Origin of the sequence: Streptococcus infantis, from assembly GCF_047463175.1 — a bacterium.
GTDB lineage: Bacteria > Bacillota > Bacilli > Lactobacillales > Streptococcaceae > Streptococcus > Streptococcus infantis_AC.
This window is the reverse complement of sequence record NZ_JASHEJ010000005.1, coordinates 1-57,671: the sequence shown is the minus strand read 5'-3', so window position 1 is coordinate 57,671 and position 57,671 is coordinate 1. Positions and strand designations below refer to the sequence as shown.

44 protein-coding genes and 2 pseudogenes (1 of these 46 running past the window's edge) are annotated in these 57,671 nt (G+C 40.5%); 43 read left to right on the top strand and 3 right to left on the bottom strand.

Annotated elements, in window-relative coordinates; genetic code table 11:
• The 22 genes and pseudogenes from QM859_RS08840 to QM859_RS08735 form a co-directional block, all read left to right on the top strand.
• Positions 1 to 60, top strand: the 3' portion of a protein-coding gene (locus tag QM859_RS08840; RefSeq protein ID WP_414262813.1) for a class II aldolase/adducin family protein. 669 nt of this gene lie to the left of the window's left edge; only the last 60 of its 729 coding nucleotides appear in the window; its start codon lies off the left edge, out of view; it ends in the stop codon at positions 58 to 60.
• A 12-nt stretch (positions 61 to 72) separates the two neighbouring features.
• Positions 73 to 1,839 carry an L-fucose isomerase gene (locus QM859_RS08835; RefSeq protein WP_414262812.1) on the top strand — a complete coding sequence of 589 codons (1,767 nt, stop codon included), beginning with the start codon at positions 73 to 75 and terminating at the stop codon, positions 1,837 to 1,839.
• A gap of 70 nt (positions 1,840 to 1,909) precedes the next feature.
• Positions 1,910 to 2,206, top strand: a complete 297-nt coding sequence (locus QM859_RS08830) for a PTS sugar transporter subunit IIB (RefSeq protein ID WP_075231109.1) — start codon at positions 1,910 to 1,912, stop codon at positions 2,204 to 2,206.
• Between the two features lie 4 nt (positions 2,207 to 2,210).
• Entirely contained in the window at positions 2,211 to 2,579 is a 369-nt protein-coding gene (locus QM859_RS08825) for a PTS lactose/cellobiose transporter subunit IIA (RefSeq protein WP_414262811.1), read from the top strand.
• Positions 2,576 to 4,072, top strand: coding sequence for a sugar ABC transporter ATP-binding protein (locus QM859_RS08820; RefSeq protein ID WP_251938826.1), 1,497 nt, complete (start codon positions 2,576 to 2,578; stop codon positions 4,070 to 4,072). Before QM859_RS08825 ends, QM859_RS08820 begins: the two co-directional genes overlap by 4 nt.
• Positions 4,073 to 4,096: 24 nt before the next feature.
• Positions 4,097 to 5,080, top strand: coding sequence for an ABC transporter permease (locus tag QM859_RS08815; protein WP_075231112.1), 984 nt, complete (start codon positions 4,097 to 4,099; stop codon positions 5,078 to 5,080).
• Positions 5,081 to 5,179: 99 nt separating this feature from the next.
• Positions 5,180 to 6,265, top strand: coding sequence for an ABC transporter substrate-binding protein (locus QM859_RS08810; RefSeq protein WP_414262810.1), 1,086 nt, complete (start codon positions 5,180 to 5,182; stop codon positions 6,263 to 6,265).
• 33 nt (positions 6,266 to 6,298) lie between these two features.
• Positions 6,299 to 7,783: a rhamnulokinase gene (locus QM859_RS08805; protein ID WP_414262809.1), complete on the top strand. Its 1,485-nt coding sequence runs from the start codon at positions 6,299 to 6,301 to the stop codon at positions 7,781 to 7,783.
• A complete protein-coding gene (locus tag QM859_RS08800) occupies positions 7,784 to 8,206 on the top strand; it encodes an RbsD/FucU family protein (protein WP_061863936.1) in 423 nt (140 codons plus the stop codon).
• Positions 8,207 to 8,348: 142 nt separating this feature from the next.
• Complete coding sequence (locus QM859_RS08795) at positions 8,349 to 9,500, top strand: iron-containing alcohol dehydrogenase (RefSeq protein WP_075230326.1); 1,152 nt, start codon at positions 8,349 to 8,351, stop codon at positions 9,498 to 9,500.
• Positions 9,501 to 9,686: 186 nt separating this feature from the next.
• Positions 9,687 to 10,961, top strand: coding sequence for a glycosyltransferase (locus QM859_RS08790; protein WP_414262808.1), 1,275 nt, complete (start codon positions 9,687 to 9,689; stop codon positions 10,959 to 10,961).
• Entirely contained in the window at positions 10,958 to 11,938 is a 981-nt protein-coding gene (locus QM859_RS08785) for an NAD-dependent epimerase/dehydratase family protein (RefSeq protein ID WP_414262807.1), read from the top strand. Before QM859_RS08790 ends, QM859_RS08785 begins: the two co-directional genes overlap by 4 nt.
• Complete coding sequence (locus QM859_RS08780) at positions 11,913 to 12,728, top strand: MBL fold metallo-hydrolase (protein ID WP_414262806.1); 816 nt, start codon at positions 11,913 to 11,915, stop codon at positions 12,726 to 12,728. Before QM859_RS08785 ends, QM859_RS08780 begins: the two co-directional genes overlap by 26 nt.
• Complete coding sequence (locus QM859_RS08775; protein ID WP_414262805.1) at positions 12,706 to 13,968, top strand: F390 synthetase-related protein; 1,263 nt, start codon at positions 12,706 to 12,708, stop codon at positions 13,966 to 13,968. The genes QM859_RS08780 and QM859_RS08775 overlap by 23 nt, the downstream gene beginning before the upstream one ends.
• Before the next feature lie 14 nt (positions 13,969 to 13,982).
• Positions 13,983 to 14,927: a 3-oxoacyl-[acyl-carrier-protein] synthase III C-terminal domain-containing protein gene (locus QM859_RS08770; RefSeq protein ID WP_414262804.1), complete on the top strand. Its 945-nt coding sequence runs from the start codon at positions 13,983 to 13,985 to the stop codon at positions 14,925 to 14,927.
• A 171-nt stretch (positions 14,928 to 15,098) separates the two neighbouring features.
• On the top strand, positions 15,099 to 16,631 hold the full coding sequence (gene cls, locus QM859_RS08765; RefSeq protein ID WP_414262803.1) for a cardiolipin synthase: 1,533 nt from the start codon (positions 15,099 to 15,101) through the stop codon (positions 16,629 to 16,631).
• Between the two features lie 358 nt (positions 16,632 to 16,989).
• Positions 16,990 to 17,451 (top strand): annotated as a pseudogene (locus QM859_RS08760) (ATP-binding cassette domain-containing protein); the annotation flags it as partial.
• 103 nt (positions 17,452 to 17,554) lie between these two features.
• Positions 17,555 to 17,767, top strand: a complete 213-nt coding sequence (locus QM859_RS08755) for a hypothetical protein (protein WP_414262802.1) — start codon at positions 17,555 to 17,557, stop codon at positions 17,765 to 17,767.
• A gap of 53 nt (positions 17,768 to 17,820) precedes the next feature.
• Positions 17,821 to 18,119, top strand: a pseudogene (locus tag QM859_RS08750) (DUF7675 family protein).
• A 228-nt stretch (positions 18,120 to 18,347) separates the two neighbouring features.
• Positions 18,348 to 18,806 (top strand): CtsR family transcriptional regulator, encoded by a 459-nt coding sequence (locus tag QM859_RS08745; RefSeq protein WP_006147752.1) that lies wholly within the window; start codon positions 18,348 to 18,350, stop codon positions 18,804 to 18,806.
• A gap of 6 nt (positions 18,807 to 18,812) precedes the next feature.
• Entirely contained in the window at positions 18,813 to 21,245 is a 2,433-nt protein-coding gene (locus tag QM859_RS08740; RefSeq protein WP_414262800.1) for an ATP-dependent Clp protease ATP-binding subunit, read from the top strand.
• A gap of 73 nt (positions 21,246 to 21,318) precedes the next feature.
• A complete protein-coding gene (locus QM859_RS08735; protein ID WP_004254048.1) occupies positions 21,319 to 22,092 on the top strand; it encodes an NUDIX domain-containing protein in 774 nt (257 codons plus the stop codon).
• Positions 22,093 to 22,128: 36 nt separating this feature from the next.
• Here QM859_RS08735 and QM859_RS08730 read toward each other — a convergent pair whose 3' ends face one another.
• The gene (locus QM859_RS08730; protein ID WP_004254045.1) at positions 22,129 to 22,359 is read right to left on the bottom strand and encodes a hypothetical protein; all 231 of its coding nucleotides are present in this window, start codon (positions 22,357 to 22,359) and stop codon (positions 22,129 to 22,131) included.
• A gap of 275 nt (positions 22,360 to 22,634) precedes the next feature.
• Here QM859_RS08730 and QM859_RS08725 point away from each other — a divergent pair, with 275 nt between their 5' ends.
• Entirely contained in the window at positions 22,635 to 23,327 is a 693-nt protein-coding gene (locus QM859_RS08725) for a hypothetical protein (RefSeq protein WP_414262799.1), read from the top strand.
• A gap of 75 nt (positions 23,328 to 23,402) precedes the next feature.
• Here the strand turns inward: QM859_RS08725 and dusB are convergent, their stop codons facing one another.
• Together dusB and hslO are read right to left on the bottom strand one after the other, a co-directional pair.
• A complete protein-coding gene (gene dusB / locus QM859_RS08720) occupies positions 23,403 to 24,383 on the bottom strand; it encodes a tRNA dihydrouridine synthase DusB (RefSeq protein ID WP_006147761.1) in 981 nt (326 codons plus the stop codon).
• A complete protein-coding gene (gene hslO / locus QM859_RS08715; protein WP_414262798.1) occupies positions 24,370 to 25,242 on the bottom strand; it encodes an Hsp33 family molecular chaperone HslO in 873 nt (290 codons plus the stop codon). Before hslO ends, dusB begins: the two co-directional genes overlap by 14 nt.
• Before the next feature lie 164 nt (positions 25,243 to 25,406).
• Here hslO and QM859_RS08710 point away from each other — a divergent pair, with 164 nt between their 5' ends.
• From QM859_RS08710 to QM859_RS08615, 20 genes are all read left to right on the top strand, one after another.
• On the top strand, positions 25,407 to 26,834 hold the full coding sequence (locus tag QM859_RS08710; protein WP_223334765.1) for a helix-turn-helix domain-containing protein: 1,428 nt from the start codon (positions 25,407 to 25,409) through the stop codon (positions 26,832 to 26,834).
• Positions 26,835 to 26,989: 155 nt separating this feature from the next.
• Positions 26,990 to 28,498 carry a glycerol kinase GlpK gene (glpK, locus tag QM859_RS08705; protein ID WP_247923914.1) on the top strand — a complete coding sequence of 503 codons (1,509 nt, stop codon included), beginning with the start codon at positions 26,990 to 26,992 and terminating at the stop codon, positions 28,496 to 28,498.
• Positions 28,499 to 28,539: 41 nt separating this feature from the next.
• Complete coding sequence (gene glpO, locus QM859_RS08700) at positions 28,540 to 30,366, top strand: type 1 glycerol-3-phosphate oxidase (protein ID WP_414262797.1); 1,827 nt, start codon at positions 28,540 to 28,542, stop codon at positions 30,364 to 30,366.
• Between the two features lie 70 nt (positions 30,367 to 30,436).
• The gene (locus QM859_RS08695; protein ID WP_293964555.1) at positions 30,437 to 31,141 is read left to right on the top strand and encodes an MIP/aquaporin family protein; all 705 of its coding nucleotides are present in this window, start codon (positions 30,437 to 30,439) and stop codon (positions 31,139 to 31,141) included.
• A 403-nt stretch (positions 31,142 to 31,544) separates the two neighbouring features.
• Positions 31,545 to 32,699, top strand: a complete 1,155-nt coding sequence (dltB, locus tag QM859_RS08690; RefSeq protein ID WP_414262796.1) for a D-alanyl-lipoteichoic acid biosynthesis protein DltB — start codon at positions 31,545 to 31,547, stop codon at positions 32,697 to 32,699.
• 37 nt (positions 32,700 to 32,736) lie between these two features.
• Positions 32,737 to 33,909: a D-alanyl-lipoteichoic acid biosynthesis protein DltD gene (gene dltD, locus QM859_RS08685; RefSeq protein ID WP_036757958.1), complete on the top strand. Its 1,173-nt coding sequence runs from the start codon at positions 32,737 to 32,739 to the stop codon at positions 33,907 to 33,909.
• 450 nt (positions 33,910 to 34,359) lie between these two features.
• Complete coding sequence (locus tag QM859_RS08680; protein ID WP_004254020.1) at positions 34,360 to 34,491, top strand: teichoic acid D-Ala incorporation-associated protein DltX; 132 nt, start codon at positions 34,360 to 34,362, stop codon at positions 34,489 to 34,491.
• A 20-nt stretch (positions 34,492 to 34,511) separates the two neighbouring features.
• Complete coding sequence (gene dltA / locus QM859_RS08675; RefSeq protein WP_004254019.1) at positions 34,512 to 36,062, top strand: D-alanine--poly(phosphoribitol) ligase subunit DltA; 1,551 nt, start codon at positions 34,512 to 34,514, stop codon at positions 36,060 to 36,062.
• Positions 36,059 to 37,303 (top strand): D-alanyl-lipoteichoic acid biosynthesis protein DltB, encoded by a 1,245-nt coding sequence (gene dltB / locus QM859_RS08670; RefSeq protein ID WP_414262795.1) that lies wholly within the window; start codon positions 36,059 to 36,061, stop codon positions 37,301 to 37,303. Before dltA ends, dltB (QM859_RS08670) begins: the two co-directional genes overlap by 4 nt.
• A 31-nt stretch (positions 37,304 to 37,334) precedes the next feature.
• The gene (gene dltC / locus QM859_RS08665) at positions 37,335 to 37,574 is read left to right on the top strand and encodes a D-alanine--poly(phosphoribitol) ligase subunit DltC (protein ID WP_000351968.1); all 240 of its coding nucleotides are present in this window, start codon (positions 37,335 to 37,337) and stop codon (positions 37,572 to 37,574) included.
• Positions 37,567 to 38,835: a D-alanyl-lipoteichoic acid biosynthesis protein DltD gene (gene dltD, locus QM859_RS08660; RefSeq protein WP_070678271.1), complete on the top strand. Its 1,269-nt coding sequence runs from the start codon at positions 37,567 to 37,569 to the stop codon at positions 38,833 to 38,835. Before dltC ends, dltD (QM859_RS08660) begins: the two co-directional genes overlap by 8 nt.
• Positions 38,836 to 39,082: 247 nt before the next feature.
• The gene (gene adcR, locus QM859_RS08655; RefSeq protein ID WP_004254011.1) at positions 39,083 to 39,523 is read left to right on the top strand and encodes a zinc-dependent transcriptional regulator AdcR; all 441 of its coding nucleotides are present in this window, start codon (positions 39,083 to 39,085) and stop codon (positions 39,521 to 39,523) included.
• The gene (locus QM859_RS08650) at positions 39,523 to 40,227 is read left to right on the top strand and encodes a metal ABC transporter ATP-binding protein (RefSeq protein ID WP_004254010.1); all 705 of its coding nucleotides are present in this window, start codon (positions 39,523 to 39,525) and stop codon (positions 40,225 to 40,227) included. Before adcR ends, QM859_RS08650 begins: the two co-directional genes overlap by 1 nt.
• Positions 40,220 to 41,026 carry a metal ABC transporter permease gene (locus QM859_RS08645; RefSeq protein WP_004254009.1) on the top strand — a complete coding sequence of 269 codons (807 nt, stop codon included), beginning with the start codon at positions 40,220 to 40,222 and terminating at the stop codon, positions 41,024 to 41,026. The genes QM859_RS08650 and QM859_RS08645 overlap by 8 nt, the downstream gene beginning before the upstream one ends.
• A gap of 9 nt (positions 41,027 to 41,035) precedes the next feature.
• Positions 41,036 to 42,538, top strand: coding sequence for a zinc ABC transporter substrate-binding protein AdcA (locus QM859_RS08640; protein ID WP_414262794.1), 1,503 nt, complete (start codon positions 41,036 to 41,038; stop codon positions 42,536 to 42,538).
• Between the two features lie 130 nt (positions 42,539 to 42,668).
• Positions 42,669 to 43,523 carry a VOC family protein gene (locus QM859_RS08635; RefSeq protein WP_414262793.1) on the top strand — a complete coding sequence of 285 codons (855 nt, stop codon included), beginning with the start codon at positions 42,669 to 42,671 and terminating at the stop codon, positions 43,521 to 43,523.
• A gap of 193 nt (positions 43,524 to 43,716) precedes the next feature.
• Positions 43,717 to 45,729 (top strand): DUF2079 domain-containing protein, encoded by a 2,013-nt coding sequence (locus QM859_RS08630; RefSeq protein WP_414262792.1) that lies wholly within the window; start codon positions 43,717 to 43,719, stop codon positions 45,727 to 45,729.
• 363 nt (positions 45,730 to 46,092) lie between these two features.
• Positions 46,093 to 49,689, top strand: coding sequence for a DNA-directed RNA polymerase subunit beta (gene rpoB, locus QM859_RS08625; RefSeq protein WP_414262791.1), 3,597 nt, complete (start codon positions 46,093 to 46,095; stop codon positions 49,687 to 49,689).
• Between the two features lie 38 nt (positions 49,690 to 49,727).
• Positions 49,728 to 53,375 carry a DNA-directed RNA polymerase subunit beta' gene (gene rpoC / locus QM859_RS08620; protein ID WP_414262790.1) on the top strand — a complete coding sequence of 1,216 codons (3,648 nt, stop codon included), beginning with the start codon at positions 49,728 to 49,730 and terminating at the stop codon, positions 53,373 to 53,375.
• A 260-nt stretch (positions 53,376 to 53,635) separates the two neighbouring features.
• A partial coding sequence (locus tag QM859_RS08615; RefSeq protein WP_414262789.1) for a GEVED domain-containing protein occupies positions 53,636 to 57,671 on the top strand: 4,036 nt, incomplete at its 3' end.

Here is a 57,671-nt window from a genome sequence, read left to right as displayed (position 1 = left end):
CGTCATCCCGGTTATCGTAAATATAATGGAGATGGCAGTGTTAAAGAAATAGAAGAATAAGAGGGAAATATCATGATTCAACATCCACGTATTGGAATTCGCCCAACTATTGATGGTCGTCGTCAAGGGGTTCGTGAATCGCTTGAAGTTCAAACGATGAATATGGCAAAAAGTGTTGCGGACTTGCTTTCTAGTACCTTGAAATATCCTGATGGCCAACCAGTTGAATGTGTGATTTCACCATCAACAATTGGTCGTGTACCAGAAGCAGCAGCGTCTCACGAATTGTTCAAGAAATCAAACGTGTGTGCAACAATCACTGTAACACCTTGCTGGTGCTATGGTAGTGAAACAATGGATATGTCTCCTGATATTCCACATGCTATTTGGGGATTCAACGGAACTGAAAGACCAGGGGCTGTTTACTTAGCAGCAGTTCTTGCTTCTCATGCTCAAAAAGGAATTCCAGCATTCGGAATTTACGGTAAAGATGTACAAGAAGCATCAGATACAGAAATTCCTGAAGACGTTAAAGAAAAAATCTTACGTTATGCAAGAGCTGCTCTTGCTACAGGTTTAATGAGAGATACAGCTTACTTATCAATGGGTAGTGTATCAATGGGTATCGGTGGTTCAATCGTAGATCCTGACTTCTTCCAAGAATACTTAGGAATGCGTAATGAATCAGTAGATATGACTGAATTCACTCGTCGTATCGACCGTGGCATTTACGATCACGAAGAATTCGAACGTGCACTTAAATGGGTGAAGGAAAACGTTAAAGAAGGATTCGACCGCAACCGTGAAGACCTAGTGTTAAGCCGTGAAGAAAAAGATAAACAATGGGAATTTGTGATTAAGATGTTCATGATTGGACGTGACTTAATGGTTGGTAACCCAAGACTTGCTGAACTAGGCTTCGAAGAAGAAGCAGTTGGTCACTACGCTCTTGTTGGTGGATTCCAAGGTCAACGTCAATGGACAGACCACTTCCCTAACGGGGACTTCATGGAAACATTCCTAAACACTCAATTTGACTGGAACGGAATTCGCAGACCATACATCTTCGCAACTGAAAATGATGCGTTAAACGGTGTATCAATGCTATTCAACTACTTATTAACAAACACTCCACAAATCTTTGCGGATGTTCGTACTTACTGGAGTCCAGAAGCTGTTGAACGTGTAACAGGTCATAAACTTGAAGGCCATGCTGAAAATGGATTCTTGCACTTAATCAACTCTGGTTCTTGTACATTAGACGGTACTGGTCAAGCTACAAGAAACGGTGAACCAGTGATTAAACCATTCTGGGAATTAGAACAAAGTGAAGTAGATGCAATGCTTGCAAATACAGACTTCCCAGCAGCTAACCGCGAATACTTCCGTGGCGGCGGTTACTCAACTCGCTTCTTATCTAAAGGAAATATGCCTGTGACAATGGTTCGCTTGAACTTATTGAAAGGCGTTGGACCTGTATTACAAATCGCAGAAGGATACACGCTTGAATTACCTGAAGATGTACACCATACATTGGATAACCGTACAGATCCAGGTTGGCCAACAACTTGGTTTGCTCCTCGCTTAACAGGTAAAGGCGCATTCAAGTCAGTCTATGATGTAATGAATAACTGGGGTGCAAACCACGGTGCAATCACTTATGGACATATCGGAGCTGACCTTATCACTCTTGCTTCAATGTTACGTATTCCAGTAAATATGCATAACGTTGCAGAAGAAGATATCTTCAGACCTAAGAACTGGTCATTATTCGGAACAGAAGATTTAGAATCAGCTGACTACCGTGCATGTCAATTATTAGGACCTGTACATAAATGATGAAAATTTTGGAGGTAGAAATCTAATAATTGGATTTCTATCTCCAAGAATTTAAAAGGAGTAGAAAATTATGACAAAAACAATTATTCTAGCCTGTGTAGGTGGTTTGACAACTAGTATGTTAGTTGAACGTATTAACGAAGTTATTCATCGAGATCAATTAAATTATTCATTTTACTCTGTTGGTATTGCAGGAATTAATAATTTAAAAAATATTGATGTTTTGCTTTTGAGCCCTCAGTTGGCATATTTAGAAGAAAAGGCTAAAGCATCTCTTAGTGTTCCGGTTGCTGTTATTAGCGATGAAAATTTTGAGTTAATGAAAGGTGAAGCTGTTTTGCAGCAAGCAGAAGACTTAATGGGTTGAGCTGATGGGAACACTAACAAGACAGTCGACACAAGAGTTGATGCAGCTAATCTTAAAAAGTAGTAAAAGTACTCAAAAGGTTATGGAAAGCCTTCAATTGGCTCAAGGAGGAGATCTTTCAGGTGCTAGAGAGGTGCTAGAATTAGCGACTCAGATAAATATAGAAGCACATAATTTACAAACCTCTCTTATCCAAGCTGAGACGAGGGGTGAGAGTGGAGAAGTTAGTCTATTAGCTATTCATGCCCAAGATCATTTTATGAACAGTCATTTATTGCTTGAGTTAGCGGATGTTTTCTTACATCAGATAGAAGAAGTTGAACAATTAAAAAAGAAAATAGAAAAACTGGAACAGGTAGGTGAAAAAACATGAGTCATCCAGTTATACTTGAAATGAAAGGTATCGTAAAGAGCTTCGGACCTGTAAAAGCCTTAAAAGGAGTAGATTTTGATCTACGTGCTGGTGAAGTTCATGCACTGATGGGGGAAAATGGTGCTGGTAAATCCACGCTAATGAAAGTCCTCACAGGAATTCATGATGCTAATGAAGGAACGATTCACTACAATGGGAAGCAGGTTGCCTATAGCAAGCCTAAGGAAGCGATGGAAGATGGGATTGTTATCGTTCACCAAGAATTGAATATGATGAATCATTTAACTGTGGCTCAGAATATTTTCATTGGGAGAGAAGAATTCCGTCATAATTTGTTGATAGACGATGGTGCTAGCATCAAAAAAGCTAAGAAACTATTTGATCTATTGAAGTTGGATATTAATCCTACTGAAAAAGTTGGTAATTTAACGGTTGGGAAACAACAAATGGTTGAAATTGCCAAAGCCTTATCCATGGATGCTAAGGTCATTGTTTTCGATGAACCAACAGCAGCCCTAACGGAGTCTGAAATTAACGAACTTTTTGTAATTATTGATGACTTACGTGCTAAAGGTGTTGGTATCATTTACATCTCTCACCGCATGGACGAAATTGCTCGTATTACAGACCGTGTAACGGTAATGCGTGATGGTGAGTATGTAGGGACTGTAAATACCAAAGAAACAACAAAAGACGAAATCATTGCAATGATGGTTGGTCGAACTATTTACGAGGATCCTAAAGCGGCTTCAGCTGTAGCAGATGATGCTCCAGTTGTACTTGAGGTGAAGAATTTAAATGCGGGATCATCTGTAAAAGATGTTAGTTTCCAGCTTCGAAAGGGTGAAATCTTAGGTTTTTCTGGATTAATGGGAGCTGGCCGTACAGAAGTGGCACGGTTACTGTTTGGTGCAGATAAAAAAGAAAGCGGTACCATTTTTGTAAATGGTAAAGAAGTGACTATTAATTCGCCACAAGACGCAATTAGAGAAGGAATTGGTTATCTTTCAGAAGACCGTAAACGTTTTGGTTGTATTGTAGATATGACAATCGCTGATAATACAGTGATGACAAACTTAGATAAGTATATTAAAGGTGGACTTATTAATGACGGTGAAATTGTAAAAGTCAGTGATGAATTCGTTAAACAATTAAGAACGAAGACACCATCGTCAAAACAATTAGTTCGTAACTTATCAGGTGGTAACCAACAAAAAGTCGTCATTGCAAAATGGCTCGAACAAAATAGTGATATTTTAATTTTTGATGAACCAACAAGAGGAATTGACGTTGGTGCCAAAAGTGAAATTTACACTTTGATGAATGCCTTGGTTGCTCAAGGGAAATCTATTATCATGATTTCATCTGAATTGACTGAAATTTTGCGGATGAGTGATCGAATTGTCGTTATGTGTGAAGGTAGAAAAACGGGTGAGCTGGATATTAGCCAAGCTACTCAAGAACGGATACTAGCTTTAGCTACAGACCGTTAGAAGTGAAAACAGAGGTGTTTACTTATGGAAGAGAAACAATCTTTATGGATGAAATTAGAAAAAACAGTTGGTTTGCAAAAACTGATTGCCTTGATTGCGCTTATTGTAATTTTCGCATTCTTCGCTATTTCTAGTGAGTCTTTCCGTTCGTTTGATACGGCGGTTAGTATCTTGGATGCTTCGTATTACATTGGTTTCTTAGCAATTGGGGTTACATTTGTTATTATTACAGGTGGGATCGACCTTTCAATCGGGACAGTGATGATGTGTTCAGCTATTATTGGTGGTGTCCTCCATACAAAAATGGGCTGGCCACTGTGGCTCTCTTTATTGGCCATTCTAGTGGTAGGAGTTCTCTTTGGACTATTAAATGGAATAATGGTTGCTAAATTTGGATTGCCTCCATTTATCGCAACCCTAGGTACGATGATGATATCTCGTGGACTTAGTTCTATTGTTTCTAATGTTCAGAGTGTGACTTTCCCACTCCGTGGGACAGGTGAAGGTTGGTATAAGGATTTATTCCGTACCCAAGACAATTTCCCTACTGGTTTGATTGTATTGATTGTCCTTGCTGTCCTTGCAGCTTTAGTTTTGAATAAGACAAAGGTGGGACGTTATATCTTTGCGATTGGTTCCAATAAAGAGGCGACTCGTTTATCAGGAGTTAACGTTGTTAAGTGGGAAGGTATGGCCTATGTTATAGGTGGTTTATTTGCAGGACTTGCTGCAGTTGCCTATGCTGCTACTTACTCTACTATTTTACCTGGTACAGGTAATGGGATGGAATTAGATGCAATTGCAGGTGTTGTAGTTGGGGGAACTTCTCTTGCTGGAGGAGTTGGCTCAGTCGTAGGTACTATCATTGGGGTATTCATCATGTCTGTATTGAAAATCGGACTCCCTTATATCGACCTCCAGCCTCACTATCAACTCTTCATCACAGGTTTCGTTGTAATTGTCGCAGTTTATTCCGATATTTTGATTCGTAGGAATAAAAAGAAATAGTCAATGCTAGAGGAATACAAAAATGGCATTCCTCTCTTTATCGGGTGAATAATCACTCTTCAAATCTTAGATAAAAATAATAAAAAAGGAGCAACTATCATGAGAAAATCATTTAAGTTTGCTATTATTGCCGCAGCAGCTGTGTCTGCATTTGCTTTGACAGCTTGTTCATCTTCTAAGACAACAGATGGTACTAAGGGTGGATCAGCTAGTGGTGATTACAAGGTAGAAGTAATCGCTAAAGGTTTCCAACATGACTTCTGGAAAGCTGTTAATAAAGGGGCTGAAAAAGCGGCTGATGAACTTGGTGCTAAGATTACCTTTGTAGGACCACAAAATGAAACTGCTATTGCAGAACAGCTTGAACAACTTAACAATGCTATCAATAAGAATCCGAAAGCAATCGCTCTGGCAGCCTTAGATACAGAAGCAGAACTCGATGCTATTAAACAAGCACAATCTAAGAATATTCCAATTATTGGATTTGACTCAGGGGTTCCAGGGGCACCAGAAGGAGCAATTAAAGCAACTGCTTCTACAGATAACCATGCTGCTGGAGGAAATGCAGCAGAACATATGTTCCCTCTAATCGAAAAGAAAATTGGTGATACTCCTGTACGTATTGGTGTAGTTTCTCAAGAAGCTAACTCTCTTTCAATCACTCAACGTACATCAGGATTTATCGATAAGATGGTTGAGTTGATTGAGAAGAAAGGCGTCAAAGTAGCTGTTGTTGGACATGATAAATTTAAAAACAATGTAGCTGAATCAGATGCTAAAGTTATCATTGAAGTTCGTGTTCCTGCTCAAGTAGATGACGCTGCTGGTAAAACAGAAGCTTCTACAGTACTTGAAAAGGCAGATACTATCGCAATTTATGGTTCAAATGAATTTGCTGCTAAAGCAATTATCAATGCAAATGGTAGTTTTAAAGAATCAAAACTTGGTGCAGACAAGATTATTGCAGTTGGATTTGACTCAGGTGCTCTTCAACAAGATGCAATTCGTAATGGTGTCTTTGCTGGTTCTGTAACTCAAGATCCAATTCAAATCGGTTATCAAGCTGTAAAACTTGCGGTTGAATCAGCTCAAGGTAAAGAAGTAAAAGATGTTGATACAGGATCTAAATGGTACGATGCAAAAAATATTGATTCTGATGAAATCAAAGCATTGTTGTATCAATAAATCGATTATATTCGAATAGAGAAGGAGCTTTAAATGACATTGATAAAAATACTAGCTGTTGATTTAGGTGCAAGTTCTGGTCGTGTCATGCAAGCGATTTATGATGGAGAACGTCTCCAATTGTCAGAAGTTCATCGTTTTAAAAATGAAGCGGTAACTGTCAACGATGGATTGTATTGGAATATTCTTCACTTATTCAATGAAATCAAGACAGGGATAAAAAAAGCTTCTCGTGATCAAATCCCTATCCAATCTATTTCTGTCGATACATGGGGAGTAGATTACGCTTATCTTGATAAAAATGGGGACCTGCTTTATCAGCCACATTGTTATCGTGACAACAGGATGGGACGCTATGAGGATGAATTCTACAAGTTAGTAGACAAGCAGACTTTGTTTACTGAAACGGGAGTTCAACCAGCGACTTATAATACAATTTTACAACTGTACGCTGATATCAAAGAAAAACCGGAACTCATAGAGGTAGCTGATCATGTTCTGTTTATGCCTGACTTAATTAACTATCTCTTATCAGGTGTACTGGTAAATGAATATACCATTGCCAGTACGAGTGGTTTGTTAAATAGTCAGACCCAAACTTGGTCTAGCAGTTTGTTTGCACGCTTGGGACTTCCTGAAAAATGGTTTTCTAAGGTTAGCAAAGGAGGGACAGTATTAAGAAATCTTTCTCCAAGAATTGCTCAAAACTTGAAAATCGAACCTTTCGATGTCATAGCTGGAGCTGGACATGACACAGCAGCAGCGGTATTAGCAGTGCCTTATGTCGATGAACAACCAACAGTATTTATCTCTTGTGGGACTTGGTCTCTTGTGGGAATGGAGAGTCAAACAGTTTTGACTAGTTTGGAAGCTTTAAATGCAGGCTTGACAAACGAAGGTTGTTTTGATGGTGGAATTCGTCTCTTAAAAAATACAACAGGTTTGTGGATTATCCAAGAGTTACAGAGAGATTGGCAACTTCAAGGGGAGGAAATAGGCTTTGCAGAAATGGTTGTATTAGCGCGTGAGGTTAAGGATAACCGAAGCTTTATTAATCCAAATGCAACAATCTTTGCTTCTCCTGGGGACATGGAAGAAAAAGTAAAAGACTACTGTAGAATGAGTGGTCAAATTGTTCCAGAGACTAAGGGAGAAGTTGTTAGGACAGTTCTTGAAAGTCTGGCCTTGGCTTATCATCAAACAGTTGAGCAACTAGAAGAGTTAACAGGTAAAGAGATTGCCCGTATTCAGATGGTGGGCGGTGGTATTCAAAATGAGCTTTTATGCCAGTTGACTGCCAATTTTGCTCGTAAGCCAGTCATTACAGGACCGATTGAAGCTAGTGCTCTGGGGAATGTTTTGTCTCAATTGTTAACTTTGGGAATTGTTCAGTCAAGAGAGGAAGCACAAAATCTCATTCGACAATCAGAATTACTGAAAAGTTATGTAGTAGAAGATTTGGATAATGTCGAAACTAGTCAACAGTTTTTCAAGTCATTAGTAGAGAAGGGGGAGTAAATGTTAAAGAATATTCCTAAAATTATTAGCCCAGAGCTAGTTAAGTATCTAATGGAGATGGGACATGGAGATGAGCTAGTAATAGCTGATGCAAATTTCCCAGCTCACAGGATCGGACAACGCGTTGTTCGTTGTGATGGTCATGGAGTTCCTGTGATTTTGGATGCTATTTTGCAACTACTACCTCTCGATACATACAGTGACTATCAAGCAGGCCTTATGCAGGTTGTACCAGGAGATCCAACTATTCCAGTTATTTGGGATGAATATAAAGCCTTACTTGGAAAGTATCATACAGGTGCATCTATCAAAGAGTTTGAACGTTTTGAATTTTACGATCAGGCAGAGAAAGCTTATTTAGTGATTCAAACTGGAGAAAGTGCTCTTTATGGAAATATTATCCTGAAAAAAGGCGTTTTGTAAAAAAATAAGAGGGATGTGGGGCTTCCCACTCCCTTCCTTTGCGATTTATTTGTTAAAAAAATCACAAATATTTGAAAATATAGAAAATATATTATATAATTAACCTAAATATAAAGCGTGAAAAACGCAAGGAGGAAAAAATATGGCAACATTTTACGTTCCAGCAGTCAACCTTATTGGTAAAGGTGTGGTAAATGAAGTTGGGCCTTATGTTAAGGAGTTGGGCTATACTAAGGCTCTTTTGGTGACAGATAAGTATATCGAATCAAGTGATATCTTGCCCAAAATTTTAAAACCTTTAGATGATGAAGGGATTGCTTACGTTATCTTTAGTGATGTTGAACCGAACCCTACTTGTAAAAATGTTATGGATGGAGTCGCTGCTTTGAAAGAGCATAACTGCGACTTTATCATCTCTGTCGGTGGTGGATCTCCACAGGATGCAGCTAGCTGTATTTCTGTAATCGCTACTAATGGCGGTAAGCCACAGGATTATGAAGGTTTGCATAAGTCTGCTCAAAAAGGCCTTCCTGTTGTAGCTATCAATACTACTGCAGGTACATCAGCAGAAATTACCATCAACTACGTTATCACTGATGAAGAGCGTAAGGTTAAAATGGTAATGGTTGATAAGAACAGTCTTGCTCTTATCTCTGTTAATGACCCTGAATTGATGATTTCAAAACCTCAAGCTTTGACTGCTGCTACTGGTATGGATGCTCTTACTCACGCTGTTGAAGCTTTGGTAACACCAGGTGCTTATGATGTGACTAAGAAACTCTCTATCGGAGCTATCGAGCTAATCAAAGAATATCTTCCACGTGCAGTAGAAAACGGACACGACATCGAAGCTCGTGAAGGTATGGTTAATGCTATCTTCCTTGGAGGAATGAGCTTTAACAATGCTGGACTCGGCTATGTTCACTCAATGGCCCACCAATTGGGTGCTGTCTATAACTTGCCTCATGGCGTGTGCTGTGCTATGCTTTTGCCAGTCGTTGAGCGTGAAAATGCCAAACGTGTACCTGTAGCCTTCCGTAATGTTGCTAAGGCCTTGGGTATGCAAATCGAAGGAAAATCAGATGAAGAATGTGCGGCTTATGCTATTTCTGAAATTGAAAAACTTTCTGAAACTGTCGGTATTCCTAAGAAATTGACAGAACTTGGTATCGAAGAAAAAGACTTTGACTTTGAATACCTTTCTAAGAATGCCTTGATTGATGCTTGTGCACCAGGTAATCCATTCATGCCAACTTTGGAAGAAACTATTGCTTTCTATAAGGAATTGTTCTAAGCAAAGCTCCTTTGGAAAATTTTTTAGGGATTGTAAATTTAAGATTCTTACATTAGGAATTCCTCCCGAATATTCAAATAATGTATTAGGAAACCAAATACTATTCCTATGATTTAAAACTAATAATATTTAAGAAGAACTATCCTTGTGATAGTTCTTTTTTTAAAAATTTGATATCCTAGACATATGAAAAGAATCAAAATTGATGTTGTAGTTGTTCCTTTAAGTGGACATTTGTACCCAACAATGAATTTATTAATACCCTTACTTAATAACCCTCGATATGATATTCGCTTATTCACTGGTCCTCAAAAGAAAGACGTTGCTGAGTCTGCAGGTTTTCATGTAGTTCCAATACTAGAAAATCACATTGAGGATTTTGAACGTGCAGCTAATAATGATCAGCAATTAGGGATATTATCAGCTTATCAACAACTTTCTTCTAGTATTGATTTAATTAATTTAGTTTCTGATCAGTTATTGAAAGAGTGGCAAAAGAATCGCCCTGATATCGTCATTGCTGATTTTATAACCTTGTCTGGAGGTTTAATAGCTAATCAACTTGGAATTCCTTGGATAACTACCATGGCTACACAATTCGTTTTAGAAACGACAGATGGTCCTCCTTGCTTCTTTGGTGGACTGGGAAGTCCCAAGAATGGTTGGCAAGCTTCGGTCCAATTCCTAGGGAGAAAAGCAACCCGTTTAGTGAAACGTATAGTATCTTTTTTATTGCGCGATCGTTTAAAGAGATATGATTTTAAATTATATAATCAACTTGGTCATGAAACCATTTATTCTCCATATTCAATTCTTGGTATCGGTATGAAAGAAGTAGAATTAAAAAAGGGATTTCCAAAACACTACAAGTGGGTTGGTCCTTCTGGTGCTTCGATTGAAGCAGGAGAGAATTATCCTTTAGATTTGTCTCCTTTTATGGAGCGAAAGAAAGTTTTGGTGACGTGTGGGACACAACTAGCTTGGGCAAAAGAAAATCTTATTTATCAAGCTACGCAACTTGCAAAAGATCATCCTGATTGTCACTTTTTTGTAACTCGTGGTGTAGGTGGAGAGGCCTTCCAATGTGAAAATCTCATAGAGAACCTTTCCGTAGTTTCTTATCTACCTTATAAGGAGTACATTTCCCAGATGGATTACGTGATTCATCACGGGGGAGCTGGGATTTTTTATCAATGTATCATTTATGGTAAACCAGCTTTGATATTACCTCATGATTATGATCAATTTGATTATGCCGTTCGTGGGGTTGAAGCCGGTGTTGCTTTCTCAGCTAAAAGAGATAGTAGCAAGGCCATTGGACAAGCCTTTGAGGAGCTGTTAGCTAAAGAAAATTGGCCAGAATTAGAGACTTTGCGCCAAGCAGCACAGTCTTATCATCCGACGGAAATGTTAGAGAGAGAAATCCATCGTCTGCTAGAAGATAAGGAGAAGGGAAAATGAAAACAGTTTTAGTAACTGGAGCGACAGGTTTCTTGGGTAAATATGTCGTTGAAGAATTAGTCGAGCATGGCTATCAGGTTCGAGCTTTTGGTAGAAACAGTAAGGTTGGTTGCTCTTTAGAGAATTCTTCGGTTAGTTTTTTTCAGGGTGATTTGACCAAAGCTGATGATGTGCTAGAGGCTTGCAAGGAGATGGATCTGATCGTTCATGCGGGAGCCCTGTCAACAGTTTGGGGCCCGTGGGAAGATTTTTATCAGGCTAATGTTTTAGGAACTAAATATGTTCTCGAGGCATGTCGCCAAACAGGTATTCAACGTTTAGTCTATGTATCCTCACCAAGCATCTATGCTGCTCCTAAGGATCAGTTGGCTATCAAAGAAAGTGATGCTCCAGAGGAAAATAATCTCAATAACTATATCCGTAGCAAATTAGCTTCGGAGAAACTCTTTAAAGATTATCCAGATGTTCCGAGTATCATCCTGAGACCTCGTGGGCTTTTTGGGATTGGGGATACCAGTATTTTGCCACGTGTGATCAATCTTAGTCAAAAAATAGGAATTCCTTTGATTGGAGATGGGCGTCAGCTCATGGACATGACTTGTGTGGAAAATGTTGCTCTGGCAATCCGTTTGGCCATAGAAGCTCCAGAAGCTAAAGGTGAGTTTTATAACATTACTAATGGTGAACCGAGGGCTTTTAAAGATTTGCTAGAGGAAAGTTTGACAGGTCTGGATTATCCAATCAAATATAGAAAAATTCCAGCATCTCTCTTATCAGGAATTGCAAGTAGTTTAGAATTTATATACAAGACCTTGAACCTTAAAGGGGAGCCCCCTCTAACTCGATATACCTATTATCTGCTTCACTATAGTCAGACTCTTGATATTAGTAAGGCTGAGAGGGAATTGGGGTATCATCCGAAAATTAGTATTTCAGAAGGGATTGAACAATATGTCCAAGATTATCGAAAGCATTGAGTATTTCCCAGCGGGATATTGTACGAGTTATGCCGGTTTGCTATTCAAGGGTGTCAAGAATAGAAAGATGACTTTCCCCGCAGGAGTGTTCCTTATCAAGCATAGGGATAAGGGCTATCTGCTCTATGATACTGGCTATCACTATGATATTAAGACGAAATTTCGTTATGCTTTTTACCGTTTGGGGACGCCAGTTCAAATGACGGAGAAAGATCAGATTTCGCACTTGCTAAAAGATAAAGGGATCAAACCAGAAGAAATCAACTATGTCTTGCTGTCTCATCTACATCCAGATCATTTGGGAGGAGCTAGCTTCTTTCCGAATGCAAACTTTATCTTGACCCAGGAAGTCTATGATGTTTATAAGAAACCAAAACTAAAAGATTTAATTTTTAAAGAATTTTTGCCGAGTGACTTCGAGGAAAGATTGACAGTCATCAAGGAAAATCAGCAAAATGCTAACTTTAAGTATCGCCCTACCATCGATCTTTTTGGAGACGGAAGTATCCTTGTATCTTCTATTGATGGGCATGCTAAGGGGCAAGCTTGTCTCTTTATTCCAGACTATGATCTCTTTATCGCAGCAGATCTTTGTTGGGGAATAGACCTCTTACCTTACACCAAACAGATGCATCTGATTCCTTCCTTGGTGCAAGATAGTAAGGATGACTATATCAAAGGAACGGAGCTCTTGGAAGAGGTTTTAAAGGATGGAATAGAAGTGCTAGTTAGCCATGACCCTGTAGAAAGGATTGACCGGATCTTGTATGAAAAAAATAACCTTTCTTAAAACCTTTATCCAAACTCGCTGGCTTCATAATTTTAAGTCTCGAGAAGCTTTAGAAAACTATCAGAAAAAGCAACTGGCTGCCTATATGAACTTTCTCAAACGTGAGTCCCCTTATTTTAAAAATGGTGTACCTAATGACTTTGACCATATGGACAAGGCTTTTATGATGAGTCATTTCAATGAGCTCAACACCCAAGGTGTGGATCGAGACGAGGCCTTGGCTTTGGCTATCGAAAGTGAAAAGACCAGGAATTTTACAGAGCTCAAGGGAGAAATAGCTGTTGGGTTGTCTTCTGGAACATCTGGACACCGGGGCCTTTTTATCACAACTGAAAAAGAGAGAAGTATGTGGGCAGCAGCTATCTTGGCAAAGATGTTGCCCAAGGGCCAACTTTTTGGGCACCGCATAGCCTTTTTCCTCAGAGCGGATAATGAACTCTATCAGACCATCAATACGGCACTTATTCATTTAGAGTACTTTGATATTTTCAAGAATACAGATGAGCATATCGAGCGTCTCAATAGTTATCAACCGACTATTGTAGTGGCACCTGCTTCTATGTTGATTGAATTGAGTAAGCGCCTAAAAGCAGGAGAGCTTAAGATTCAGCCGCAAAAAATCGTCTCAGTGGCAGAAATCTTGGAAGATAGTGATAAAGAGCGAATATCGAACGCTTTTGAGTTGCCGATTATTGACCAAGTCTACCAGGCAACCGAAGGTTTCCTAGCTTGTACTTGCTCGGCTGGGAATCTTCATCTCAATGAAGACATCATTTTTGTAGAAAAACACTACTTGGATGACCGACGTTTTTATCCAGTCATTACTGATTTTAAGCGGAGCAGTCAGCCTGTTTATCGCTACCAGCTCAACGATATTTTGGTCGAAAATCCTGAACCTTGTCCATGTGGATCGCATTACACAAGGATTGACAAGGTCGAAGGGCGTTCTGACGACATCTTCTATTTTGATGGACAAGATGGAGGTCAGGTAACGATTTATCCTGACTTTATCAGACGTTGCATTCTCTTTGTGGAGAATGTTGGAGATTACCAAGTCAAACAACATTCTGAGAAGCTAGTGGAAGTTTGTCTGAGTCGAAGAGATGAGAAAGTAGAGACAGCAATCGCAGAGCAGTTTCGACTTTTGGCGCAACAAAAAGAGTTTAAAGAACCTGAAATACAATTTTCAGATTATCATTGGGATACAAGTCGTAAGCTCAAACGTATCCAACGTTTATGAAAGGACAAAAAATTATGACAGAAGTAAAAAGACATGTAGAAATTGCAGGTTATGGAGTCTGCCTTCCAAAAAACACGGTGCAATTTAAAGACCAGACCCGTCATCGTGTGGTTGAAAATGAAGAAACGCAACTAGATTTGGCAGAAGCAGCTATCCAAGCTGCGCTTGAAAATGCAAATTTGAGTATGAAAGACATTGATTGCCTGGTATCAGCTAGTGCGGTTGGTGTTCAGCCGATTCCTTGTACGGCAGCTTTGATTCATGAACGTTTGGCAAAAGGGCTCTCTATCCCAGCTATGGATATTAATACGACTTGTACAAGTTTTATCTCTGCTTTATCAACCATGTCACATTTGATTGAAGCTGGGGAATACCGTCGTGTTTTGATTGTATCCAGTGAAGTTGGTAGCTTGGGCCTTAATCCAAAGCAAAAAGAAAGTTATGAACTCTTTAGTGATGGAGCGGCTGCCTTTATTTTCCAATCAAGTGATAAGGATAAGGGAGTGATAGCAAGCCTTCAACGTACTTGGTCAGAGGGGGCTCACGATACAGAGATTCGTGGAGGCTTAACTGCTTATCAGCCAAAAGAGTACTCTGAAGAGACCAAGACAAATTTTATGTTTGATATGAAAGGCAAGAAAATCCTCTTGCTTTCTGCTCGTGTCATTCCAGAAATGTTCCAAGAATTCCAAGAGAAATCTGGTATTTCTAAAGATGCTGTAGACTATATTATTCCCCACCAAGCTAGTCGCGCTCTTCCTTTGGTCATGGGAAAACTGGGTGTAGATGAAGACAAGTACCTTAATCTCGTTACGGATTATGGAAATATGGTCTCCGTTGCTGTACCTTTTGGTTTGGCCTATGCACTCGATCATGGCTATGTAAAAGAAGGAGATACCATCTTCTTGATGGGAACTGCAGCTGGTATGACGGTCAATATGTTGGCTTTGAAATTGTAAAATAATAGCAGGCACCTATAAGTGGCCTGCTTTTTAATTTAATTTTAAACGTAGAACTATCGGCCTATACAGAAAAAGCTTGATAAGTTTTATGAAACTAAGTATACTAGAAGGTAACAAGCGTTTTCAGACAGTATATTAGGGAGTATACTTAGAAATTGAGAGGGAAATATGGGAATCAGAAAATTTCGCTTATTAATGTCCAAGTATGGCTTTAGTATTGCGATTATCCTTATAGAATTAGTTCTTGTTTTCGGAATTATTCTTTACATGAGCCAGATTGCTCCGATTATTTGGGTGACTCTTGTATTTTTGATTAGCGTAGCAACCGTTATAGCGATTGTCAATCGTTCAATGTCACCTGAAAGCAAAGTGACTTGGTTGATTGTGACTTTTGTACCGGTGTTTGGTCCACTGCTTTATCTCATGTTCGGTGAGAGAAGACTATCAAAAAAAGAACTGAAACAACTCCAGGAATTGAATTCTATTGCATTTCATGAGAATAATGGGCGCCAACTCCATTTACAACTACAGGAGACAGACAAACCAGCTTACGGAATTATCAATGCCTTGCTACATATGGACAGTAATGCAGGAGTCTATGACCAGACAGATTCGCAATTTTTCGCAAGTGGTGAGGAAATGTGGCAACAGATGCTGGAGGATCTTAAAAGAGCAGAAAAATTTATTTTTCTAGAATACTACATTGTCGAAGAGGGCTTGATGTGGGATAGCATGCTCGAAATTCTGGAAGAAAAGGCAGCTCAGGGAGTCGAGGTCAAGATGCTCTATGACGACATCGGTTGTATGGTGACTTTGCCTGGGGATTATACTGTTTATTTGCGTTCTAAAGGGATTGATGCTCATAAATTTAATAAGGTAATTCCCCGTATGACAGTAGCCTATAATAACCGTGACCACCGGAAAATCTTGGTTATTGATGGGCAGATTTCCTACACTGGTGGGATCAACCTCGCAGACGAATATATCAATCATATTGAACGTTTTGGACACTGGAAAGATAGTGGAATTCGGATAGATGGTCCGGCGACTCAAGCCTTTACCAGACTATTTCTCATGAACTGGTACATCAACTGTGGGGAAATCAGTGACTTTGATCAGTATCATTTGAAAAATCAGACACGGTCTGGTAGCGGTCTTTGTATCCCATACGGTAGTGGACCGAAACCAATCTACCAGATGAAGGTGGGTAAAATTGTCTATCAAAATCTGATTAATCAAGCAGAGGATTTTGTTTATATTACAACGCCTTATCTCATTATCGATTATGATTTAACAGAGGATATAAAGAATGCGGCTATGCGAGGCGTAGATGTACGAATTGTAACTCCATATATACCGGATAAAAAACTCATTCAACTTGTAACACGGGGAGCTTATCCAGATCTTTTATCTGCGGGTGTTCGCATTTTTGAATACACACCTGGTTTTATCCATAGTAAGCAAATGATTGTTGATGATCGATTCGCGGCTGTAGGTACTATAAACTTGGATTATCGTAGCTTGGTTCATCACTATGAAAATGCAGTACTACTCTACAAAACAGAGTCAATCGCGGATATTCGCAAAGATTTTGAAGAAATTTTTGAACAATCTCAAGAAATCTTCTCGGATACCATAAATCTTACATGTTATCAAATGATGATTAAAGAAGTGACACAGTTATTTGCACCTATGCTTTAATTGAAAGAATTAACTGAGAATAGATGATTAGAGGAGAGGTTGGGACAAAAGTCCTAGCCTCTCAATTTTCTTTGGATTGTCGAGCAAGACGCAGTGGTTGAGTGGGCTTTACTACGCTGATTTCATCAGCTTTTACAGCCCTACTCAACTGTGCGGAGGTGGGACGACGAAATCGAATTCTAACGAATTACCGATTTCTGTCCCACTCTCTTTTCTGTAAGCAGTTTCCTTGACATCTTATTTATTTTTCGTTATCATATGTCCATATAATATATGGGAGTCTGTGTACAGTCTGAGAGGAAGTGTTAAACTTCGACCGCACCTGATCTGGGTAATGCCAGCGTAGGGAACAAAACTTAGCCTAATTTTGCACCTTTTGATCCAAAAGGTGGACAAGGCAGAAGCCATTGCCAAAGCAGATGAAATTCTTGCTACCTTTCAGTTGACGGCTGTAAGGGATAAGTACCCTCATGAACTCAGTGGTGGGATGCGCCAGCGTGTTGCTTTACTCCGTACCTACCTTTTCGGGCATAAGCTCTTTCTTCTAGACGAGGCCTTTAGCGCTTTGGATGAGATGACTAAGATGGAACTTCATGCCTGGTATCTGGATATTCATAAACAGCTAGGCCTGACGACGCTCATCATCACGCATAGTATCGAGGAAGCCCTCAATCTCAGCGACCGCATTTATATCTTGAAAAATCGCCCTGGGCAGATTGTTTCTGAAGTCAAACTCGACTGGTCTGAAGCCGAAGACAAGGAAGTTCAAAAAATTGCCTACAAACGACAAATTTTAGCGGAATTGGGCTTAAATAATTAGAAATGAAGAGAGTTGGTGAAGTTTATTCTTTACTTGCTCTCTTTTTTCTATAAATGGAAATCCTGATAGATAAAAAGTGATATAATTGACGTATGGTGATGTGATGAAAAAAGAAGAAATTAAAAAATATTTAGATACAGATCTTGAATTTAATGTTAATGGCCGAGGTGCTTGTTTCTTATCCAGCATTTGTGTAGTTGGATATGATTATGAAGGCCAGCAGTTTGATACAATTGATCAAGCTATGGAAGCTAAAGTTTTTGACGGGAAAAGTTTAGTGGATATATGGGATGAAATTTTTCCACAAGTATCATAAAATCAAAATATGGTCATATTTTATTTCAATAGATGATGGAAAGGCCCTAAATAATGTTAAATAATGAACTAAATGACTACAGCAAACAAGACCCATTCGATGAAATAGATGAACCCATTATTTCGGAGTCTAATCTTGAAGGGTACAGTGATTTTTACAAAGATAGTGAAGATTCAAAAGTTTGGTGGATTGATAAGATAGGTGTTATAGGAGAGTTTCTGTTCAGCTTTGATAAGAAAAAATTTATAACCTTTTTCTTGACTATCCTCACAATATGACTGAAGAAGAGGTTGAAATTTTTGATAGAGAAAATTCTTACTGGAGAGATTTTTTCTCGGATAGAAAGTTGTAAAATATTTGTTTAGATTAGGGATTTTTATTTTGCTTTCAAGGCCCTTTTAGGGCTCTTTTTTGTAGACTTTTTTAGGAACTTTCAAGAAAAACTAAGGCGATTTAATGCCTAATTGTTTTTAAAGAAACTCAGTATTTCCAAAGTCTTAGCCTTTAAAATTTGACTTATAGAGTTGTAAATGATAGTATAGTCAAAGATAGTCAAAGTTTAAGAAGGAGGTAGCAAGCTATGAAATTTAAAAATACATCGGACCATATTGAAGCCTATATCAAGGCGATTTTAGAACAATCTGGTATCGTCGAATTGCAACGAAGTCAGCTAGCGGATACCTTTCAAGTCGTACCTAGCCAGATCAACTATGTGATTAAGACTCGTTTTACAGAGAGTAGAGGATATCTAGTTGAGAGTAAACGTGGTGGTGGAGGTTATATTCGCATTGGTCGTATTGAATTCTCTAACCATCATGATATGCTCCGCGATTTGTTGTATTCAGTGGGTGATGAGGTTAACCAAGTCATCTTTGAAGATGTCTTAAGACTCTTAGTCGAACAAGAACTCATGACCCGCCAAGAGATGAATCTATTGTTAGCTATGGGGACAGACCGAATTCTAGGTGAGGAAGCTAATTATATTCGTGCCAATATGCTTCGTCAGTTGTTGCATGAAGTAGATAGAAAAGGAAAATAAAACGACATGAAATATTCAAAAGCATTGAGAGAATGCATCGATAGCGCCTTTCTGGTAGCGAGTCGCTTTGATGCAGATTACCTAGAGTCTTGGCATTTGCTGATTGCCATGGCCAATCATAGCTACAGTGTTGCTGGAGCAACTTTAAATGAATTTCCGTATGAGATTGATCGTTTAGAGGAAGTGGCTGTAGAGTTGACAGAAGCCAACTATAACCACAAGGAAGATTACAAGGAACTCCCATTTTCCTATCGTTTGAACGTCTTGATGTTGGAGGCGGAACATGTTGCTTCGGTGGTACATGCCAAAGCATTGGGAACAGAGCATCTTCTCTACGCTATCTTGCATGATGGCAATGCCCTAGCTACTCGCATTTTGGAAAAAGCAGGATTTTCTTATGAAGACCAGAAAGATCAAGTCAAGATTGCTGGGCTTCGTCGTAGTCTTGAAGCGCGTGCTGGTTGGACAAAGGAAGATTTGAAGGCTCTGCGTCAGCGCCACAGATCAGTAGCAGATAAACAAAATTCTATGGCAAATATGATGGGTATGCCTCAAACTCCAAGTGGTGGTTTGGAAGATTACACTCATGACCTCACAGAGCAAGCTCGTTCAGGCAAATTGGAACCAGTTATTGGACGTGACCAAGAAATCTCTCGTATGATCCAAATCTTGAGTCGAAAAACAAAAAACAATCCAGTTCTAGTTGGAGATGCAGGTGTCGGTAAAACAGCTCTAGCACTTGGTCTTGCGCAACGAATTGCCAACGGAAATGTACCTGATGAGATGGCTAAGATGCGAGTCCTAGAACTTGATTTGATGAATGTGGTTGCGGGAACCCGTTTCCGTGGAGACTTTGAAGAACGTATGAACAATATTATCAAAGATATCGAGGAAGACGGTAAGGTTATCCTCTTTATCGATGAGCTTCATACCATTATGGGATCAGGAAGTGGTATTGATTCGACCTTGGATGCGGCCAATATCCTGAAACCTGCCCTAGCGCGTGGAACTCTGAGAACTGTTGGGGCAACCACTCAGGAAGAATACCAAAAACACATCGAAAAAGACGCAGCCCTTTCTCGTCGCTTTGCAAAAGTGATGATTGAGGAACCAAGTGTGGCTGATAGTATGGCTATCTTGCGTGGCTTGAAAGCAACTTATGAGAAACACCACCATGTCCAAATTACAGATGATGCAGTCGAAACAGCTGTCAAAATGGCACATCGCTATTTGACTAGTCGTCACTTGCCAGACGCAGCCATTGATCTTTTGGATGAAGCGGCAGCAACTGTCCAAAATAAATCGAAGCACGCTAAAAAAGATGAGTCAGGTTTAACAGCAGCAGACAAGGCCTTGATGGATGGCAAATGGAAACAAGCAACTCAGCTCATTGCAAAAGAGCAGGAAGTTCCGGTCTATAGAGATCTGGTAAAAGAATCAGATATTTTGACAACACTCAGTCGCTTGTCAGGTATTCCAGTTCAAAAATTGACACAAACGGATGCCAAGAAGTATCTCAATCTTGAAACTGAACTGCATAAACGTGTTATCGGTCAGGAACAAGCGGTATCAAGCATCAGTCGTGCCATTCGCAGAAATCAATCAGGTATTCGCAATAACAAACGTCCAATTGGATCCTTTATGTTCCTAGGACCAACAGGTGTTGGTAAAACCGAATTGGCCAAAGCCTTGGCAGAAGTTCTTTTTGATGACGAGTCAGCCCTCATTCGTTTTGACATGAGTGAATATATGGAGAAATTCGCAGCCAGTCGTCTCAATGGAGCTCCTCCAGGTTATGTAGGCTACGAAGAGGGCGGAGAGTTGACCGAGAAGGTTCGTAACAAACCGTACTCAGTCTTGCTCTTTGACGAGGTAGAAAAGGCCCACCCAGATATCTTTAATGTGCTCTTGCAGGTCTTGGATGATGGTGTCTTAACAGACAGTAAGGGTCGCAAGGTTGATTTTTCAAATACCATCATTATCATGACATCAAACCTTGGTGCAACAGCTCTTCGTGATGATAAGACAGTCGGTTTTGGAGCTAAGGATATTCGTTTTGACCAAGAAAATATGGAAAAACGGATGTTCGAAGAGTTGAAAAAAGCTTATCGTCCAGAATTCATCAACCGTATTGATGAAAAAGTGGTCTTCCATAGCTTGTCAAGTCAAGATATGCAAGAAGTGGTTAAGATTATGGTCAAACCATTGATTGCAAGTCTTGCAGAAAAAGGAATTAACTTGAAACTCCAAGCATCTGCCCTTAAGCTTCTAGCTCAGAAGGGATATGATCCAGAAATGGGAGCTCGCCCACTGCGCAGAACTCTGCAAACAGAAGTAGAAGACAAACTAGCAGAACTCCTTCTTACAGGTGAATTGAAAGAAGGTAAGACACTTAAAATTGGTGTCAAAGCTGGTCAATTGAAATTCGACATTGTATAAAACAAGAACTATTAATCTATAATTTGTAGATCCACCCTCTTTATTGCCATCAAAAGCAGAAAGGAAGTAGAAGATGATGAATCAGATAATTCCAACCGGGATGACAGAAAAAGAGTACTTTGAAGTTCACGCTAGTCAAGCTGAATTTTTAGACTGGTACCACAAGCAAGCACTCCCTCAGTATGAAAAACCAAGTGTGACTGTGGATATGGTAGCCTATTGCTTTGCAGAAGGGAAAATGAAACTCTTTCTGATTCGTCGGAAGGCACACCCTTTTCAAAATTGTTTAGCGCTAGTTGGTGGTTTTATGGATAAAGGGGAAGATGCTGCCCATGCTTGTCAACGTGAGGTAAAAGAAGAAATTAATCTTGAACTTCCACTAGAAAAGATTGAACAGTTAGTGACAGTATCTACTCCTGGTCGTGATCCCAGAGGTTGGACAGTTACCATTGCCCACTTGGTTTACCTACCTAGTCGAGCTCTTGACTTAGTCCAGGCAGGAGATGATGCAAAAGAAGTCGTTCTTGTAGATGTTGATTTTCACACAGGCAAGTGTTACTTGGATGGCAAAGAACTTGACGAGAAGGACTTTGCATTTGACCACTTATCCATTATTCAAACATCCATCAAGAAGATTCAAGAAGCTATCGACTATGACGCTCGTTTCCTTTATTTACTAGAGGATGAGTTCACAGTGGATGATGGGTTAGCCCTCATTGAGACTCTATGCCCAGGCAAATCATGTACGAGTGATAGTTTCTTATCGAAATATGGTCATAGCATAGAGGAAGTTGGATTTAAACGGATTCCTCAGAAGGAAGTTATCACTATTTATCGATTAAAATAAAAAAGTGAGGTCGGGATTTTCTCGACCTCTTTTTGTTTAAGGATGTTTATCTTTATTAGAATTGCTCATGATTCGAATGAATAAATCTTTGTATTTATATTTTAAATAATGTTCGTGTAAATACAATAAAGCCACGTAGACAATCATGAAAATGGCAGTTAGGTAGAACAAATCAAATGTTGTTTGAGCGTAATGAGTAGCACCCCCATAAGAAACGAAAGCAGCTAAAATCAACCAAGGAAGATACTTGTAATAGTTTCTTAACATAAGCCTACACCTCCAATATCTTATTTCAATTTTATTATAGCCCTTCAAGAAAAAAATGCAAGCGATTACACTTATAAAATATAGTATTTTTAGTAGGAAAAATTTCCTGTTTTTTAAATTTTTAACGAATAATAGAGATAGGAGGATTAAAAAAAACAAATATAAATAAAAACCAAAACCATATATAAATAGTTGACAAACCCTAAAACAAATATTACAATAACATTACAGAAGTATTTCATAACATTTCAAAAAGATTACATGGGAGGCGCATCATGAAAACAAAACATTCAATTCGTTTACTAGCAGTAGCAGTATTGGCTTCAACTTTGCTTTTAGGAGCATGCGGAAATAAGAAAGAGAACACTGCAAGTGATAATTCTAGTAAGACAACACAAGCATCTTCTAGTTCTAAGGCGAGTTCTTCAAGTAAAGAGAACAAAACTCAGAAATCATCAAATTCAACTTCATCAGAAAAAGCTAAGTCATCATCTTCTGATCAGTCAACGACTACTGCTAATCAATCGCAAGCAACACCAGCACCAGAAACAAAACAAAATCAAGAACCTTCTGCTAAGCAAACCCCTTCTCAAGCCCCATCCAATCAACAAGGAACACAAGCAAACCCGAATCAGTCAGCTTATGATCCAGCAACTGATCGCAAACTTCAAGACAAGCAGGCAGAACACAACAAACGTTATAAAGGCGTCTTGACCATGGTGGACAAAGATTTTTCAGCTGTGGCTGGAAATTGGAAGGGTACTAATGGTGAAACTATCACTGTTTCATCAGGTGGTCAGTTTACAGTAGAATCTGCCGATGGTAAGAAAGAAAACTATTCTATCCAAAGCTATTCTTATACCCTTGATGATGGAAAATACAATGCTGAAGTGGGTGGAGGAAAAATTATCCAAATTACAACAGGGGCAGATGGTACGGTATCTAGTGTTGTTTTGATTCAACCATAGAATCTGGCGGTAAAACTTTTAACAAAACAAATGAAAATCCGTAACTCAGTTGAAGTTACGGGTTTTTGTTGTCTCTTATACCTTCTCTAACTGCAAGAGGGCTTCAATCTCTGCCAGAGTGCTGGCTTGTGAAATGGCTCCACGGAGTTTAGCAGCGCCAGATGTTCCACGGAGATAGTGAGGAGCCAGTCCACGGAACTCACGGACAGCGATATTCTCACCTTTAAGGTCAATCAAGCGTTTCAAGTGCTCGTAGGCGATTTTCATCTTGTCTTCGAAGGTCAGATCAGGCAGGATTTCTCCAGTTTCAAAGTAATGATTGATTTGATTGAAGAGGTAAGGGTTGCCCATAGCTGCACGTCCAATCATAACGGCGTCAGCACCGACTTCCTCGATGCGTTGTTTAGCTTCTTGGACTGTGCGGATATCGCCGTTGGCGATAAATGGAATCTTGGTAAGAGCTTGCGCAACCTTATGAAGGGTCTCTAGGTCCGCGTGACCAGTGTACATCTGTTCACGTGTACGGCCGTGCATAGCGAGGGCAGAGACACCTGCAGCTTCGGCAGCTAGGGCATTCTCAACTGCTAGGGATGGGTCAGACCAGCCCGTACGCATTTTGACAGTGAGGGGGATATCAAGGACAGATTGAACCTTGTTGATGATAGAGTAAATCTTATCTGGGTCCTTGAGCCACATAGCCCCAGCTTCGTTTTTCACGATTTTGTTAACTGGACAGCCCATGTTGATATCCACGATATCTGTCTTGGTGTTTTCTTGGATGAATTCTGCTGCGCGTGCGAGACTGTCTTCATCGCTACCAAAAAGTTGGATGGAAACAGGGTTTTCGCCCTCGTCGATATGAAGCATGTGTAAGGTTTTTTCGTTGTTGTATTGGATACCTTTGTCAGAGACCATTTCCATAACAACGAGGCCTGCACCAAGTTCTTTTGCGATAGTACGAAAGGCTGAGTTGGTCACACCTGCCATGGGTGCGAGGACCGTTCGGTTTGGGATCTCGACGTTCCCAATCATAAAAGGTGTATTAAGATTTGTCACGAATGAGTTCCTCCAGGTCGTTTTCATCAAAGTTATAAGTTGTTTGGCAGAATTGACAAGTGATTTCTGCCCCGTGGTCTTCACCCTTCATTTCCTGTAAATCTGAGCTTGGGAGGCTAGCGAGAGCATCCATAAAGCGTTCTTTGCTGCAGTCGCATTGGAAACGAATTTCTTCTTCGAACAGACGTTTGTAGGGCTCGTCACCATAGATGGCCTTGAGAAGGGCTTCAATATGGTCATCGCTTTCCAGAAGTGTAGAAATAGCAGGCATTTCTTGGATTCGTTTTTCAAAACGTGCGATTTCTTCCTCTTTGGCATTTGGCAATACTTGGAGCAAGAAACCACCTGCAACTTCGACCTTGTCGTCTTTGTCTAAAAGAACATTGAGGCCAACTGCTGAAGGCGTTTGTTGACTTTCTGTAAGATAGAAAGCTAGGTCTTCACCGATTTCTCCAGAGATAAGAGGCGTCATGGAATTATAGGGATTTCCAGTGCCATAGTCTGTAATCACTAGAAATTGACCGTTTCCGACAAAAGGTCCAACGAGGACTTCTCCTGTTGCAGTCTTTTTAATATCAACTCCAGGGTTTTGAACGTAGCCTTTGACGTTACCCTTGGTATCTGCAACTGTGATAATGGCACCGAGGGAGCTAGTTCCAAGAACCTTGACGGTTAGCTTGGTATTTCCTTTTTCGTTGGCAGCGAGAATTTGGCTGGCGATAAGGGTACGGCCAAGTGCAACAGTTGAACTGGCTTGAGTTTGATGTTTTTCTTGAGCAGTGCGGACGGTTTCCGTGCTGTCAAGAACGAAAGCACGAAAAGCTCCGCTTTCTGATATAGTTTTAATAATTTTATCCATAGCTACTATTTTAGCATAAAAATGCCCAAAGAGGGAGTGGTGTGTTTGCTGTTTCTGAGGAATAATGACGAGGAAATCAGCTTTAAAATAAAATGAGAAACAGATTATTTCAGCATTTGAAAGATTTATGCTATGCTTGTAGGAGAAAATGAAAGGGGTAACAAATGTATTTAGGTGATTTGATGGAAAAAGCCGAATCTGGTCAATTTTTAGTCCTTTCCTTTTTATTACAAGATTCGCAGACAACAGTCAAGGAAGCCATGGAAGAAACAGGTTTTTCAAAGGCGACCTTAACCAAGTATATCTCTCTAATTAACGAAAATGCTTTAGAAAGAGGGTTAGAGCTGACCATCCACTTGGATGATGAAAGCCTGCGTCTGTCTGTCGGTACTGCCACAAAGGGGAGAGAGATTCGGAGCTTATTTCTAGACAATGCCATTAAGTACCAAATTTTGGTTTACCTTCTCTATCACCAACAGTTCCTAGCCCATCAATTGGCTCAAGAATTAATGATTAGCGAGGCCACGCTTGGTCGCCATTTGTCTAGCTTGAATCATATTTTGTCAGAGTTTGACTTATCCATCCAAAATGGTCGTTGGCGAGGTCCAGAGCATCAGATTCGTTACTTTTATTTCTGCCTTTTCCGCAAGGTCTGGTCCAGTCAGGAGTGGGAAGGTCACATGCAGAAAGCTGAGAGAAAGCAGGATATTGCTACTCTAGAAGAAATCTGCGGTGCCAGCTTGTCTTCGGGTCAGAAATTAGACTTGGTTCTCTGGACTCATATCAGTCAACAGCGCCTTCGGGTTAACGCCTGTCAATTTCATGTTATAGAAGAAAAAATGCGAGGGTATTTTGACAATATTTTCTACCTTCGTTTACTTGGCAAGGCTTCTTCTTTTTTTGGTGGCCAGCACATTCCTCTAGGAACTGAAGATGGGGAGATGATGATATTCTTTTCATTTCTCCTTTCTCATCGTATTCTTCCTCTTCATACTATGGAGTATATTCTTGGTTTTGGAGGGCAATTAGCCGATTTGCTGACACAAATGATCCAGGAAATGAAGAAGGAGGAGTTGCTGGGGGACTACACAGAGGACCATGTCACCTATGAACTCAGTCAGCTTTGTGGTCAAGTTTATCTCTACAAGGGCTATATCTTGCAAGATCGATACAAGTATCAGATAGAGCATCGCCACCCTTATTTGCTGATGGAGCATGACTTTCGAGATATTGCTCAGAAAATTTTCGCCTCCTTGCCAGCCTTTCATCAGGGGACGGATCTGGATAAAAAAATCCTTTGGGAATGGCTTCAGTTGTTGGAGTATATGGCAGAAAATACAGGCAAACATCTGAGAATAGGGCTAGATCTAACAGCAGGCTTCCTTGTCTTTTCGAGAATGTCGGCCCTTTTAAAACGATATTTGGAGTACAACCGCTTCATTACCATCGAAGCCTATGACCGTACTCGTCATTATGACTTGCTGGTTACCAATAACCCCATTCATAAGAAAGAACAAACACCTATCTACTATTTGAAAAATGATTTGGACATCGAAGATTTAGCTACGATTCGTCAGATGCTATTTGCCTAAAAAACCTGAATTTTCAGGTCTTTTTTGTGAAATTCGCACAATCTCCTCACTTTTTTTTAAAATTTTAAAAAAATTGATAGACAGGAAAGCGCTTTATTTTGTATACTAGTTACTGTAAAGAGGAACCCCTCAAGATTTTATCAGGAGGACAGCACATGTCACAAGAAAAATACATTATGGCTATTGACCAAGGAACTACCAGTTCTCGTGCCATCATTTTTAACAAAAAAGGCGAGAAGGTCAGCTCTAGCCAAAAAGAATTCACTCAAATTTTCCCTCAAGCAGGTTGGGTAGAGCACAATGCCAATGAAATTTGGAACTCTGTTCAGTCAGTTATTGCGGGTGCTTTCATCGAAAGTGGTGTGAAACCAAGTCAAATCGAGGCAATCGGGATTACCAACCAGCGTGAAACAACTGTCGTCTGGGATAAGAAAACAGGGCTCCCTATCTACAATGCTATCGTTTGGCAATCACGCCAAACTGCTCCTCTGGCTGAACAACTAAAAAGCCAAGGTTATGTGGAAAAATTCCATGAGAAGACTGGTTTGATCATCGATGCTTACTTCTCAGCGACTAAGGTTCGTTGGATTTTGGACCATGTAGAAGGTGCTCAAGAGCGAGCAGAAAAGGGGGAATTGCTCTTTGGTACCATTGATACTTGGCTGGTTTGGAAATTGACTGACGGCGCAGCTCACGTGACCGACTACTCAAACGCAGCCCGTACCATGCTCTATAACATCAAGGATCTTAAATGGGATGATGAGATTTTGGAAATCCTCAATATTCCTAAGGTTATGCTTCCAGAAGTTCGTTCTAACTCTGAAATCTATGGCAAGACAGCTCCATTCCATTTCTACGGTGGAGAAGTGCCAATCTCTGGTATGGCAGGTGACCAACAAGCAGCCCTCTTTGGTCAGTTGGCTTTTGATCCTGGTATGGTTAAAAATACCTACGGAACTGGTTCCTTCATCATCATGAACACTGGTGAAGAAATGCAGTTGTCTGAAAACAACCTTTTGACAACGATTGGTTATGGTATTAACGGCAAGGTTTACTATGCTTTGGAAGGTTCTATCTTCATCGCAGGAAGTGCCATTCAATGGCTTCGTGACGGTCTTCGCATGGTGGAAAACTCACCAGAGTCTGAAAAATATGCTCTTAATTCTCACAATAATGACGAAGTCTATGTCGTACCTGCCTTTACAGGTCTAGGGGCACCATACTGGAACCAAAACGCTCGAGGATCTGTCTTTGGCTTGACTCGTGGAACAACTAAAGAAGACTTTATCAAGGCGACTTTGCAATCTATCGCTTATCAAGTACGTGACATCATCGACACCATGCAAGTGGATGCTCAGACAGCTATCCAAGTCTTGAAGGTAGATGGTGGTGCAGCCATGAACAACTTCCTCATGCAGTTCCAAGCTGACATCTTGGGAATTGATATCGCACGCGCTAAAAACTTGGAAACAACTGCCCTAGGGGCAGCCTTCCTGGCAGGATTGTCAGTAGGCTACTGGAAGGACTTGGATGAGTTGAAACTCTTGAACGAGACAGGAGAACTTTTCGAACCATCGATGAACGAATCTCGTAAGGAACAACTCTATAAGGGCTGGAAGAAGGCTGTGAAAGCAACTCAAGTCTTTGCGGAAGTAGATGACTAATATTGGAAGAATAAAGTGACTCAGATAGAAAGTGTGTAAATATGGAATTTTCAAAGAAAACACGTGAATTATCAATTAAAAAAATGCAGGAACGCACCTTGGATCTCTTGGTTATTGGTGGCGGGATTACAGGAGCTGGTGTAGCTTTGCAGGCAGCAGCCAGTGGTCTTGACACTGGTTTGATTGAAATGCAGGACTTCGCAGAAGGAACATCTAGCCGTTCAACAAAATTGGTCCACGGAGGTCTACGTTATCTCAAACAATTCGACGTGGAAGTGGTATCAGATACAGTTTCTGAGCGTGCGGTGGTTCAACAAGTCGCTCCACATATTCCAAAACCAGATCCAATGCTCTTGCCAGTTTACGACGAGGATGGAGCAACATTTAGCCTTTTCCGTCTCAAAGTAGCCATGGACTTGTACGACCTATTGGCAGGGGTTAACAATACGCCTGCTGCAAACAAGGTTTTGAGCAAAGAAGAAGTCTTGGAACGCCAGCCAAACTTGAAGAAAGAAGGTTTGGTAGGAGGTGGAGTTTATCTTGACTTCCGTAACAACGATGCGCGTCTCGTGATCGAAAACATCAAACGTGCCAACCAAGATGGTGCCCTCATTGCCAACCACGTGAAGGCAGAAGGCTTCCTCTTTGACGAAAGTGGTAAGATTGCAGGTGTCGTAGCTCGTGATTTGTTGACAGACCAAGTCTTTGAGATCAAGGCTCGTCTGGTTATCAACACGACAGGTCCTTGGAGCGACAAGGTACGCAATCTGTCTAATAAGGGAACGCAATTCTCACAAATGCGTCCAACCAAGGGAGTGCACTTGGTAGTGGATTCAAGTAAGATCAAGGTTTCACAGCCAGTTTACTTTGACACAGGTTTGGGAGATGGCCGTATGGTCTTTGTTCTCCCACGTGAAAACAAGACCTACTTTGGTACAACCGATACGGACTACACAGGTGATTTGGAACATCCAAAAGTGACGCAGGAAGATGTGGATTATCTACTTGGCATTGTCAACAACCGCTTCCCAGAAGCAAAGATCACCGTTGATGATATTGAAAGCAGTTGGGCTGGTCTTCGTCCATTGATCGCAGGCAATAGCGCTTCTGACTATAATGGCGGAAATAACGGGACCATTAGTGACGATAGCTTCAATAGCTTGATTGCGACTGTCGAGGCTTATCTCTCTAAAGAAAAAACACGTGAAGATGTTGAATCTGCTGTCAGCAAGCTTGAAAGCAGCACATCTGAGAAACATTTGGACCCATCTGCAGTTTCACGTGGTTCGAGCTTGGACCGTGATGACAATGGCCTGTTGACCCTTGCTGGTGGTAAAATCACAGACTACCGTAAGATGGCTGAAGGGGCTATGGAGCGCGTGGTTGATATCCTTAAAGCAGAATTTGACCGTAGCTTTAAACTCATCAACTCTAAGACTTACCCTGTTTCAGGCGGAGAATTGAACCCAGCAAATGTGGACTCAGAAATTGAAGCCTTTGCTCAACTTGGAGTGTCACGTGGCTTGGATAGCAAGGAAGCTCATTACCTAGCAAATCTCTACGGTTCAAATGCACCGAAAGTCTTTGCCCTTGCTCACAGCTTGGAACAAGCGCCAGGACTCAGCTTGGCAGATACCTTGTCCCTTCACTATGCAATGCGCAATGAGTTGGCTCTGAGCCCAGTTGACTTCCTCCTTCGCCGTACCAACCACATGCTCTTTATGCGTGATAGTTTGGATAGCATTGTGGAGCCAGTTCTGGATGAAATGGGACGATTCTATGATTGGTCAGAAGAAGAAAAAGCAGCCTACCGTGCGGATGTTGAAGCAGCCCTTGCTAACAACGATCTAGCGGCATTGAAAAATTAAGAAAAACTAGAAGAGAGGGAGACAAGCCTTCCTTGCCTTCTCTCTCCTTCTTTAAAATGGAGACAACGATATGATGAAAGAATTATTTGGTGAATTTTTAGGGACCTTAATCCTGATTCTTTTGGGAAATGGGGTTGTAGCAGGAGTGGTTCTTCCGAAAACGAAGAGCCATAACTCAGGTTGGATCGTCATTACTCTTGGTTGGGGGATTGCAGTTGCAGTGGCAGCCTTTATCTCTGGCAAGTTAAGTCCGGCACATTTGAATCCAGCGGTGACGATTGGGGTTGCTCTTAATGGTGGACTAGCTTGGGCATCTGTGATTCCTTATATCATCGCTCAATTCGCTGGAGCCATGGTGGGGCAAGTCCTTGTCTGGTTACAGTTCAAACCGCATTACCTAGCAGAAGAAAATCCTGGAAATATCCTTGCAACCTTCAGTACAGGTCCAGCTATCAAAGACACTACTTCCAATCTAATCAGTGAAATCCTTGGCACCTTTGTTTTGCTATTGACCATCTTTGCACTTGGTCTTTATGACCTTCAAGCAGGACTTGGTACTTTTGCCGTTGGTACCTTGATTGCAGGGATTGGTTTGTCTCTCGGTGGAACTACAGGCTCCGCTCTCAACCCAGCTCGTGACCTAGGACCTCGTATCATGCACAGCCTCCTTCCTATTCCTAACAAAGGAGATGGTGACTGGGGTTACGCTTGGATTCCTGTTGTAGGACCTGTTATTGGTGCAGCCCTAGCAGTTCTCGTATTTTCACTTTTCTAAGATAATAAAGCCCAAATATTTATATCTCAATAAACATAACTTACCAAAAAACGACCAAAATAAGGAGCGCTGCCTCACTTCATTTTGGTCGTTTTGATTTTTTTAAGTTTATATACTGGTGTTAATTATTATTTCAGCTAAAAAACAGAGTACTTCACTAGTTCATTCATCAATCTTTTAGGTCTTGAATTATATTTGTTGTGTAAATAATTTTGTCTTGTTATTGGGGTTTAGTGGTAAGGATCATTTGTTTTTGTTATTTTAGGAAATTGGATGATAGAGGTATATAGTTTTTAAATTATGATATAATGAATAAAGTTAATTATCCTTGATAATATGATAGGGACTAATCCTAAAATGACAAATCAGGAGATGAGAAAAAGAGAAAAGGAGTCCATCTGGTATGAATTATTTTGAGGGGAATGAGTTTTTCCTTCTATTGTTTGTGGTTTTACTGATTGGCTTTGTTTTAAACTATTTTGGCAAGCGTAAGGATTATTATATTTTAAGTCTGTCAATTTTATTTGCAGGAGCCATCTATGGTAAGAGTAAATCCATGGTTGTTTATCTATTGGCTTTCATCATCTACCAATATGTCCTAGTTTTCATAGCACAAAGAATGGATTCAAAACGGTTAAAACCTCTAGTTATGTTATCCATTTTACCTTTAGTGGTCAATAAAGTCTTTGCCATAACCCAGCTACATTTGTTGGCTTTTATTGGGATTTCCTACATGTCCTTTAAGACCATTCAGATCATGCTAGAAATATCGGATGGTTTAATCAAAGAAAAAATCAGTGTAAAAGATTATCTGCAGTTTCTACTCTTTTTCCCTACAGTTAGTTCTGGGCCAATCGATCGTAGCAGAAGATTTCTAAAAGAGATCAATGAAGTCATGCCTAGAAAAGACTACCTAGAGTTAGCAGGTGATGGTATTTACCGCATCGTTTTAGGCCTTCTCTACAAGGTTGTTTTATCAACCTATGTTTACCAGATACTACTTGCTCTAAGCAAGACTGGTACAGTTGTCTACTCAATCAAATATATGTACCTGTATACTCTCTATCTGTTCTTTGACTTTGCGGGGTATAGTTTGATGGCTGTTGGAAGCAGTAATGTTTTGGGTATTCAGACACCGATGAATTTCAATAAACCTTTCTTGAGTATTGATATCAAGGATTTCTGGACTAGATGGCACATCACCTTGTCAACATGGTTGAGAGATTTCGTATTTTCAAGAGTTTTGATGCAGGTTATCAGAAAGAAATGGTTTAAGAATAGATTACACAATGCAGCCTATGCCTATATGGTCAATATGTTGGTTATGGGATTTTGGCATGGAATTAGTGTCAGCTACATTGCTTATGGTTTTTACCATGGAATCTTGATGTCTGGATTTGAAATCTATCAAAAGAAAAGCAATTTTTATAAGAAACATAAAAATAAAACTTGGTACAAGCTAATAAGTTGGTTTGTGACCATGAATTTAGTTATGGTTGGCTTCTTTATCTTTTCAGGTGAACCTTATAAGATAATTATGGCAATTCTAAGTAGATAAAGAGATCTGCTAAAACAAGGAGATTGGACAAAACAAGATGATTAAGTTAAAAGCATTTTTACTATCGCTTGTGCTCGTAATTGCGACTCTTGCTCTTTTAAATGTGACATATGTCAAGAAGATTGACGACTATTATAAAGTCAAGGACAATAGTATTCGCTACAGCACTTCTTATGAAAAGTATAAAAGTAGAGATATTCTAACAAATAATATCACTCCCAATACACTAGTTCTAATGGGTTCCTCAGAGTTAGTTGCGACGATAAATGAAGATTACCATCCCAATAAAATTTTTAACTACAATGATTTTAATATTATGCAGATAGGAACCAGTTACTCTCAAAACATCATTCAAGCTACAACCTTGAGCTCGATTGAGGGGGCTATGAGTAAGCGAAAAGTAGCTATCGTAGAGTCTGTTCAATGGTTCGAAAAGGATGGGACTCATCAAGACGCCTTCTTAAACAAGGCCTCTCAGGAACATATTTTTCACATGCTAGATAACGAGAAAATCAGTAAGGAAACGAAAGAAAAACTGATTAATCGCATTATTGAGATTACCAAAGGGAACAAACAACAAAATGATATCTATAAAAAGTATAAAAGCTATTTTATAGAAGGAAAAGGAACAATCATTGATAAAAAACTGTTGGAACTTGACAATGCCGTTTATTCCTTTAAGCTTAAACGAAAATTCTATGAAAATCATGCCAAATCAGACTATCCTGCACTAGGGGATGAAACTCCGGATTATAATTGGGAGCAGATGACAGATCAGTTTGTAGAAGAAGTTAAAAAGAAAACAGATAACAATGATTATGCTGTGGATAATAACTACTACAATACCTACTTGAGAGACCGCTATGCTTCGTTGAAAGATTCTAACAAAGACTTGAGTTACATAGAGTCACCAGAGTATTCAGATATGGAACTCTTCTTGACAGTTGCTAAGGAATTGGGAATTGAAGTTGAAGTCATTATCTTTCCTGTAAATGGTAAATGGAATGATTACACAGGTGTTTCACGAGAAATGCGTGAAGAAACTTACAAAAAAATAGAAAATATTGCCAAAAACCACGGTGCTACGGTGTTAAACTATGGAAATAAAGAGTATGAAGATTACTTTTTATTCGACGTGATGCACGTTGGGGTGAAAGGATGGATGGAAGTTGAAAAAGAACTTTACAAATTTGCAAATGAAACTAACTGACACACATCGTTTACTATTGTGGACCTTGTTTTTCTACACAGTTATTTTAAGCATCGTAATCTACTGTTTTGTGACTGATTTTTCGAACATTCAAGATTTCATCTATAGTGAATTTTAAGATTACATATTATAAAAATCTCTAGATAAAGGGAATTCTACCGATAAAGTGAGACATAAGATAAGGCTCTATAATATTTATAGTGGGGAAGTCCTCTATAGGTAGTATAGAGCCTACTTTGTTGTAGCTCCCAATATAATCTATACTGGGAAACATTAAAGCTATCAGTAGAAGGTATCATATGGAACGATTTAATGATGTTGAAATGTAGTGGAAATGGACGGAAAACAATTGAAAAAATAGTTTATAAAGTGGTATAATAGCAGAAAATAAGTTAGTAAGAAATTGATTTTATTTTAGTTGAAAATTACAGGAATGAAAGGTTTTTCTTGATGAAACAGAGAAATGAACTCTATCTCTTTCTTGGTCGGACAGCCTTGTATTTTATCATTTTCTTGGGCCTGCTTTACTTTTTTAGTTATCTCGGTCAGGTTCAAGGTAGCTTTATCTATAATGAATTTTAACTTAAAGGAGAAACCCTATTGTGTCAAATAAACCAATAGTAGATATGATTGAAACCATTGAGCATTATGCTCAAAAGCAGCCTAATTTTCCGGTCTACAATGTCCTTGGAGAAGAGCATACCTATGGCCAATTGAAGGCTGATTCAGATAGCTTAGCAGCCCATATTGACCAAATGGGACTTCCTGAAAAGTCACCTGTTGTGGTCTTTGGTGGCCAAGAATATGAAATGTTAGCAACCTTTGTGGCCTTGACCAAATCTGGCCATGCCTATATCCCAATTGATAGCCATTCTGCTTTGGAGCGCGTGTCTGCCATTCTTGAAGTAGCAGAACCAAGCTTAATCATCGCTATCAATGAATTTCCATTGGGAAACCCAGCTGCTCCAATCATGCCCTTGGAGCAAGTGCGTGAAGCTTGTGCGGTTCAGCATGCCTATGATTTGCAACATCCGGTCAAAGGGGATGATAACTACTACATAATCTTTACTTCGGGGACGACCGGGAAGCCAAAAGGGGTGCAGATTTCACATGATAACTTGCTCAGCTTCACCAACTGGATGATTACAGACAAGGAGTTTGCAACGCCAGAACGTCCGCAAATGTTGGCGCAACCGCCCTATTCCTTTGACTTGTCTGTCATGTATTGGGCACCAACCTTGGCTCTTGGAGGAACGCTTTTTGCCCTCCCATCAGCCATTACTCAAGACTTCAAACAACTCTTTGCAACTATCTTTTCTCTTCCGATTGCTATCTGGACTTCGACACCATCTTTTGCAGATATGGCCATGCTGTCTGAAGATTTCAATGCTGAAAAGATGCCAGGCATTACCCATTTCTACTTTGATGGGGAAGAGTTAACTGTTAAAACGGCTCAAAAACTGCGTGAACGTTTCCCGAATGCGCGCATCATCAATGCCTATGGACCAACAGAAGCAACCGTTGCTTTGTCGGCGGTTGCTATCACAGATGAGATGTTAGCGACACTTAAACGCTTGCCAATTGGTTATACCAAAGAAGATTCTCCAACCTTCATCATTGATGAGGAAGGAAACAAATTGCCAAATGGAGAGCAAGGAGAAATCATCGTGTCTGGACCGGCTGTTTCAAAAGGTTATATGAATAATCCTGAGAAAACAGCAGAAGCTTTCTTCGAATTTGAAGGTCTGCCAGCCTACCATACAGGAGATGTTGGAACCATGACGGATGAAGGCCTTCTTCTCTACGGTGGACGGATGGATTTCCAAATCAAGTTTAACGGCTACCGTATTGAGCTAGAAGATGTTTCTCAAAACTTGAACAAATCTCAGTACATTGACTCGGCTGTTGCGGTACCGCGCTATAATAAAGATCACAAGGTTCAAAATCTCTTGGCCTATGTTATCTTAAAAGATGGGGTCAAGGAACAATTTGAGCGCGAGATTGATATTACCAAAGCGATCAAGGAAGACTTGGAAGATATTATGATGTCTTATATGATGCCTTCGAAATTCCTCTACCGTGACAGCTTGCCGTTAACTCCAAATGGGAAAATCGACATCAAAGGGTTGATTAGTGAGGTTAACAATAGATGATGGAGCTTCTTAAACAGCTTCCTCATATTGAGCCTTATGGGAATCCGCAGTACTTTTTGTATGTGATTACTGCTATTTTGCCAATCTTTATCGGTCTTTTTTTCAAAAAACGTTTTGGCTGGTATGAAATATTGGTTAGTCTGTTCTTTATAGTCACTATGTTGACGGGAGGCAAGACCAATCAATTGGCTGCCTTGGGTATTTATCTGTGCTGGGAAATATTGCTCCTGCTTTTCTACAAGCACTATCGAAAAAGCAAGGATGGCAACTGGGTATTCTACCTCGTTAGTTTTCTGTCCCTCCTTCCCATCATCTTTGTCAAGGTGCAACCAGCTATTAACGGTACACAGTCTCTGCTGGGATTCGTAGGAATCTCTTATTTGACATTTCGCTCGGTGGGAATCATCATCGAACTTAGAGATGGAGTTATTAAGGATTTGAAAATGTGGGAGTATTTGCGTTTTCTTCTCTTTATGCCGACATTTTCAAGTGGTCCTATTGATCGTTTCAAACGTTTTAATGAAAATTATAAGACGATACCAGAGCACGATGAGTTGCTAGATATGCTAGCCGAGTCCGTTCGGTATATCATGTGGGGGTTTCTGTATAAATTTATCCTAGCTCATATTTTAGGCGAGATTTTATTACCACCGCTAAAGAATTTAGCTCTACAAACAGGCGGCGTCTTTAACTATTATGTAGTGGCCATCATGTACACATTTGGTTTGGAGCTCTTCTTTGACTTTGCAGGTTACTCTATGTTTGCTATAGCTATTTCAAATCTGATGGGGATTCGTAGTCCGATTAACTTCAACAAACCCTTTTTATCAAGGGATTTGAAGGAGTTTTGGAATCGTTGGCACATGAGTTTATCCTTCTGGTTCCGTGACTTTGTCTTTATGCGCATGGTAATGGTGATGACGAGAAAGAAGCTTTTTAAGAATCGAAATGTGACCTCAAGTGTCGCCTATATCCTGAACATGCTCCTTATGGGCTTCTGGCATGGGATAACATGGTTTTATATCGCTTACGGACTCTTTCATGGGATAGGCTTAGTGATGAATGATGCCTGGGTCAGAAAGAAAAAAATGCTCAATAAAGAACGGAAAAAAGCAGGGCGACCACCTTTTCCTGAAAACCGTTGGATTCAGTTGCTTGGCATGGTGATAACCTTCCATGTCGTAATGGTTTCATTCTTAATCTTTTCTGGATTTTTGAATGATTTATGGTTTAAAAAATAAATGGAATTAAAAAATAGAAGGAAATTTAAAAATGGATATCAAATCAGAAGTTATTGAAATTATCGATGAATTATTTATGGAAGATGTTTCTGACATGATGGATGAAGATCTTTTCGACGCAGGTGTCTTGGACAGTATGGGAACAGTTGAATTGATCGTAGAAATCGAAAATCGCTTTGATATACGTGTCCCGGTTACAGAATTTGGCCGTGATGATTGGAATACAGCCAATAAAATCGTGGCAGGGATTACGGAGTTAAAGAATGCTTAAACGCCTGTGGTTAATCTTCGGGCCGATTCTTATTGCAGGTTTATTGGTTCTTCTACTCATTTTTTTCTATCCTAGTAGTAAGAGTCATAATCTAATGGAGGAAAAATACTCTGCAGCCTCAGTAAGTGCAGAAAGTTTCAAAGAGAGAAGTCAAAAAGTGAGAGCTCTCACGGATCCTAATATGCGTTTTATACCCTTTTTGGGTTCGAGTGAATGGATTCGTTTTGATAGCATGCATCCAGGAGTGTTGGCTGAAAAGTATAATCGCTCCTACCGTCCGTATTTTATGGGGCAGGCAGGAGCCGCTTCTCTTAGTCAATATTTTGGGATGCAACAAATCACATCTGAACTTGAAAACAAACAAGCGGTATTTGTAATCTCTCCACAGTGGTTTACAAAAGAGGATCATGACCCGACTATTTTTCAAACTTATTTTAACAATGATCAGTTGACTGCCTTCTTGGAGAATCAATCTGGAGACGTAGCTTCTCAATATGCGGCTAATAGACTCTTAAAGCAAAATCCAAGAGTTCCGATGAAAGGAATTGTTGAGAAGATAGCTAAGAATGAACAGTTGTCAGACTTTGATCAAACGATGGTTAATATCTCTGCCGAGTTCAATGAGAGACAAGCTGCCCTTTTTGGTCAATTCTCTATTCGAGGCCAATTAAAGTATAAAGATCATATTGAAAAATATTTGAGCAGTCTCCCAGATCAGTTTTCGTATGAAGAATTGGAAAATATTGCACGTAAGGATGCAGAGGAAAATACGACCAATAATGATTTGGGGATGGATAACCACTTTTACAATACTCAACTTAAGAAAGATTTAAAAAAGTGGGAAGGGTATCAAAAAAATTACAACTTCCTCCAGTCAAGGGAATACAATGATTTGCAGTTAGTGCTCAATCAATTTGCCAAATCTAAGGTGAATGTACTCTTTGTCTTTCAACCTGTCAATAAAAAATGGATGAATTATACCGGATTAAGTGAGGAAATGTATCAACACTCTGTTGAAAAGATCCGTTACCAGTTGGAAAGTCAAGGTTTTACCAATATTGCTGACTTTTCAAAAAACGGAGGAGATCCATACTTTGTCAAGGATACGATTCATATCGGTTGGTTAGGTTGGTTGGCGTTTGACAAGGTTGTAAATCCTTTTTTGAGCAATCCAACAACAGCACCTAGTTACCAAATGAATGATCGATTCTTTAGCCAGGATTGGGCAAATTACGATGGGAATATTAAAGATTTTCAATAAATAGCAAAAGAGCCCGAACCTTGTTTTGGGCTCTTTGTAATGAAAGATTTTTGGTAATGGACAGTGTTGTAGCGGCCTCTTCATTTGAATAAGGGTAAGTAAAAAGAGATCAAGAAAATGAAAACATAAAAAATTGTTTTCATCTTTTTTCTTGACTCTATACTTGGATGTGATATACTTAACTAGTAAACAAACAGACTGAAAGTACTGTAATAATAGAAAAATTGTTTGAAGAAAGGGGCAAATCATGAGACAATTAGCAACAGAAATTGATCATTTTTTAAATGAAGTAATCCTGAAAGCTGAAAATCAGCATGAAATTTTGATTGGTCATTGCACGAGTGAAGTGGCCTTGACGAATACCCAGGAGCATATTCTTATGCTCTTATCAGAGGAGTCATTAACGAATTCGGAGTTGGCTCGCCGTCTCAATGTCAGTCAAGCAGCTGTCACCAAGGCCATTAAGTCCTTGATTAAAGAGGGGATGTTGGAGACATCCAAGGATCCTAAGGATGCAAGAGTGATCTTCTATCAATTGACAGACTTGGCACGACCAATCGCTGAAGAGCACCATCATCATCATGAGCACACCCTCTCGACTTATGAACAAGTTGCTAGTCAATTCTCGGCTGAGGAGCAAAAAATTATCCAGCGGTTTTTAACTGCTTTAGTAGGAGAAATCAAGTAATGAGATACATCACAGTAGAGGATTTGTCCTTCTATTATGACAAGGAACCTGTGCTTGAGCATATCAATTACAGTGTTGATAGTGGGGAATTTGTCACCCTCACTGGAGAAAATGGAGCCGCCAAGACGACTCTTATCAAGGCTAGTCTTGGTATTCTACAACCAAGATTTGGAAAAGTTACCATTTCAAAGACCAATACTCGTGGGACAAAACTAAGAATCGCCTACCTTCCTCAACAGATTGCCAGTTTTAATGCAGGCTTTCCAAGTACCGTTTATGAATTTGTCAAATCAGGTCGCTATCCAAGAAAAGGTTGGTTCCGTCGTCTAAATGCTCACGATGAGGAACATATCAAGGCTAGTTTAAACTCTGTTGGTATGTGGGAACATCGGGATAAACGCATTGGCTCCCTTTCTGGCGGGCAAAAGCAAAGGGCTGTTATCGCACGTATGTTTGCTTCAGATCCTGATATCTTTATCTTGGATGAGCCGACGACAGGGATGGATGCGGGAACCAAGGATGAGTTTTATGAACTCATGCACCACAGTGCCCACCATCATGGCAAGGCTGTTTTGATGATTACTCACGATCCTGAAGAAGTTAAGGACTACGCAGATCGTAATATTCACCTGGTCCGAGACCAAGATTCCCCATGGCGTTGCTTCAATGTCCATGAAAGTGACCAGGAGGTGGAGCATGTTTAATCTATTGTCTTATGATTTTATGCAGCGAGCCTTTTTGGCTGTTATTGCCATGAGTCTCTTTTCACCAGTTCTTGGGACCTTCCTAATCTTGCGTCGTCAAAGTCTTATGAGTGATACTTTGAGTCACGTCTCGCTTTCAGGGGTTGCCTTTGGCTTGGTTTTAGGAATTTCTCCGACCATTTCAACCATTGTGATTGTCTTGATTGCAGCGGTCTTCCTTGAATACCTACGTACGGTTTATAAAAGCTTTATGGAGATTGGGACAGCCATTCTCATGTCTACAGGCCTTGCAGTTTCACTTATTGTTATGAGTAAGGGTAAGAGCTCTAGCTCTATGAGTCTGGACCAATACCTTTTTGGTTCTATTGTGACTATTAGTCAAGAGCAGGTCATTGGTCTCTTTGTTATTGCAGCGGTTGTTTTAATCCTGACCTTCCTCTTTTTAAGACCTATGTATATTCTAACTTTTGATGAGGATACAGCTTTTGTCGATGGTCTTCCAGTGCGTACCATGTCTATTCTCTTTAACATGGTAACGGGTGTGGCTATTGCACTCATGATCCCAGCAGCGGGAGCGCTTTTGGTATCGACTATCATGGTCTTACCAGCAAGTATTGCTTTGCGTCTAGGTAAAAACTTTAGTTCTGTGATGATACTTGCTAGCGTCATTGGTTTTCTAGGCATGGTTGCGGGGCTTTATATTTCCTATTATGCAGAGACACCACCAAGTGCAAGTATCACCATTATCTTTGTAGTTGTCTTTTTAGTAGTCAGCTTACTCAAACGTTTTATCAAATAGGAGAAGTACATGAAAAAACTAAGCCTACTTTTGGCAAGTCTTGTGACCTTATTCTTAGTCGCTTGCTCTAATCAAAAACAAGCAGACGGGAAATTAAATATCGTGACAACTTTCTACCCTGTCTACGAATTTACCAAGCAAGTAGCAGGGGATACAGCCAATGTCGAACTTTTAATCGGGGCTGGAACAGAGCCACATGAATATGAACCATCACCTAAGGCAGTCGCTAAAATCCAAGATGCTGATGCCTTTGTTTATGAGAATGAAAATATGGAAACTTGGGTTCCTAAGCTTTTAGAATCTCTAGATGCGAAAAAAGTAAAAACAATCAAGGCGACTGGAGATATGCTACTCCTTCCAGGAAATGAAGAAGAGGAAGACCATGACCATGGTGAAGAAGGTCATCATCACGAGTATGACCCTCATGTATGGCTGTCTCCTGCGCGTGCGATTAAGCTTGTAGAACACATCCGTGATAGTCTTTCAGCTGACTATCCAGATAAGAAGGCGACTTTTGAACAAAATGCAGCAGCCTATATCGAAAAACTGCAATCCTTGGACAAGGCCTATACTGAAGGACTTTCTAGTGCAAAACAAAAGAGTTTTGTGACTCAACACGCAGCCTTCCGTTATCTAGCTCTAGACTACGGACTTAATCAAGTCTCTATCTCAGGTCTTTCACCAGATGCGGAGCCTTCAGCAAGCCGTTTGGCAGAATTGACCGAGTACATCAAGAAAAATAAAATCTCTTATATCTACTTTGAAGAAAATGCTTCTCAAGCCCTAGCGAATACCCTCTCAAAAGAAACAGGAGTGAAGTTAGATGTTCTGAATCCTCTTGAAAGTTTGACAGAAGAGGACATGAAGGCTGGAGAAACCTATATCTCTGTCATGGAGAAAAACCTCAAGGCCCTCAAGCAGACAACTGATCAGGCAGGAGCAGAAATTGAACCGGAAAAAGCAGAGGAAACTAAAACCGTTCAAAATGGCTACTTTGAGGATGCCGATGTTAAGGACCGTACTCTGAGTGATTATGCTGGTAACTGGCAGTCTGTCTATCCTTTCCTTGAGGATGGGACTCTTGACCAAGTCTTTGACTACAAGGCTAAATTGACTGGCAAGATGACCAAGGTTGAGTACAAGGCATACTATCAAAAGGGTTACCAAACAGATGTAAGCAAGATTAATATTACAGATAATACTATGGAATTCATCCAAGGTGGCCAAAGTAAGAAATATACTTACAAGTATGTCGGCAAGAAAATCTTGACTTATAAGAAAGGGAATCGTGGAGTACGCTTCCTCTTTGAAGCGACTGATGCAGACGCCGGGCAATTCAAGTATGTTCAGTTTAGCGACCACAATATTGCTCCAGTCAAGGCAGAGCATTTCCATATCTTCTTTGGAGGCACTAGCCAAGAAGCCCTCTTTGAAGAGATGGACAACTGGCCAACCTACTATCCAGATGGCTTATCAGGTCAAGAGATTGCTCAAGAAATGTTGGCTCATTAAATCCAAACAATCCTTCCTACATGGGGAGGATTGTTCTTGTTTTATCAACGTTGAGCATCTAGATTGACATTGGTTGAGAAGGGAGTACAATAGATGCAATAAAAATAGTTACAATAAAGAGAGGTTTTCTATGGTTTACGAATATAATAGTAAGATTTATTTGGCTGAAGTAGCTTTAAATGTCAAGGACTTAGAAAGTCAGACAGCATTTTATCATCAGTTGCTTGGGTTGGAGATTTTGAATCAATCGGAAAATCAAGTTCTTTTAGGTGCCGGTGGGAAACCACTAGTTCGGCTAATTAAGACAGCTGACATTAGCAATCCGGAGCAGAGTTATGGTCTTTATCATATAGCACTTCTTTTGCCGACTCGTGAAGATTTGGCTAATGTTTTTAAACACTTGTTAGATCTAAAGGTTCCACTAGTTGGTGGTGCGGATCATGGCTATAGTGAGGCTATCTATCTAGAAGACCTGGAGGGTAATGGCTTAGAACTCTATAGAGATAAGCCTGTGGCGGTATGGGATATTCGTGAGGACGGGCGAATTATTGGGGTCACAGAAGAGTTGTCTGCCCAAGCTATCTATGAACTAGGACGAGGTATAGAGCCTTTTGCAATTGCAAGTGGGACTCGCATGGGGCATGTTCACCTATCTGTTAAAAATAGCCGAGAAGCGAGTACAATCTATCAAGAGTCTCTAGGTCTGGAGGATAAATTTACGATTCCACATGCTAGTTGGATCGCATCGGGGGATTATCATCATCATTTGGCTGTCAATGAATGGGGTGGCAAAAACTTAGTTCGACGTAAGAATGGAATGGTGGGGCTAGCCTACTATGTGGTTGAAGTTGAGAATAAAGAGGAATTATTAAAAATAATTGCTCAATCTCAAAGTAGCGAAGCGGTAACTCAGTGGATTTCTTCGGCAGAGTTCAGCATGACTGATAAAGACGGTATCGTTACGCGAGTTAGAGTTGGAAATTAGAACAGAGTGGTTCGGTCTACCTTATCAGTAGTTTGAATTGCTCTCTTTTTTATTCAGGTTTTTTGAAGATGACAAGTTAGGAAAAAGAAATAATATGGGAAAAGATATTGAGAGTATCACAAAATACTAAAAAGGGATGGAAAGGAAGAGAGGATTATGATACAATTATCTTATTATTAGGAGGATTATAACTGTGGAAAAAGTATTAGGAAATATTTTTGAAAAACGAAAGCAATTTTTATCGTATGGTCTCGGCGCATACTTAATAGTTATTTTACTGAATTTATTGCACTATGCTCCGCAAGATCTTTTTCTAAGTCTAAATTCGGGACCTGTTTTTGACAAAATCTTGGTCTTTCTTATAGCAGCTGTATTCATTGGGGTAGTGGAAATAAAGTCATCCCTCAATATTCGTAGGATTAATATTCTTATTTCATGCCTAGCCTTATTTTTTGCTGTCTATAAAAGTATTTCATTTTTCCTGGCGCTAGGTTTACTACTTTTGTCTGTGGTTCTCTTTGTGTTTTTTAAGTTCAAAGGTGAAACCTTATCTTTTTTATATTTGTTTACGGTAGTAGGGACACTCCCCCGGTTGTTAACCCTAGTTGATTCTAATTTTAATGATACGGCGCTTGGTTTTCATGCCGTTGATTTAACGACTACAAGATTTTATATATTAATTTGGCCAGTCGTTTTAGCAGTGATTGTTTCTGCTGTACTGATTTTGCTTTTTGCACAGTTACCAGTAAAGGAGTTTTTAGAAAAGCATAAAAAAATAGTATGGTGGGCAGTCTTGTCTCTTAGCATTATTTATGTTTTGTATCTCTGTGTCGTTGTCTACTATAAAGTTAAGACAATTGAAGTAACTACCTTTGACATTGGTATTTTTTCTCAAATGTTTGAGCGTATGAATACAGATTGGACTCCGATTACAACATTGGAGAGAGACCGAGTGCTTTCCCATTTTGGAGTACATGTGTCACCAATCTTTTATCTAATGCTTCCCTTCTATAAATTATTCCCATATGTAGAGACGTTAGACATTTTACAGGTTTTAGTTGCTTTTTCTGCAGTTATTCCTCTAAAACTATTGCTTACTAAATTCAAACTATCTAAACTAACAAATATATTGACAGTAGCATGGTTTGTTTTATTCCCAGTTATAACAACTGCAGGAGGGACTCATCTCCATGAGAATTGTTTCCTAACTGCGTTGATATTCTGGTTATTCTATTTCATTGTTTCCGAGCAAAAACTGGGTATTATAGGTTCGACTTTACTGCTGTTATTGGTAAAAGAAGATGCTTTTATCTATGTTATTAGCATTGGCGCCTACTTCCTGTTACAAAAACGTTTCGTATTTTCAAAAAAGACGAAATTATGGATTCTATTGGCAGATCTCATCTTACCACTTGTCTATTTCATGTTTGCGATGTATCTCTTGAGTGTTTATGGTGAAGGAGGTATGGTTTCTCGTTTTGACGCTTATCTACAGGATGGTGAAAATGGATTGTTCATGGTCTTGAAAAATCTATTAACCCATCCAGAATATGTAATTAGTACAATTTTTACAGCTAAGAGATTGGGCTATTTGTTCCTAATGTTGTCTCCGCTTTGCTTTCTACCTCTTTTTCAACGTAGCTGGGAAAATTATATTTTGGCTCTACCACTTGTTGTCATTAATTTGTTACCCAATTGGCTATATCAATATGACATCGGTTTTCAATATAGCTATGGTAGTGCAGCCTTACTTTTTCTAATGGCTCTACTCTCTTTAGAGAATCTTCAAATTCATCAGATCCTTCAAGAAAAATTAATTGTTCTTACGGTTACGATAGGTATCGTTGTATCTGGAATACTCTTACACCAGTTGACGCATAAATGGAACTTCAATATCAGTTATTATCATCAAAACAAACAAAATTTTGATGATATACGATACACTTTGGAAAGTCTGCCGTCTGAATCTTCAGTTGTCGCTGAACATCCATACACACCAATTCTTAGAAAACATCAAAAATTATATGACATTTTCTATCACAACGGTCAGAAAGTGGATTCGTCTATTGATTTTGTAGTTATTCCGAGAAAAAGCAAGGATACTAGCGAACTCTATGTTGAGCTGGTCAAACAATATGAACAGTTAGGTTACAAGGAAAGTGGCTATTCTTCGAATGAAATTTTTATCCTAGAAAAACCACAATAATCTATCTCTCCTGAAAATCACCTTTTCTGAAAACAAGCCACAACTATACTAAAGCAAGAAAAATCCTTCAAAGGACTTGAAAAATTAGAGAAAATCGGGTATAATATGAGTAATCATTTGTCGTAGGTTTTGTCTGAAATATTGTCCGGACAAGGCTCACAGCAGTTAAATCTCCTGAAAAAAGTCAGATTTAACTGCTCTTTTTGTGCTTTTTTTCGGTATTTTTTGCATCTGTAACAGAGATTTAAAGATTCTGAAAAATTAGCCAATGGGGATAAGTTGATAGGGGTTTTAGAACCATTAAACGATAATTATTAGCTTAGGCGACTAAGCTTGGAACTTTATTTACAAAGGAGAATCATCTTGGCAGGACATGACGTTCAATACGGGAAACATCGTACCCGTCGTAGTTTTTCAAGAATCAAAGAAGTTCTTGACTTACCAAATTTGATTGAAATTCAAACTGATTCATTTAAAGATTTCCTAGACCATGGTCTGAAGGAAGTGTTTGAAGATGTATTGCCAATTTCAAACTTCACAGAAACAATGGAGTTGGAATTTGTTGGCTACGAAATCAAAGAACCTAAATATACGCTTGAAGAAGCTCGCATCCATGATGCTAGTTATTCAGCACCAATCTTTGTAACTTTCCGCTTGATTAACAAAGAAACTGGCGAAATCAAAACTCAAGAAGTCTTCTTTGGTGATTTCCCAATCATGACTGAGATGGGTACTTTCATCATCAATGGTGGTGAACGTATTATCGTATCACAGTTGGTGCGTTCTCCAGGTGTTTACTTTAATGATAAAGTAGACAAAAACGGTAAAGTGGGCTACGGTTCAACTGTTATCCCTAACCGTGGAGCTTGGTTGGAACTGGAAAGTGACTCAAAAGACATCGCCTACACTCGTATCGACCGTACTCGTAAAATTCCATTTACGACTTTGGTTCGTGCACTTGGTTTCTCAGGCGATGACGAAATCTTTGATATCTTTGGTGACAGCGAGTTGGTTCGCAACACTGTTGAAAAAGATATCCATAAAAACCCAATGGACTCTCGTACAGACGAAGCTTTGAAAGAAATTTATGAGCGTCTTCGTCCAGGTGAACCAAAAACTGCTGAGAGTTCACGTACCTTGCTTGTGGCTCGTTTCTTCGACCCACGTCGTTATGACTTGGCAGCTGTTGGACGCTACAAGATTAACAAGAAATTAAATATTAAAACTCGTTTGCTCAACCTAACAATCGCTGAACCATTAGTGGATCCTGAAACTGGTGAAATCCTGGTTGAAAAAGGTACTGTTATGACTCGTGATGTCATCGAAAGCATCGAAAGTCACTTGGATGGTGATTTGAACAAGATTGTCTACACTCCAAATGACTCAGGTGTTTTGACAGAACCAGTTGTCCTTCAAAAATTCAAGGTTGTGGCACCAACTGATCCAGACCGTGTTGTAACAATCATCGGAAATGCAAACCCAGATGATAAAGTTCGCACTATCACTCCGGCAGATATCCTTGCTGAAATGAGCTACTTCCTTAACTTGGCTGAAGGCATCGGTCGTATCGATGATATCGATCACCTCGGAAACCGTCGTATTCGTGCCGTTGGTGAATTGCTTGCCAACCAAGTACGTCTTGGACTTTCACGTATGGAACGTAATGTTCGTGAACGTATGTCTGTTCAAGATAACGAAGTATTAACACCTCAACAAATCATTAACATCCGTCCAGTGACTGCGGCGATCAAAGAATTCTTTGGTTCTTCACAATTGTCACAGTTCATGGACCAACACAACCCACTTTCTGAGTTGTCTCACAAACGTCGTTTGTCTGCCTTAGGGCCTGGTGGTTTGACACGTGACCGCGCTGGATATGAAGTACGTGACGTGCACTACACTCACTATGGTCGTATGTGTCCGATTGAGACCCCTGAAGGACCAAACATCGGTTTGATCAATAACTTGTCTTCATATGGACACCTTAACAAGTATGGCTTCATTCAAACTCCATACCGCAAGGTTGACCGTGCAACTGGTAAAGTAACTAACGAAATCGTTTGGTTGACTGCCGATGAAGAAGATGAATACACAGTAGCTCAGGCTAACTCTAAATTGAACGCAGATGGAACTTTTGCTGAAAAAGTTGTCATGGGACGTCACCAAGGGGTTAACCAAGAATATCCAGCATCAAGCGTTGACTATATGGACGTTTCTCCTAAGCAGGTAGTTGCCGTTGCGACAGCATGTATTCCTTTCTTGGAAAATGATGACTCCAACCGTGCCCTCATGGGTGCCAACATGCAACGTCAGGCTGTTCCGTTGATTGATCCTAAAGCGCCTTTCGTTGGTACTGGTATGGAATACCAAGCAGCCCATGACTCAGGAGCTGCAGTTATTGCACAACATGGTGGTAAGGTTACCTATGCGGATGCGGACAAAGTAGAAGTTCGCCGTGAAGATGGGTCTCTTGATGTTTACCACATCCAAAAATTCCGTCGTTCAAACTCAGGTACTGCTTACAACCAACGTACCCTTGTTCGAGTTGGCGATGTCATCGAAAAAGGTGACTTTATCGCAGATGGACCTTCTATGGAAAAAGGTGAAATGGCGCTTGGACAAAACCCAATCGTTGCCTACATGACATGGGAAGGTTACAACTTCGAGGATGCCGTTATCATGAGCGAACGCTTGGTGAAAGACGATGTTTACACATCTGTTCACCTCGAAGAATACGAATCAGAAACACGCGATACAAAGCTTGGGCCTGAAGAAATCACTCGTGAAATTCCAAACGTTGGTGAAGATGCCCTTAAAGACCTCGACGAAATGGGTATTATCCGTATCGGTGCTGAGGTTAAAGAAGGGGATATCCTTGTAGGGAAAGTCACACCTAAGGGTGAAAAAGACCTTTCTGCTGAAGAACGTCTCTTGCACGCTATCTTCGGTGATAAATCTCGCGAAGTTCGTGATACTTCCCTTCGTGTACCACACGGTGCCGATGGTGTCGTTCGTGATGTTAAAATCTTTACACGTGCAAACGGTGATGAATTGCAATCTGGTGTCAACATGCTGGTTCGCGTATACATCGCACAAAAACGTAAGATCAAGGTCGGAGATAAGATGGCCGGACGTCACGGGAACAAAGGGGTTGTCTCTCGTATCGTTCCTGTAGAAGACATGCCTTACCTTCCGGATGGAACTCCAGTCGATATCATGTTGAACCCACTTGGGGTACCATCTCGTATGAATATCGGTCAGGTTATGGAACTTCACCTTGGTATGGCGGCTCGTACTCTTGGCATCCACATCGCAACACCAGTCTTTGACGGAGCAAGTTCTGAAGATCTTTGGGACACTGTCAAAGAAGCAGGTATGGATAGCGACGCTAAGACTATCCTATACGATGGACGTACTGGTGAACCATTTGATAACCGTGTGTCAGTTGGTGTCATGTACATGATCAAACTTCACCACATGGTTGATGATAAATTGCACGCTCGTTCAGTCGGACCATACTCAACCGTTACACAACAACCACTCGGAGGTAAAGCTCAGTTTGGTGGACAACGTTTCGGTGAGATGGAGGTTTGGGCGCTTGAAGCCTATGGTGCATCAAATGTTCTTCAAGAAATCTTGACTTACAAGTCTGACGATATCAACGGACGTTTGAAAGCTTATGAAGCTATTACAAAAGGAAAACCAATTCCAAAACCAGGTGTTCCAGAATCGTTCCGAGTTCTTGTAAAAGAATTGCAATCTCTTGGTCTTGACATGCGTGTCCTTGACGAAGACAATCAAGAAGTGGAACTTCGTGACCTTGATGAAGGAATGGACGAAGATGTCATCCACGTAGATGACCTTGAAAAAGCCCGCGAAAGAGCAGCTCAAGAGGCTAAAGCAGCCTTTGAAGCAGAAGAAAATGCAAAAGCGGAAGCAACAGAAGAAGCTGCTGAATAAGAATAAGCAGTTCACTTATAATAGAAAGGGAAGAAATAGTGGTTGATGTAAATCGTTTTAAAAGTATGCAAATCACACTAGCTTCTCCAAGTAAAGTCCGTTCATGGTCTTATGGAGAAGTCAAAAAACCTGAAACAATCAATTACCGTACGTTGAAACCAGAACGTGAAGGACTCTTTGACGAAGTGATCTTTGGTCCTACAAAAGACTGGGAATGTGCTTGTGGTAAATACAAACGCATTCGTTACAGAGGGATTGTTTGTGACCGTTGTGGTGTTGAAGTAACGCGTACAAAAGTTCGTCGTGAACGTATGGGGCACATCGAGTTAAAAGCTCCTGTATCTCATATCTGGTATTTCAAGGGGATTCCAAGCCGTATGGGCTTGACCCTTGACATGAGTCCTCGTGCCCTCGAGGAAGTTATCTACTTTGCTGCTTACGTGGTGATTGATCCAAAAGATACACCACTTGAGCACAAGTCTATCATGACAGAGCGTGAATACCGTGAACGCTTGCGTGAGTTTGGTCATGGTTCATTCGTTGCCAAAATGGGTGCCGAAGCTATCCAAGACCTCTTGAAACAAGTAGATCTTGAAAAAGAAATTGCTGAACTCAAAGAAGAGTTGAAAACAGCTACTGGACAAAAACGTGTGAAAGCTATCCGTCGTTTAGATGTTTTGGATGCTTTCCACAAGTCTGGAAACAAGCCTGAATGGATGGTTCTTAACATCCTTCCAGTTATTCCACCAGATCTTCGTCCAATGTTGCAGTTGGATGGTGGCCGTTTTGCCTCATCTGACTTGAACGACCTTTACCGTCGTGTTATCAACCGTAACAATCGTTTGGCTCGTTTGCTTGAGTTGAACGCGCCAGGTATCATCGTTCAAAATGAGAAGCGTATGCTTCAAGAAGCGGTTGACGCTTTGATTGACAATGGCCGTCGTGGTCGTCCAATTACAGGACCAGGTAGCCGTCCGCTTAAATCATTGAGCCATATGCTCAAAGGGAAACAAGGACGCTTCCGTCAAAACTTGCTCGGTAAACGTGTTGACTTCTCAGGACGTTCTGTTATTGCCGTTGGTCCAACTCTTAAGATGTACCAATGTGGTGTGCCACGTGAAATGGCGATTGAGCTCTTTAAACCATTCGTTATGCGTGAAATCGTTGCGCGCGATATCGTTCAAAACGTTAAAGCGGCTAAACGCTTGGTAGAACGTGGAGATGAACGTATCTGGGATATCCTCGAAGAAGTGATCAAAGAACACCCAGTACTTCTTAACCGCGCACCTACCCTTCACCGTTTGGGTATCCAAGCCTTTGAACCTGTCTTGATTGACGGTAAAGCCCTTCGCTTGCACCCGCTTGTCTGTGAAGCCTACAATGCCGACTTTGACGGTGACCAAATGGCCATCCACGTACCTCTTTCAGAAGAAGCCCAAGCAGAAGCTCGTATCTTGATGCTTGCTGCTGAGCATATCTTGAACCCTAAAGATGGTAAACCAGTTGTTACTCCATCTCAGGACATGGTTTTGGGTAACTACTACTTGACTATGGAAGAAGCTGGTCGTGAAGGCGAAGGTATGGTCTTCAAGGATCGTGACGAAGCTGTCATGGCTTACCGTAATGGTTATGTTCACCTTCACTCACGTGTTGGTATCGCAACAGATAGCCTTAACAAACCATGGACAGAAGAGCAAAAACACAAAATCTTGCTTACAACTGTTGGTAAAATTCTCTTCAACGATATCATGCCAGAAGGACTACCATACTTGCAAGAGCCAACAAACTCTAACTTGACAGAAGGTGTTCCGGCTAAGTACTTCTTGCCATTAGGTGGAAATATCAAGGAAGCTATTGATGGACTTGAACTCAACCCGCCATTCAAGAAGAAAAATCTTGGAAATATCATCGCTGAAATCTTCAAACGTTTCCGTACGACAGAAACGTCTGCCCTACTTGACCGTATGAAGAACCTCGGCTACCACCACTCAACTCTTGCAGGTTTGACAGTGGGTATCGCTGATATTCCAGTCGTTGAAGACAAGGCTGAAATCATCGAAGAATCACACAAACGTGTAGAACAAATCACAAAACAATTCCGTCGTGGTATGATTACAGATGACGAGCGCTACAATGCTGTTACAGCTGAATGGCGTGCTGCCCGTGAAAAACTCGAGAAACGTTTGGTTGCCAACCAGGATCCTAAGAATCCTATCGTTATGATGATGGACTCTGGAGCCCGTGGTAACATCTCAAACTTCTCACAGCTTGCCGGTATGCGTGGTCTGATGGCTGCTCCGAACGGACGTATCATGGAATTGCCAATCCTTTCAAACTTCCGTGAAGGTTTGTCAGTACTCGAAATGTTCTTCTCAACTCACGGTGCCCGTAAAGGTATGACCGATACGGCCCTTAAGACAGCCGACTCAGGTTACTTGACTCGTCGTTTGGTTGACGTTGCCCAAGACGTTATCATTCGTGAGGATGACTGTGGAACTGACCGTGGTCTCTTGATCCGTTCTATTACTGAAGGTAAAGAGATGATTGAGTCTCTCGAAGAACGTCTCAATGGTCGTTACACTAAGAAAACTGTTAAACATCCAGAAACTGGTGCAGTTATCATCGGTCCAAATGAATTGATCACAGAAGACAAGGCTCGTGAAATTGTTAATGCCGGTGTCGAAGAAGTAACCATCCGCTCAGTATTTACATGTAACACTCGTCATGGTGTCTGCCGTCACTGTTACGGTATCAACTTGGCGACTGGTGATGCGGTTGAAGTTGGTGAAGCAGTTGGTACAATTGCTGCCCAATCTATCGGGGAACCTGGTACACAGCTTACAATGCGTACCTTCCACACGGGTGGGGTTGCCTCAAATACCGATATCACTCAGGGTCTTCCTCGTGTCCAAGAAATCTTTGAAGCCCGCAATCCTAAAGGGGAAGCGGTTATCACAGAAGTCAAAGGGGAAGTTACAGCAATCGAAGAAGATGCTTCAACTCGTACCAAGAAAGTCTTCGTTAAAGGCGAAACTGGAGAAGGCGAATACGTGGTACCATTTACAGCCCGTATGCGTGTCCAAGTTGGAGATCAAATCTCTCGCGGTGCAGCTCTTACAGAAGGTTCTATCCAACCAAAACGTCTCCTTGCTGTACGTGATGTCTTGTCAGTTGAAACTTACCTCCTCGGTGAAGTACAAAAAGTATACCGTAGCCAAGGGGTAGAAATCGGTGACAAACACATCGAGGTAATGGTTCGTCAAATGATCCGTAAAGTTCGTGTCATGGATCCAGGGGATACAGACCTTCTCATGGGTACTCTCATGGATATCAACGACTTTACAGATGCCAACAAAGATGTTCTTATCGCAGGTGGTGTTCCAGCAACTGGTCGCCCAGTCCTTATGGGAATTACCAAAGCCTCACTTGAAACAAATAGTTTCTTGTCAGCTGCTTCCTTCCAGGAAACAACTCGTGTCCTTACAGACGCAGCTATTCGTGGTAAGAAAGACCATCTCCTTGGTCTCAAGGAAAATGTTATCATTGGTAAGATTATCCCAGCTGGTACAGGTATGGCTCGCTACCGTAACCTTGAACCACAAGCAGTCAATGAAGAGTCACTCCTTGCAGATTCACTAGAAGAGCAAGTAGATGCCCAGGTTGAGACTGTTGAAACAAGTGAATAAAATAATGCTTAAACAAAAAGAGGGTCATCCCTCTTTTTGAACGTATAGATACTGAAAATTCTATGTATATTTTCTAGAAAAATGATAGTAAATTGAAATAAAAAAAACATTACTTTTAATTTTCAAAATAGTGAGCAAAAAGCTTTAAAAATAAGTATAATAGTGCTAAAATAAGACGTTGCTTGTTTAGAGAATTATTAAAAACAACGCATAAAATATAACAATATATGCAATCCCACAAGGGTATTGGAGGTAATATCGTGAAAAATGATTTGTTTAACGATCGTATCAGTCGATTTTCGATTCGTAAACTAAATGTTGGAGTATGCTCAGTCTTACTCGGAACATTAGTTATGCTTGGTACAGCCGCAAACGTTAGTGCGGATGAAGCTGTAGAGGATAAAAAAGCTGAAGGAGTTGTAGCTACAACAGAAGTTGACAAGGCAGAAACTCCTGAAACTACAGAAACAGCACCTGCTAAAGAAGTAACTTATCAAGCAGATGCAGCTCCTGTAGTTCCTGCAGAATTAACAGCTCCAGCAACAACTGATAAAGCTGAAGCTCCTGTAACTGCACCAGAAACAGCCCCAACTACAACAGCTCCTGTTGAAGAAAAGGCTCCAGTTGTGTCACCTGTTGCCCCAGCGCAAGCAGACCAGAAAACAGAAGTTCCTGCTGTAGGCGTAGAAGCATCAGCAAAAGAAGAGAAAGTTGCAACAGCTCCAGCAGAAAACACTGGGAAACGTCGCACACGTCGTGCTGTTGGTGACCCAAATGATCCAAACTTGATTGGGGATGACGTTGAAGACGCAACTTCAACTCCAAAAGTTGAAAAACCTGGTTTTACAACAGATCTTGATGCCAAATCTTTGACTAGCCAAATTTCTTGGTTGGACTTTGGAGATGTAGCCAACTGGACAGGAGCAAAAATAATCCAGGTCGCAAAAAATGAAACTAAACCAAATGAGCTAACAGAGAGCTTGGCTCTTCAAGTTGGGGCTACCTATACCAAGGAAATCATGCCTGGCTATGTAGTTACTGTAAGAGTCAAATCTTTGAAACCATTCCAAGCGACTGAAATCTATAAAAAACGGATGGAAGATCAAGGGGCTACAGAAGCCGAAAAAGCGACCTATGATCCAAATGCAAAAAATGGCTATGTAAATGGTGTTACTTCACCAATTGCTAGGAAAAATTTTAATGATGGCAAAGAAGCCGACGTTATCGCTGATGCTCAAAACCGTTGGACTGAAATTAAATTTGAAAACATTGATACGAAAGCCAAGAAGACTACCATGGGTTCTGCATATAATGGTGGGAATATTGGAGTTCAGTTTGAAATCTCTGCAACCTTCCGTGGAAAGAAAGTTAAGCCAGCTATTGTTATGGCTGATGGGGAGTCTGCTATGCCTGGTGAATTTGTTATGTTCACTACCAACGGAGAAGGTTGGAAGCATATTGGAGAATGGAAGAAAACTACTAAACCATCCACCTCTGTAACTTATGAACCACAAGATGCTGAGAATCTTTTGGGACCTACACCTAAACATAATTATGGTCAAAACCTTGGTCAAATTCGTAGATCTACTGAAGTTGGGCCAGAAAAGAAACCAGTAGCCTGGAAATATTTCGGAAATCCTGACAAAGTTACGGGTGGTCTAGGAACAGGTATCTTTGGACCAAACTTTTCTTCAGGTAATTATACTGTTCCAATTGTGATGACACGTGGTGCCTCTGAAGTGGGACTTTACATTGCTTCAGGTGGTAAACAGTCTGCTATGCTAGGATTCTTCCCAATTGATGAAGGGGACGCTCCTGAGTCATATGGTAAGGCTATGCATACCATTGCAACTGTAGACGGTGTCACTGGAGCTAAAGTAAATCAACCGTATATTGGTAATGTGAGCCCAGATATGGATGAAAACACTACTCAAGACTGGTTCGGTGATGATAACTCAACTACGGCCGATGAAGGAATTAACCAATTGCTTCCAGAGGAACTCAAAGGGACAACCAATGAGATGATTCAAATGGACCGTACCAAACCAGGTAACTACAAGATGTCAATTCAAGCTCATACGGATGGAGCTTCAGAAGCACATATCTATGGTTGGGTAGACTTTAACCAAAATGGGAAATTCGATGAGGATGAACGCTCAAATCTCGCTACAATCACACAAGATGGCACTGTTGAGTTGACCTTTGCAAACAGCAAGACTTACGTCGACCCAAGCGTTAAAGAGTTAGGTGCTCGTATTCGTATCGCTAAGAAAGCGAACGAGATCGAAAGCCCAACTGGCATGGCCTTCTCAGGTGAAGTAGAAGACTTCAAGACTCAAATTACCCACCCACCAAAAGGAGAATTTAAGGAAACAAGTGGCCCTCAAGGTACGAAACAATCAGCAACTGTTGCCTTTATAGCACGTGGAGAACACAAGTTTGAACGTGATTCTAATGCTGTGATTGATGAAACTGTAGAACCATACATCGTTGACAAAGATGGCAACCGCGCAACCCTTGACGCAGACGGTTACTACGTCGTTCAAGGACAAGGTAAATACAAGATTACTGCTAAGGGCAAAGATGTAGACGTTGAGTTTATCCCAGAAGATAACTTCCTAGGAACAGCTGATGGTATCTCTATCCGTCGTTCAGATAATAATGGCTATGATACTGGTTGGTCAACAAAATTCCCAGACAGCGAACCTAATGTGAATGGCCAATTAAATACTATGGATGGTCAATATGTTCCAACTGTAACACCGATTGACATTGAAGGAGTTGACAAGACTTCTAAAGATATTCAAGGTGCAACTCAAAAAGAAACACCGACCTTTAACACAACTGCGACTAACTCAAATGGTGACAAGATTGCAATCACTCCAAGTGCAGAATATCCTGCTAAGTTGGTAGATCCAGCTACAGGTCGCACGATTGATGAGCCATCTGTAACAGTTGAAGGGGAAGGAACATACACGATCAATCCTTCAACGGGTGAAGTAACCTTCACTCCAGAACCAAGCTTTACTGGTACAGCCAAAGGTGTGGAAGTTACATTGTCAGCGCCAGTTGGTCGAAATAAAGACGGTCAGATTCAAAAAGAGTACATTAAGACTGCTACAGCTAAGTACACACCAACTGTTGTAGGAGTAACACCAACCGCAACACCAGCAGAAACAAAAGATATTCAAGGTGCCACTCAAACAGGTAAGCCTGAATTCAAGGGTGGTACAGTTGAAGTTAACGGTGTTGAGAAGACTGTTCCAATCAACGAAGATGTTCCAGCAACATTTGATGATGGATCAACAACTAAGACTGTTGAAGGTGTTGGTAAATTTACGGTTGCAGCAGATGGAACAGTAACATTCGTTCCAGAACCAAACTTTGTAGGAACAGCACCAGCAGTAACAGTTGTCCGCGAAGATAAGAATGGAACAAAAGCATCAGCGACATACACACCAACAGTTGTAGGAGTAACACCAACCGCAACACCAGCAGAAACAAAAGATATTCAAGGTGCAACTCAAACAGGTAAGCCTGAATTCAAGGGTGGAACTGTAACGGTTGATGGCGTTGAGAAGACTGTTGAAATCAACGAAGACGTTCCAGCAACATTTGACGATGGATCAACAACTAAGACTGTAGAAGGTGTTGGTAAATTTACAGTTGCAGCAGATGGAACAGTAACATTCGTTCCAGAACCAAACTTTGTAGGAACAGCACCAGCTGTGACAGTTGTCCGCGAAGATAAGAACGGAACAAAAGCTTCAGCGACCTACACACCAACAGTATTACCAGTAACACCAACCGCAACACCAGCAGAAACAAAAGATATTCAAGGTGCCACTCAAACAGGTAAGCCTGAATTCAAGGGTGGTACAGTTGAAGTTAACGGTGTTGAGAAGACTGTTCCAATCAACGAAGATGTTCCAGCAACATTTGACGATGGATCAACAACTAAGACAGTAGAAGGTGTTGGTAAATTTACAGTTGCAGCAGATGGAACAGTAACATTCGTTCCAGAACCAAACTTTGTAGGAACTGCACCAGCAGTGACAGTTGTCCGCGAAGATAAGAACGGAACAAAAGCATCAGCGACATACACACCAACAGTTGTAGGAGTAACACCAACCGCAACACCAGCAGAAACAAAAGATATTCAAGGTGCAACTCAAACAGGTAAGCCTGAATTCAAGGGTGGTACAGTTGAAGTTAACGGTGTTGAGAAGACTGTTCCAATCAACGAAGATGTTCCAGCAACATTCGACGACGGTTCTACAACTAAGACTGTTGAAG

Bases quoted from the DNA above. Each gene is read 5' to 3' on its own strand.
- QM859_RS08835 (WP_414262812.1), top strand. From the start codon at position 73: ATGATTCAACATCCACGTATTGGAATTCGCCCAACTATTGATGGTCGT.
- QM859_RS08830 (WP_075231109.1), top strand. From the start codon at position 1,910: ATGACAAAAACAATTATTCTAGCCTGTGTAGGTGGTTTGACAACTAGT.
- QM859_RS08825 (WP_414262811.1), top strand. From the start codon at position 2,211: ATGGGAACACTAACAAGACAGTCGACACAAGAGTTGATGCAGCTAATC.
- QM859_RS08820 (WP_251938826.1), top strand. From the start codon at position 2,576: ATGAGTCATCCAGTTATACTTGAAATGAAAGGTATCGTAAAGAGCTTC.
- QM859_RS08815 (WP_075231112.1), top strand. From the start codon at position 4,097: ATGGAAGAGAAACAATCTTTATGGATGAAATTAGAAAAAACAGTTGGT.
- QM859_RS08810 (WP_414262810.1), top strand. From the start codon at position 5,180: ATGAGAAAATCATTTAAGTTTGCTATTATTGCCGCAGCAGCTGTGTCT.
- QM859_RS08805 (WP_414262809.1), top strand. From the start codon at position 6,299: ATGACATTGATAAAAATACTAGCTGTTGATTTAGGTGCAAGTTCTGGT.
- QM859_RS08800 (WP_061863936.1), top strand. From the start codon at position 7,784: ATGTTAAAGAATATTCCTAAAATTATTAGCCCAGAGCTAGTTAAGTAT.
- QM859_RS08795 (WP_075230326.1), top strand. From the start codon at position 8,349: ATGGCAACATTTTACGTTCCAGCAGTCAACCTTATTGGTAAAGGTGTG.
- QM859_RS08790 (WP_414262808.1), top strand. From the start codon at position 9,687: ATGAAAAGAATCAAAATTGATGTTGTAGTTGTTCCTTTAAGTGGACAT.
- QM859_RS08785 (WP_414262807.1), top strand. From the start codon at position 10,958: ATGAAAACAGTTTTAGTAACTGGAGCGACAGGTTTCTTGGGTAAATAT.
- QM859_RS08780 (WP_414262806.1), top strand. From the start codon at position 11,913: ATGTCCAAGATTATCGAAAGCATTGAGTATTTCCCAGCGGGATATTGT.
- QM859_RS08775 (WP_414262805.1), top strand. From the start codon at position 12,706: ATGAAAAAAATAACCTTTCTTAAAACCTTTATCCAAACTCGCTGGCTT.
- QM859_RS08770 (WP_414262804.1), top strand. From the start codon at position 13,983: ATGACAGAAGTAAAAAGACATGTAGAAATTGCAGGTTATGGAGTCTGC.
- cls (WP_414262803.1), top strand. From the start codon at position 15,099: ATGGGAATCAGAAAATTTCGCTTATTAATGTCCAAGTATGGCTTTAGT.
- QM859_RS08755 (WP_414262802.1), top strand. From the start codon at position 17,555: ATGAAAAAAGAAGAAATTAAAAAATATTTAGATACAGATCTTGAATTT.
- QM859_RS08745 (WP_006147752.1), top strand. From the start codon at position 18,348: ATGAAATTTAAAAATACATCGGACCATATTGAAGCCTATATCAAGGCG.
- QM859_RS08740 (WP_414262800.1), top strand. From the start codon at position 18,813: ATGAAATATTCAAAAGCATTGAGAGAATGCATCGATAGCGCCTTTCTG.
- QM859_RS08735 (WP_004254048.1), top strand. From the start codon at position 21,319: ATGATGAATCAGATAATTCCAACCGGGATGACAGAAAAAGAGTACTTT.
- QM859_RS08730 (WP_004254045.1), bottom strand. From the start codon at position 22,359: ATGTTAAGAAACTATTACAAGTATCTTCCTTGGTTGATTTTAGCTGCT.
- QM859_RS08725 (WP_414262799.1), top strand. From the start codon at position 22,635: ATGAAAACAAAACATTCAATTCGTTTACTAGCAGTAGCAGTATTGGCT.
- hslO (WP_414262798.1), bottom strand. From the start codon at position 25,242: ATGGATAAAATTATTAAAACTATATCAGAAAGCGGAGCTTTTCGTGCT.
- QM859_RS08710 (WP_223334765.1), top strand. From the start codon at position 25,407: ATGTATTTAGGTGATTTGATGGAAAAAGCCGAATCTGGTCAATTTTTA.
- glpK (WP_247923914.1), top strand. From the start codon at position 26,990: ATGTCACAAGAAAAATACATTATGGCTATTGACCAAGGAACTACCAGT.
- glpO (WP_414262797.1), top strand. From the start codon at position 28,540: ATGGAATTTTCAAAGAAAACACGTGAATTATCAATTAAAAAAATGCAG.
- QM859_RS08695 (WP_293964555.1), top strand. From the start codon at position 30,437: ATGATGAAAGAATTATTTGGTGAATTTTTAGGGACCTTAATCCTGATT.
- dltB (WP_414262796.1), top strand. From the start codon at position 31,545: ATGAATTATTTTGAGGGGAATGAGTTTTTCCTTCTATTGTTTGTGGTT.
- dltD (WP_036757958.1), top strand. From the start codon at position 32,737: ATGATTAAGTTAAAAGCATTTTTACTATCGCTTGTGCTCGTAATTGCG.
- QM859_RS08680 (WP_004254020.1), top strand. From the start codon at position 34,360: ATGAAACAGAGAAATGAACTCTATCTCTTTCTTGGTCGGACAGCCTTG.
- dltB (WP_414262795.1), top strand. From the start codon at position 36,059: ATGATGGAGCTTCTTAAACAGCTTCCTCATATTGAGCCTTATGGGAAT.
- dltC (WP_000351968.1), top strand. From the start codon at position 37,335: ATGGATATCAAATCAGAAGTTATTGAAATTATCGATGAATTATTTATG.
- dltD (WP_070678271.1), top strand. From the start codon at position 37,567: ATGCTTAAACGCCTGTGGTTAATCTTCGGGCCGATTCTTATTGCAGGT.
- adcR (WP_004254011.1), top strand. From the start codon at position 39,083: ATGAGACAATTAGCAACAGAAATTGATCATTTTTTAAATGAAGTAATC.
- QM859_RS08650 (WP_004254010.1), top strand. From the start codon at position 39,523: ATGAGATACATCACAGTAGAGGATTTGTCCTTCTATTATGACAAGGAA.
- QM859_RS08645 (WP_004254009.1), top strand. From the start codon at position 40,220: ATGTTTAATCTATTGTCTTATGATTTTATGCAGCGAGCCTTTTTGGCT.
- QM859_RS08640 (WP_414262794.1), top strand. From the start codon at position 41,036: ATGAAAAAACTAAGCCTACTTTTGGCAAGTCTTGTGACCTTATTCTTA.
- QM859_RS08635 (WP_414262793.1), top strand. From the start codon at position 42,669: ATGGTTTACGAATATAATAGTAAGATTTATTTGGCTGAAGTAGCTTTA.